Source organism: Mucilaginibacter sp. P2_D11 (assembly GCF_056404435.1).
On record NZ_JBFUEA010000019.1, the window covers coordinates 1 to 57,671 of the forward strand.

Annotated in this window: 48 protein-coding genes and 1 rRNA gene (1 of these 49 running past the window's edge); 21 read left to right on the plus strand and 28 right to left on the minus strand. The window is 46.2% G+C overall.

The window, feature by feature from the left end; translation table 11 throughout:
* The first annotated feature begins 132 nt into the window (after window positions 1-132).
* Window positions 133-244: ribosomal RNA gene (gene rrf / locus AC1DXC_RS23610) — 5S ribosomal RNA — on the plus strand.
* Window positions 245-512: 268 nt separating this feature from the next.
* Here the strand turns inward: rrf and AC1DXC_RS23615 are convergent.
* The 9 genes from AC1DXC_RS23615 to AC1DXC_RS23655 form a co-directional block, all read right to left on the minus strand.
* A complete protein-coding gene (locus AC1DXC_RS23615; RefSeq protein ID WP_477461637.1) occupies window positions 513-1,082 on the minus strand; it encodes a 3'-5' exonuclease in 570 nt (189 codons plus the stop codon).
* Window positions 1,083-1,315: 233 nt separating this feature from the next.
* Window positions 1,316-2,092, minus strand: a complete 777-nt coding sequence (locus AC1DXC_RS23620) for a GLPGLI family protein (protein WP_477461638.1) — start codon at window positions 2,090-2,092, stop codon at window positions 1,316-1,318.
* A 28-nt stretch (window positions 2,093-2,120) separates the two neighbouring features.
* Window positions 2,121-4,958, minus strand: coding sequence for an outer membrane beta-barrel family protein (locus AC1DXC_RS23625; protein ID WP_477461639.1), 2,838 nt, complete (start codon window positions 4,956-4,958; stop codon window positions 2,121-2,123).
* Window positions 4,959-5,067: 109 nt separating this feature from the next.
* The gene (locus tag AC1DXC_RS23630) at window positions 5,068-7,767 is read right to left on the minus strand and encodes a S8 family serine peptidase (RefSeq protein WP_477461640.1); all 2,700 of its coding nucleotides are present in this window, start codon (window positions 7,765-7,767) and stop codon (window positions 5,068-5,070) included.
* Window positions 7,768-7,955: 188 nt separating this feature from the next.
* On the minus strand, window positions 7,956-8,789 hold the full coding sequence (locus AC1DXC_RS23635; protein WP_477461641.1) for a M57 family metalloprotease: 834 nt from the start codon (window positions 8,787-8,789) through the stop codon (window positions 7,956-7,958).
* Window positions 8,790-9,039: 250 nt separating this feature from the next.
* A complete protein-coding gene (gene rfbC, locus AC1DXC_RS23640) occupies window positions 9,040-9,594 on the minus strand; it encodes a dTDP-4-dehydrorhamnose 3,5-epimerase (RefSeq protein WP_477461642.1) in 555 nt (184 codons plus the stop codon).
* Window positions 9,595-9,601: 7 nt separating this feature from the next.
* Complete coding sequence (locus tag AC1DXC_RS23645) at window positions 9,602-9,904, minus strand: DUF4286 family protein (protein ID WP_477461643.1); 303 nt, start codon at window positions 9,902-9,904, stop codon at window positions 9,602-9,604.
* Window positions 9,905-10,146: 242 nt separating this feature from the next.
* Window positions 10,147-10,662 carry a hypothetical protein gene (locus AC1DXC_RS23650; protein WP_477461644.1) on the minus strand — a complete coding sequence of 172 codons (516 nt, stop codon included), beginning with the start codon at window positions 10,660-10,662 and terminating at the stop codon, window positions 10,147-10,149.
* A 54-nt stretch (window positions 10,663-10,716) separates the two neighbouring features.
* Window positions 10,717-12,501, minus strand: coding sequence for a tetratricopeptide repeat protein (locus tag AC1DXC_RS23655; RefSeq protein WP_477461645.1), 1,785 nt, complete (start codon window positions 12,499-12,501; stop codon window positions 10,717-10,719).
* Between the two features lie 153 nt (window positions 12,502-12,654).
* Between AC1DXC_RS23655 and AC1DXC_RS23660 the strand changes: the two genes are divergently transcribed.
* The 3 genes from AC1DXC_RS23660 to AC1DXC_RS23670 are packed head-to-tail and all read left to right on the plus strand — an operon-like array spanning window position 12,655 to window position 16,920.
* Complete coding sequence (locus AC1DXC_RS23660; protein ID WP_477461646.1) at window positions 12,655-14,544, plus strand: alpha/beta hydrolase family protein; 1,890 nt, start codon at window positions 12,655-12,657, stop codon at window positions 14,542-14,544.
* A gap of 5 nt (window positions 14,545-14,549) precedes the next feature.
* Window positions 14,550-16,178 (plus strand): sensor histidine kinase, encoded by a 1,629-nt coding sequence (locus AC1DXC_RS23665; RefSeq protein ID WP_477461647.1) that lies wholly within the window; start codon window positions 14,550-14,552, stop codon window positions 16,176-16,178.
* A gap of 55 nt (window positions 16,179-16,233) precedes the next feature.
* Window positions 16,234-16,920: a response regulator transcription factor gene (locus AC1DXC_RS23670; RefSeq protein ID WP_477461648.1), complete on the plus strand. Its 687-nt coding sequence runs from the start codon at window positions 16,234-16,236 to the stop codon at window positions 16,918-16,920.
* A 143-nt stretch (window positions 16,921-17,063) separates the two neighbouring features.
* Here the strand turns inward: AC1DXC_RS23670 and AC1DXC_RS23675 are convergent, their stop codons facing one another.
* The gene (locus AC1DXC_RS23675; RefSeq protein ID WP_477461649.1) at window positions 17,064-17,321 is read right to left on the minus strand and encodes a putative toxin-antitoxin system toxin component, PIN family; all 258 of its coding nucleotides are present in this window, start codon (window positions 17,319-17,321) and stop codon (window positions 17,064-17,066) included.
* Window positions 17,322-17,543: 222 nt separating this feature from the next.
* The gene (locus tag AC1DXC_RS23680; RefSeq protein ID WP_477461650.1) at window positions 17,544-18,161 is read right to left on the minus strand and encodes a class I SAM-dependent methyltransferase; all 618 of its coding nucleotides are present in this window, start codon (window positions 18,159-18,161) and stop codon (window positions 17,544-17,546) included.
* A gap of 62 nt (window positions 18,162-18,223) precedes the next feature.
* On the opposite strand from AC1DXC_RS23680, the gene AC1DXC_RS23685 reads away from it, so the two are divergent.
* Window positions 18,224-20,062, plus strand: coding sequence for a CocE/NonD family hydrolase (locus AC1DXC_RS23685; protein ID WP_477461651.1), 1,839 nt, complete (start codon window positions 18,224-18,226; stop codon window positions 20,060-20,062).
* Window positions 20,063-20,190: 128 nt separating this feature from the next.
* Here AC1DXC_RS23685 and AC1DXC_RS23690 read toward each other — a convergent pair whose 3' ends face one another.
* From AC1DXC_RS23690 to AC1DXC_RS23705, 4 genes are all read right to left on the minus strand, one after another.
* Window positions 20,191-21,450 (minus strand): glycoside hydrolase family 99 protein, encoded by a 1,260-nt coding sequence (locus AC1DXC_RS23690; RefSeq protein ID WP_477461652.1) that lies wholly within the window; start codon window positions 21,448-21,450, stop codon window positions 20,191-20,193.
* 190 nt (window positions 21,451-21,640) lie between these two features.
* On the minus strand, window positions 21,641-23,890 hold the full coding sequence (locus AC1DXC_RS23695) for a GH92 family glycosyl hydrolase (protein WP_477461653.1): 2,250 nt from the start codon (window positions 23,888-23,890) through the stop codon (window positions 21,641-21,643).
* 103 nt (window positions 23,891-23,993) lie between these two features.
* A complete protein-coding gene (locus AC1DXC_RS23700; protein WP_477461654.1) occupies window positions 23,994-26,555 on the minus strand; it encodes a Kelch repeat-containing protein in 2,562 nt (853 codons plus the stop codon).
* Window positions 26,556-26,833: 278 nt separating this feature from the next.
* Entirely contained in the window at window positions 26,834-28,681 is a 1,848-nt protein-coding gene (locus AC1DXC_RS23705; protein WP_477461655.1) for a chloride channel protein, read from the minus strand.
* Window positions 28,682-28,814: 133 nt separating this feature from the next.
* Between AC1DXC_RS23705 and AC1DXC_RS23710 the strand changes: the two genes are divergently transcribed.
* The 3 genes from AC1DXC_RS23710 (at window position 28,815) to AC1DXC_RS23720 (ending at window position 32,994) form a co-directional block, all read left to right on the plus strand.
* Entirely contained in the window at window positions 28,815-29,258 is a 444-nt protein-coding gene (locus AC1DXC_RS23710) for a DoxX family protein (protein ID WP_477461656.1), read from the plus strand.
* A gap of 157 nt (window positions 29,259-29,415) precedes the next feature.
* On the plus strand, window positions 29,416-30,012 hold the full coding sequence (locus tag AC1DXC_RS23715) for a Crp/Fnr family transcriptional regulator (RefSeq protein ID WP_477461657.1): 597 nt from the start codon (window positions 29,416-29,418) through the stop codon (window positions 30,010-30,012).
* A gap of 477 nt (window positions 30,013-30,489) precedes the next feature.
* Complete coding sequence (locus AC1DXC_RS23720; RefSeq protein ID WP_477461658.1) at window positions 30,490-32,994, plus strand: TonB-dependent receptor; 2,505 nt, start codon at window positions 30,490-30,492, stop codon at window positions 32,992-32,994.
* A gap of 218 nt (window positions 32,995-33,212) precedes the next feature.
* On the opposite strand, the gene AC1DXC_RS23725 is transcribed toward AC1DXC_RS23720, so the two are convergent.
* A complete protein-coding gene (locus AC1DXC_RS23725; RefSeq protein ID WP_477461659.1) occupies window positions 33,213-35,015 on the minus strand; it encodes a MutS-related protein in 1,803 nt (600 codons plus the stop codon).
* Window positions 35,016-35,093: 78 nt separating this feature from the next.
* Between AC1DXC_RS23725 and rlmH the strand changes: the two genes are divergently transcribed.
* The 4 genes from rlmH (at window position 35,094) to AC1DXC_RS23745 (ending at window position 37,341) form a co-directional block, all read left to right on the plus strand.
* Window positions 35,094-35,567: a 23S rRNA (pseudouridine(1915)-N(3))-methyltransferase RlmH gene (gene rlmH / locus AC1DXC_RS23730; protein ID WP_477461660.1), complete on the plus strand. Its 474-nt coding sequence runs from the start codon at window positions 35,094-35,096 to the stop codon at window positions 35,565-35,567.
* A gap of 128 nt (window positions 35,568-35,695) precedes the next feature.
* On the plus strand, window positions 35,696-36,613 hold the full coding sequence (locus tag AC1DXC_RS23735; RefSeq protein ID WP_477461661.1) for a cation diffusion facilitator family transporter: 918 nt from the start codon (window positions 35,696-35,698) through the stop codon (window positions 36,611-36,613).
* Window position 36,614: 1 nt separating this feature from the next.
* On the plus strand, window positions 36,615-36,923 hold the full coding sequence (locus AC1DXC_RS23740; protein WP_477461662.1) for a MafI2 family immunity protein: 309 nt from the start codon (window positions 36,615-36,617) through the stop codon (window positions 36,921-36,923).
* Between the two features lie 10 nt (window positions 36,924-36,933).
* Entirely contained in the window at window positions 36,934-37,341 is a 408-nt protein-coding gene (locus AC1DXC_RS23745) for a Dabb family protein (RefSeq protein WP_477461663.1), read from the plus strand.
* Window positions 37,342-37,585: 244 nt separating this feature from the next.
* Here AC1DXC_RS23745 and AC1DXC_RS23750 read toward each other — a convergent pair whose 3' ends face one another.
* From AC1DXC_RS23750 to AC1DXC_RS23760, 3 genes are all read right to left on the minus strand, one after another.
* Entirely contained in the window at window positions 37,586-39,961 is a 2,376-nt protein-coding gene (locus tag AC1DXC_RS23750) for a ribonucleoside-diphosphate reductase subunit alpha (RefSeq protein ID WP_477461664.1), read from the minus strand.
* A gap of 111 nt (window positions 39,962-40,072) precedes the next feature.
* Window positions 40,073-41,047, minus strand: a complete 975-nt coding sequence (locus AC1DXC_RS23755; RefSeq protein WP_477461665.1) for a ribonucleoside-diphosphate reductase small subunit — start codon at window positions 41,045-41,047, stop codon at window positions 40,073-40,075.
* Between the two features lie 667 nt (window positions 41,048-41,714).
* The gene (locus AC1DXC_RS23760; RefSeq protein ID WP_477461666.1) at window positions 41,715-42,098 is read right to left on the minus strand and encodes a methionine-R-sulfoxide reductase; all 384 of its coding nucleotides are present in this window, start codon (window positions 42,096-42,098) and stop codon (window positions 41,715-41,717) included.
* A gap of 287 nt (window positions 42,099-42,385) precedes the next feature.
* Here AC1DXC_RS23760 and dctA point away from each other — a divergent pair, with 287 nt between their 5' ends.
* Together dctA and AC1DXC_RS23770 are read left to right on the plus strand one after the other, a co-directional pair.
* Window positions 42,386-43,615: a C4-dicarboxylate transporter DctA gene (gene dctA, locus AC1DXC_RS23765; RefSeq protein ID WP_477461667.1), complete on the plus strand. Its 1,230-nt coding sequence runs from the start codon at window positions 42,386-42,388 to the stop codon at window positions 43,613-43,615.
* A gap of 85 nt (window positions 43,616-43,700) precedes the next feature.
* The gene (locus AC1DXC_RS23770) at window positions 43,701-44,264 is read left to right on the plus strand and encodes a DapH/DapD/GlmU-related protein (protein ID WP_477461668.1); all 564 of its coding nucleotides are present in this window, start codon (window positions 43,701-43,703) and stop codon (window positions 44,262-44,264) included.
* Window positions 44,265-44,563: 299 nt separating this feature from the next.
* On the opposite strand, the gene AC1DXC_RS23775 is transcribed toward AC1DXC_RS23770, so the two are convergent.
* Window positions 44,564-45,361 carry a nuclear transport factor 2 family protein gene (locus tag AC1DXC_RS23775; protein WP_477461669.1) on the minus strand — a complete coding sequence of 266 codons (798 nt, stop codon included), beginning with the start codon at window positions 45,359-45,361 and terminating at the stop codon, window positions 44,564-44,566.
* Window positions 45,362-45,374: 13 nt separating this feature from the next.
* Window positions 45,375-45,716 (minus strand): DUF6249 domain-containing protein, encoded by a 342-nt coding sequence (locus AC1DXC_RS23780; RefSeq protein ID WP_477461670.1) that lies wholly within the window; start codon window positions 45,714-45,716, stop codon window positions 45,375-45,377.
* Window positions 45,717-45,900: 184 nt separating this feature from the next.
* Between AC1DXC_RS23780 and AC1DXC_RS23785 the strand changes: the two genes are divergently transcribed.
* Both AC1DXC_RS23785 and AC1DXC_RS23790 read left to right on the plus strand, forming a co-directional pair.
* Window positions 45,901-46,449, plus strand: a complete 549-nt coding sequence (locus tag AC1DXC_RS23785; protein ID WP_477461671.1) for an RNA polymerase sigma factor — start codon at window positions 45,901-45,903, stop codon at window positions 46,447-46,449.
* 79 nt (window positions 46,450-46,528) lie between these two features.
* A complete protein-coding gene (locus tag AC1DXC_RS23790) occupies window positions 46,529-46,945 on the plus strand; it encodes a hypothetical protein (protein ID WP_477461672.1) in 417 nt (138 codons plus the stop codon).
* Window positions 46,946-47,008: 63 nt separating this feature from the next.
* Here the strand turns inward: AC1DXC_RS23790 and AC1DXC_RS23795 are convergent, their stop codons facing one another.
* Together AC1DXC_RS23795 and AC1DXC_RS23800 are read right to left on the minus strand one after the other, a co-directional pair.
* The gene (locus tag AC1DXC_RS23795; RefSeq protein ID WP_477461673.1) at window positions 47,009-47,779 is read right to left on the minus strand and encodes a hypothetical protein; all 771 of its coding nucleotides are present in this window, start codon (window positions 47,777-47,779) and stop codon (window positions 47,009-47,011) included.
* Between the two features lie 184 nt (window positions 47,780-47,963).
* Window positions 47,964-48,209, minus strand: coding sequence for a hypothetical protein (locus AC1DXC_RS23800; protein ID WP_477461674.1), 246 nt, complete (start codon window positions 48,207-48,209; stop codon window positions 47,964-47,966).
* A 209-nt stretch (window positions 48,210-48,418) separates the two neighbouring features.
* Between AC1DXC_RS23800 and sucD the strand changes: the two genes are divergently transcribed.
* The 3 genes from sucD (at window position 48,419) to AC1DXC_RS23815 (ending at window position 52,091) form a co-directional block, all read left to right on the plus strand.
* The gene (gene sucD / locus AC1DXC_RS23805; RefSeq protein WP_477461675.1) at window positions 48,419-49,297 is read left to right on the plus strand and encodes a succinate--CoA ligase subunit alpha; all 879 of its coding nucleotides are present in this window, start codon (window positions 48,419-48,421) and stop codon (window positions 49,295-49,297) included.
* A gap of 130 nt (window positions 49,298-49,427) precedes the next feature.
* Window positions 49,428-50,438 carry a hypothetical protein gene (locus tag AC1DXC_RS23810; RefSeq protein ID WP_477461676.1) on the plus strand — a complete coding sequence of 337 codons (1,011 nt, stop codon included), beginning with the start codon at window positions 49,428-49,430 and terminating at the stop codon, window positions 50,436-50,438.
* A 135-nt stretch (window positions 50,439-50,573) separates the two neighbouring features.
* Complete coding sequence (locus AC1DXC_RS23815) at window positions 50,574-52,091, plus strand: serine hydrolase domain-containing protein (RefSeq protein ID WP_477461677.1); 1,518 nt, start codon at window positions 50,574-50,576, stop codon at window positions 52,089-52,091.
* 155 nt (window positions 52,092-52,246) lie between these two features.
* On the opposite strand, the gene AC1DXC_RS23820 is transcribed toward AC1DXC_RS23815, so the two are convergent.
* From AC1DXC_RS23820 to AC1DXC_RS23835, 4 genes are all read right to left on the minus strand, one after another.
* Complete coding sequence (locus AC1DXC_RS23820) at window positions 52,247-52,525, minus strand: hypothetical protein (RefSeq protein ID WP_477461678.1); 279 nt, start codon at window positions 52,523-52,525, stop codon at window positions 52,247-52,249.
* Window positions 52,482-52,721 carry a hypothetical protein gene (locus AC1DXC_RS23825; RefSeq protein WP_477461679.1) on the minus strand — a complete coding sequence of 80 codons (240 nt, stop codon included), beginning with the start codon at window positions 52,719-52,721 and terminating at the stop codon, window positions 52,482-52,484. The genes AC1DXC_RS23820 and AC1DXC_RS23825 overlap by 44 nt, the downstream gene beginning before the upstream one ends.
* Before the next feature lie 75 nt (window positions 52,722-52,796).
* On the minus strand, window positions 52,797-53,636 hold the full coding sequence (locus AC1DXC_RS23830) for a sulfite exporter TauE/SafE family protein (RefSeq protein ID WP_477461680.1): 840 nt from the start codon (window positions 53,634-53,636) through the stop codon (window positions 52,797-52,799).
* 77 nt (window positions 53,637-53,713) lie between these two features.
* Complete coding sequence (locus AC1DXC_RS23835) at window positions 53,714-54,778, minus strand: alpha/beta fold hydrolase (protein WP_477461681.1); 1,065 nt, start codon at window positions 54,776-54,778, stop codon at window positions 53,714-53,716.
* 136 nt (window positions 54,779-54,914) lie between these two features.
* Between AC1DXC_RS23835 and AC1DXC_RS23840 the strand changes: the two genes are divergently transcribed.
* Entirely contained in the window at window positions 54,915-56,753 is a 1,839-nt protein-coding gene (locus AC1DXC_RS23840) for a UbiD family decarboxylase (RefSeq protein WP_477461682.1), read from the plus strand.
* A 9-nt stretch (window positions 56,754-56,762) separates the two neighbouring features.
* Window positions 56,763-57,296: a GNAT family N-acetyltransferase gene (locus AC1DXC_RS23845; RefSeq protein ID WP_477461683.1), complete on the plus strand. Its 534-nt coding sequence runs from the start codon at window positions 56,763-56,765 to the stop codon at window positions 57,294-57,296.
* A 57-nt stretch (window positions 57,297-57,353) separates the two neighbouring features.
* On the opposite strand, the gene AC1DXC_RS23850 is transcribed toward AC1DXC_RS23845, so the two are convergent.
* A protein-coding gene (locus AC1DXC_RS23850) for a hypothetical protein (RefSeq protein WP_477461684.1) crosses the window boundary here: on the minus strand, window positions 57,354-57,671 show its 3' portion. Its footprint extends 180 nt past the window's final position; the window shows 318 of its 498 coding nt (coding positions 181-498); the start codon falls outside the window, past its right edge — the gene reads right to left on this strand; it ends in the stop codon at window positions 57,354-57,356.

Here is a 57,671-nt window from a genome sequence, read left to right on the forward strand (position 1 = left end):
GTCATTGAGTCATTCTTTGCACACTGATGAATGAATAAACAATATAAAATATAGAAAAGTCACCTGTCCTGGTGTCGAACGAGTTAACAATGACTCAATGACCCAATGACCTGGTGACCAATCTGAAGAAATTCAGGTGCCTATATCGGCGGTGTCCACCTCTTCCCATTCCGAACAGAGAAGTTAAGCCCGCCAGAGCCGATGGTACTGCAGTAAAATGTGGGAGAGTAGGTCGGTGCCAAATCTTAATGCCTCAATGGCCTTAACAAGAACCCTTTCATCTAACGATGAAGGGGTTTCTTCGTTTAGAGGAGTTTTTCATCCGCCCGGGGCCTCGTCCTGCCTAACCAATCCCCCTTTCGCTGCCGCATAGCGTCTCCGCTTGTGGCTAGATAATGCTTTTATATGGCGAGAAGGATGTAAATGCTACCGGGAGGGCATGGCGGCTACCTTGCATGCGGGCCACAAGTGCGGACACTTGCGGCAGTTTGGGGGAACTAACCCAAAACCGGTTATATCATCCCTTTCTTTCTCATTTCCCAAAAACATTTCGCAGTTGCACTTATATCTGCCATAGCATCATGTGCGCCTTCAAAGCTGCAATTGAATAGTTTTTTGTGCAATTCAGTAAGTTTTGGCCATTTATACCCGTAAGGGCCCTTTATTGCACAATAATTTGTAGCACTTTCCATTGTGCACAGTAACTTTTTACTCGGTATTGTGTTGGCTATTTTATTTCTAATCAATTCAGCTCCAACAATGTTTTTATCAAAACTGATATTATGAGCAATTAAGTATTGTGATGAATCTATGTGACTACTGATTTTTTTTAACACACCTCCAAGTTCAACTCCGTTTTTTAAAGCACTATCCGTTGTTATACCATGTATGTTGGATGCTGCGGCGGGTATAATAAAGCCATCAGGTTTTATTATAAAGCATTGTTTATCCAATGCATTGCCATGTCTATCGTGTAATATCCAGGCTATTTGAACCAATCTGGGCCAATTGTTTAAATCGCTTACCGGGGCTTTATATTTTTTAGGAACGCCGGTGGTTTCGGTATCAAAAAATAAATACATGCTGTAAAAAGAGTATTACTAAAGGTACTAATATCCATATTGTCACAAAGGATACGTTAGCCTAAACGGGTAGGTTTAGCCCTTTGGCGGTTACCTTGCATGCGCGCCACTTGCGGCAGCGGGGGGAACTTCCCCAAATTAATTCTGCAACAAAAAACCGGCAGGATCGATGAACAATCCTGCCGGTTAATATTATATGGGGAAGCCCCCTTGTAGTCTCTCGCTTATAAGCCCTACAACAGGTATATCTTAAAGAACTTCTTGCCGTATTCGCCCCAGTCTTTCATTACCGTGGTTAGGGTGTTGAAGAGGCTTTTATAATCTACCGGTTTGCCTTTTACAGGTGCTTTAATGGTGGCATCGGCAACGGGCACATCGGTTACTTTGGTGGCAAACCAGGTTACGTTCTCATGCGGCAGGGCAAGGCCCAATATCATGCCGGGCAGGCCGCTGAACGATTCGGGGCCACCGGATACAGGTATCTCGTCTGAATAAAACGCCACTACATAAATAGAATCCATTACGATGGCGTTGGCGCGGCGGCAGGTATAGCCGGCAATTTCGCGGGTTTCGTCGGTTATTTTCCAGTTTATTTTGCGGGTGGTATCCTTTACCAGGAAGGCTTCGTCGAAAACTTTCTTATTGGTGATGCTGAAGTTGGTGTTCAGGTCGGTATAAATGGTGTTTATCTGCTGGGCAAGGGGCATATCGCTAAACCAGCTGTTGCTCGGCGGATCGTCAGACTCTATGGGCGTGTACAGCGTTTTATTGTTGCCGAAGGTCATCTTGCTGAGGAGCGTCTTAAACTGTGGGTTGTTCTTCTTGTACGATTCGAACGCCGGGGTGTACCAGCTTTCGTTATCCTTATTGATTACTTTTTTGATAACGGCGTACATGTTTACTTTCTTCTCGTACTCTATAGTGCCCGATGTGGTAAAATGTGCGTTCTGTGCCGATAGCATGCCGCTGCTGAGCAGGCAGGCCAATAATACAAACAGGTGCTTTTTCATGTTTATGATATCTTGATATTTTAATGCCTTATTTTTTTGGTTGCGTACCGCCGCCCATTCCGCTGAAATCCCAAACTACTGATAACAGGAAATAGCGTTTTATGGTGGTATTTTGCGTTTGCGTAATGAGGTTGCTGGATGCTGAACGGCTAAAGCCCGAGTTTTGGTTAAGCAAATCGTTCCCTCTTAAAACCAGCTTCAGGTTCTCGGCCTTGAAGAACGATTTGGTGATGCTGGCGTTGATGATGGTTTGCCTGAAATCGGTAGCGAACGATTGCGTAGCCGCCCGGTACTGGTACTGCCCGTCGCTGCTTACCTGTAATTTAAAGGGCAGATAAAAGTTCATATAGTAATCGGCATTGAAACCACGGCCGTTGTTGTTACGGTCTGGCTGCAGCGACGATTGGCCGATGGTGTAATCCGGCCCGGCGTTGATGTATATCTGGAACTTTTTCTCTTTGTATTTAGACAGCGATAGTTGCCCCGAGTAGTTGTTGGATTTGGTGCGGTTTAGTTGGCTGGCTGCGTCGTTGGTAGTAACCATGCTGTAGTAAACGTTACCGTTAGTACTTAGGCGCGCACCCAGATTAAGACCCAGGGCCGTTATTTTGCGGCCCATATCTGCGCTTACGTTGTAGTTAGATGGGCGTTGGTTGCTGAGGTTAATGGCCTGTATAGTGCTTTTGCCTATTGCGGTATTGGTTACCACGTTGTTTACGATGGGGTTGGTGGTAAAATTGTAGCTCCCGTTTATCCAGATAGATTGCTCGCTAAGTACTTTGTACATATTGTACCACAGGCTAACGCGATGGGTAAATGATGGCTTCAGGTCCGGGTTACCGATTATCACGTTAAGCGGATCTGTGTTTACGCGGATGGGCTGCAACTGATCTAGCGTGGGCTGCGTTTGGCTGCCGTAATAGTTTACGCTGATGCCACCATAAGTGGATATTTTATATTGATAATTGGCCGTGGGGTTCCAGTTCAGGAAACTACGTTTTGCTGTGGTGCCCAGAATTTGGTTTTTTTGGTTGAAGGTAACATCGGCAAGGCGGGTGCCGAACCGCAGCGTCCCTTTGCCTTTTTTGTAGTTGAAGTTAAGGCCGCCCTGGTTAGATACCTGGTTAAAGATGTAGTGGTTGCTCAACGAGTCGTTCAGCAGGTTGTAATTGCCCGGGGCCGATTGATCGTATGAGCGGCGGTCGGCATCGCTGTTGTTGAAGTTGATGCCATAGCTCAGTATCATGGATAGGTACTTGGAGAAAGGCTCGGTATAAGTAACGTTGGTGTTGAATTTCGAGGTCTTGGTGTTATCGATTTTCCGCTGATCGATTACCTGGCTGCTATCCAGCTGGCTTTGTTCGTCGTACAGGCCCAGGGTCGATTTCAGGAAACCATCCGCTTTATTATCGGTAAAGCCGGTGTTTACGTTTACAGATAGCGTGCGGCCCTTTTTCTTCAATTTTTTGGTGTACAATACCGTTGCGTTGAATAGCTGCTGGTCTACGTCGTTGTTAACCGAGCGGTCGTTCTTGTTGAGCAAGGTGCCGTCGGCACGTGTGCTGGAAGATAAGTTACCCGTGCGGGTGGTGCTGTTCTTCAGAGTACCGTCAACCGAGAATTTCAGGGTGGCGGTGCTATCCAGCTTAACCGAGTAAGTGGCATCCAGCTTTTGCCTGAACATGTAATTGTTGAATGTTTGGTTGGTTACGCTATTGATAACGCTGGTATTGCTATTGCTGGCATCAGGCAGGTTTTGCTGCGATATGGTGTTACGCGTGCCATCTACCGAAAGCGAGCCTATTTTATAGTTGGTGTTTAGGCTGTATTTATCGGCTTTCCATTTATCGTCGTAGTGTACACCGCCGGTGCGCGCTACCGGGATGCCGTCACCCTCGTAATTTCCGCTGAACGAATCGAGGCCATTGTCGCCGCTGCTGCCATCGAAGTATGCGCCGCCGTCGTCGCCAAACGTCAGACCGCCGCCCGTGCCCAGTTTATTGTTATCTTCCCAGCCCAAACCGGTTTTGCCGGTGTTGCCCAGGGTGCCATAGGCCGAAAATTTCTTTTTCCCTTTGAATTTATTGAACAGTGCCTGCCCCTGGTAAAAACCATCGGTGCCCACGCCTGCATCTATTTTGCCGAAGTAGCCGTTCTTTTTATCTTCTTTTAATTTGATGTTGATGGTTTTGGTTTTGTCGCCATCATCTATGCCGGTAAAGGCTGCCTGGTCGCTGGTTTTATCGTACAGCTGCACCTTGTCTACCATATCGCCGCGGATGTTTTTGGTAACCAGTGTTGGGTCGTCGCCAAAAAATTCTTCGCCATCAACCAATACTTTTTTTACGGTTTGGCCCTGCGCGGTTATTTTGCCATCCTTATCTACCTGTATGCCGGGGAGCTGTTTCAGCAAATCTTCCACTTTAGAGTTTGGCTGAATAACGAATGCCTTGGCGTTGTATTCAGTGGTATCGCCTTTTATTTTTACGGCGGCCACGGTGCCTTTGATAAGTACTTCTTTCAATAACCTCGATTTTAGCGACATGTTGATGTTGCCGAAGTTATGATCGGTATGTACAGAATCGAGCGTGAATTTTTCTACATAATCGGCATAATCGGGGTAGGTAACCAGCAGGATGAAGCTGCCTTTGCCCAGGCCCGATAAGTTGAACGCGCCGCTGCTATTGGCCCGCACAAATTTGCGCAGGGTAGAGTCTTTTGCGTTGAGCACGCTCACCGAACTGTTGAACAGCCCAACATTGGCCACAGAATCGCGCAGGGTGCCTTTCACCGAGTACGTTTTTTGTGCCATGGCCGAAAATGAGCATATACAAAAGAAGAATAGTGCTGTAAATGTGATTTTCATAGTTTAGAGTTAGTGCACGCAAGATATAACTAAAATCTTAGTAGCAGAAATGCAACTTGTTAAAATGTGTTAAAAACAGCCACTGAAGTGTTAAATAGCAATATTGTTACTAAAGCTTAACTATTTTGCTTTTGTAAAGCACGCTGCCATTAAATGAGATGATGCAGGCATACACACCGGGATTTATGCGTAGCGGTATTTCATTTTGCAGCCCGTTGAAGGTTTTGCTGAACCGTAAAATGCCCATGGTATCGTACAATTTTAGCTCATAGTCCCTAATGTCGCCGCTGAGGATGTTTAGCTGCGTGGTAACCGGGTTAGGGTATAGTGTAAACTGCGCCGCTTGCAAAAGGATGGCGCTAGCATTATCCGAGTATATAATTTTGCTATCGGTAGTGCTAAGTTTTGCCCGGTAGTAGTTGATGCCTTTTTTTGGTGTGGTATCAGTAAACTGGTAAATGAGTGCATTTGCAGCGATGGCCGTAGTTCCTATCGGTTGGTATTTATCTGGGCCGATAAGTTTTTCCCAGGTAATATCTTTCAGGTTCACTACGCTGCCAACCGATAGCGTTAGTTGTATTTTACTGTCGGTGGTTATGTTGGCCAACAGGGTTTTTACGTAGCAGCCCACGCCTTGTGTTGTAGCATCAATAGTATAACTTTTTATCCCCTCGAAGCCATCGCCCGTGGCGCTTACAGCAAAATAATTTGATGTTTGCGTTGCCGCCGGGATAGTAATCGTAGTATCGGTGCTTGTGGTTACCGGTTGTAAAATATTATTTTTAATGCTGTAGATAGTATATCCCGTTGCGCCGGGCTGAGGGCTCCAGTGTAAAAGCGTTCCGTCTGTACACTTGTAGCCCACGTTAAGTATCAGTGGTTTAGAGATAGTAAACTCCGGACTGATATGATCCCCGCCATTGATGGTTAATTTCAGCATAGCCTGTGTAAACGTATCCGGCGGAGCCCATTTATAAAAGCCATCGGCCAGGTTAACATTGGCAACAGGCTGCCAGGTAGCGCCATGGTTGTAGCTTACACTTAACTGGCCGCTTGCGGTGCTGTAGGTATTTTGCCAGTGCAGGTAATTATCGTCGCCAGCGAATACCTGGTTATTGCTCAGCGGGAATACCCACTCGAAATGGTTAGCCGCTATGGCCGAGTATGTTATATAAAAGGGCTGCGTGCCTGTTGCAACACGGCTGCCTTTTACACTGATGGTATAAACGCCTGCTTCGGGCGTTTGCAGGGTTATTTGCTCGGCATTATTAAGCGTATCACGCTGGCGTGTTGCAGGTTTCGTAAGCGAATCTGCCGAGGGGTAGCTGCTGAGCACCCATGGCAATAAGGTTTGACCCGAGGGTGTGGTAACGCTTAGGTCGAGGTCGTTTACCAATGCCGATGGCGCATTCAGCGCGGCCGGGGCATCGTTCCAGGCTAATGATATTTTGAGCATGCCGCTGTTGGGTGGCACGGTAATTTGGTAACTGCTTTGCCCGTTGTTGCTTACGGTTCCGGCTTTAAAACGCCCCTCGTTTAATATCCTCGCCGCTTCTAAAGCGTTTAGTTTGCCGTAGCCGGTTTTAAAATCTACTGCGGGCTGGCCGATATCATCAGCAGCTGTAATCAATGCGCTTTTTATTAATGCGGCCGGGGGAAGACGTTGATATTGTTTTTTATAGGCCTGCTGTAACAATGCAACCGTACCCGATACCAGCGCCGCTGCGCCGGAGGTACCGTCTTCGCCATCGGCAACCAGTTCGGGCTTTACGCGCCCATCATAGGTCGGGCCCGATGAACTTAAGGCCTCGGGTATATTGGTGTGGCCGGTACCGCCAACTACCAGTACATTTTTTGCTTGTTTAAAAGTGCCTGAGAGGTTGGCTACATTGCTTATCCCGTTGTAAATGCCTGTTTCGGGTGCCGTGGTACCGATATTGCCCGACGAGAACACATGCACCAGGGTATCCTGTTCATAAAGTTGTGCATCGTAGGCAGCAGCTTCTATCCCGTAAAAATTTTCGATGCCCACACCGTATGAGTGGTTTTGAATGCTGATGTGGTAATTTTTAAAATATGGGGTGCTATCGGGCGAAAGCCGGGCAAAATCCGACGAAGTAAATTTTACTGCCGGCGCAGCACCAAGCCCTTTTATATACGAATTGCCATTGCCGCCAATTAAAGTTGCCATGATGTTGGCATGCCCCGAAATATTTGGTGATGCCGGGGCAGCAATAAACGAACGCCCCATCAGGTCGATGTCGGTTTCGTCGTAGTTTTCTTCTTTCAGGCTCACATTAACGCCGCTGCCGTTTATGCCGGGATAGTTACCGGTTATGGCGGCGATGTTATTTACGCCAAGGTCGATGTTATCTATCGCCAGTTCTTCATGGGCTTTACGCACCAGGCCCGCAAAGGTGATATTGCCATCGGTTAATATATTGCTAAGTTGTTTTAATGGAGTTTTTATGATGATAGTGTTGCCGCTTGTGCTGATGATTGTAGTTGCCAGGCGTAGTTTTGCAAGGCTGCTCTCATCGGCCTGTTTTAGTACAAGCGTTATCAGTTTTGTGCTGTTGGGGTGTTCTGCGGTTAATTTGGCCAACCTGTCATCCGCTTTCCAAAGCGGGTTTGCGGGGGCAACAATTGCCATATTGCTATCGGCAATTAGCTTTTGAGTAGAGGAAACTACATAGTAATTATAAGATACCCTTTTTACGGGGCGGACTATCTGTGTGGCAAATTTTGTAGGGTTTTTAATATTTACGAGGTAATAATAGAGGCTATCGGGCTGCTTTTCTGCGCCCATTTTGTCAGCCGAATAGATGGCACTGATATTTTTATCGGCACGGTTAGTTTGTGCTTCACAAAAGAGAAAGCTTGCAAGTAAATGTAAAAGGCAGATCCCTTTTTTTAACATAGGCATATAACAACATAAAGGAGAGCATATGCCCCCCTTTATGTAAAACTAACACTTAATTTTTTAATTAATTTAACTTAGTATAAGTAGTTCAGCGCAACTTTATCGTTGGCGTTGAAAGTGCGGTCGCCGCCATTAGAGCAGGCAAGCATCCATGAGTTTGCATCAGCAGTTGATGGCGTACCCGGGATAAGTATAGCGCCAATGTTTGAAGCGCCTTCATTTGTTGGCGTACCACCGCAGCTGTACGCGCGGTTAAAGTAATCGGTATGGCGGAAACCAATGCAATGGCCCATTTCGTGCTGTAAAACCGAAGTAAGGTAGTTTACATCGGGGTTTGTGCCGTAAGCCTGTGCGTTGGTGTTCATCTGTATCTGGCCGTAAGGGTTGCCTTTTCTGGTTGGGAAGCCCGACGAACCTAAAGTAATATAGCCACCGCTTGGGCCCTGGTTAAAGCCAACTACTTGTATTTGGCCGCCGCTTGCCACAAACTGAAACTGAAGGGTTAAGTTAAGCGCATTGTAGCGCGCAATGGCGTTTTGGGTAGCGGTACCGTAAACGGCAGGCAGGTTTGATATGGATACCGTAACTGTACGCGGTAAGTTTTTTACCAGGTTGGTGGTTCGGTACTGTTCAGATTCGGCAATGCGTAATATGGGGCCGGCTATCCCTTCGGTAAGGTTTTCATCGGTTAAAAGGATATCGCCTTCTACGAGGTAACCGCCGTCAACTTTATGCGCATCGACTGTGCTGAAACCCATGCCGGCAATGCTTTGCTTTACCTGCGCAGATAATTCTGTTGATGAAGTAGGGGGCGTGCCGGGAGTTTTTGCATTTTTTTGGCAAGCGAAAAGTACGGTTGATACTACCGCAACCGCAAGGCCGGTTTTAAATAGAAAATTTGTTTTCATGTAAATGGAGTTAAGTGAGGTAAATGGGTTAAGTGAGTTAAATGTTAGTTAGTATTTTGTTAAGTTTACATATATACGAAAAATATGACACTTGTGTTGCTTTTTAATTAACAACGGATTAAAATATTAACAACTCGGGCGAAAATGTTTATTTTATTGACAGGTTTAATAGTTTTAAGAATAGCGATTGGTCACAAAAAAAACGCATGGCTTTTAAGCTATGCGTTTTTTTAAAGGGGGAATGATTTTGTTAAACAGAAAACGGACTTTGCCAATCTTTAAAAGCGGGCAGCACCTGGTCTTTGGCAGATACTACGGCTTCGGTTTCTGCAACGCCCCAACCTATGGCCAGTTCGGGGTCGTTCCAAAGTACGCCGGTTTCTGATGCTTTATCGTAGTAGTTGGTTACTTTGTAAGCGAAGATGGTGTTATCCTCCAACGTAACGAAACCGTGCAGGCAGCCTGGCGGTACCCACAGCTGCAGGTTGTTGGCGGCGCTTAGTTCCACGGCAACATGCCTGCCATAGGTTGACGAGCCAAGGCGCGCATCAACCGCTACATCCATTACGCTGCCCTGTAAAACGCGCACCAGTTTGCCCTGCGCAAAAGGATGCGCCTGTGCATGCAGGCCCCTAACTGTGCCTTTTTGCGACATGGATTGGTTATCCTGCACGAAGTCAGCCTCAATGCCTATCTCGGCGAGGGTGCGTTTGCTGTAGCTTTCGTAGAAATACCCTCTATCGTCGGTAAATACGCGGGGCTCTAATATGATTACGCCGGGGATAATGGTTTGGGTCGCGGTCATATGCTGCTTAATCTACGGTTTTCATAACGGTATTGAACAATACAAACCGCTCAGCAAATTGTTGCTGGTGCCCATCCTGAAAGCGGAACAGATGGCCACTGTAATACTCCTGAAACTGCTCGATGGTATCGGCCATGTATTGCACGCAGTAAGTAATGCCCTCGTTTGGCGAATCGATAATGGTAAGGATTTGATAAGATGAGAAATAGCCCGTTGCCATAATGGCGGGTATCTGCACCTCTTTCATCCAGGCCAGCCATTCCTGCTCAACCGTATCTTCGAGGATAAACGTTTCGTTGTAAATAATCATAAGGGCAAAAGTAACACGATTTAAGGATTAACGGGATGCTTTTTTAACAGGATTAATTTTTTGACTGGATTTAAGGATTGAGGGATTAAACAGGATTGATTTTTAAACAGATTTAAGGGATTAAGAGAAAATTATACTGATGCTTTTTTTGATTTTATTTAAAACACAACACCGTATTCAAGATTTTACCCAATGACCCAATGACCCAATGACCCAATGACCCAATGACCCAATGACCCAATCTATTTCAATATCTCCACCGAGTCAAAAAACACTTCATTATTTTTGGCCGCCGTATTAGCGGGTATAAGGCACGAGAGCGAGTACATTTTGCTGCCAATTAATATCATTTTTAGCCATAACGTACCTTTATTAGTGTTTTCAGTGCCGGAGGCGCTATAGGTGCTATAGGTTTTCCATTTGCCTATCGTTAAAGCCCCTAAGGTATAGTTGGTCTTTTTTTTTGCCATACCAGCCATCAGTCCATCGGCAAATTCCTGTTTGTCCTTAACCGATGCCAGGGTGGCGGAATCTAAATTGGCTACAACCTTTAAATCTACCACCGTGGTACTGTATCCAATACCGTCTTTCCCTTTCAACAAATAACTGTTAATGCCATTTTTGGTCACTGTCTCCGGTTCGGCAGGGAATTTTATCGACAATTTTTCATCGATGTTTTTTGTGACCCAATTGGTTTGGGCTTTAGTTGCTGCCGATAACATCAGCACAAATAAAATAAGGTAATAGGTTTTTTTCATGCGTTAAAAGTAATGCATTAATTTGTTAAACGCCATGTGGGCTGGCATTAAAGCCTAACTGGCATCATTCTTATCGCCCCTCAACGCCCTGAAGCGTTTGCGGGCATCGTTCAGCCAGAGGCTGCCGGGGTAATCGGTAATTATTTTTTGGTAATAGGTTTGGGCCATGGCGGGGTTGTTCAGTTTGGTTTCGTATAGGTCGCCCAGCATAAATACGGCATCGTCTGCCCATAGGTCGTCTGGGTGGCTTTCTACAATTTGCTTAAGCAGGGCCACCGCTTCGGGATATTGCTTTTGCTGTAGCAGTATCCTGGTTTTGGCCATCAGCACGTCAGCCTCCAGCGAACCGGGGTACTTTTTTGGTATGCTATCTAAGGTGAGTACTGCTTTATCGGTTTGTTCGGCAAATATCAGCAAATCGGCACGGGCATACATCTTAAGGGCCGCGCCCGCGCTGTCGATAGCCAGGTTATCGGATATCAGCAAAGATAGATTCAACGCGTCATTAGCTATCAGCTGCGTGGTGGCCGCCTTCAAAATATCCAATTGACGCCTGCTCCAATCAAAATCGCCGGTGTAGTAAGCTAGCTTCGCGTTCCGCAGCAAGGCATCCTGGCCAACGGCGGTGTTGGCGTTGTCTTTCTCCACCTGGCTGTACAGCAGGGTGGCATCCCATGGCTGGTTGTTCAGCAGATAAATATCGCCAAGATCCAGTTTGCAGCTTGCCAACAGGGTTGGGCGTACATCGGCTATGGCCACGGCGCTTTCCAGCAGGGTTTGTGCATCTTTTAGCTTATGCAGCTTAAAGGCTTGCAGGCCGGCCAGCTTTTGCATAGCGAACACCGTGCTGCGGCTGCGGCCAAATTCGTTCAGCAGGTTAAGGTAGTCCTGCTCCAGGCTTAGCAGGTCGGCCTGGGTGTATTTGCCGCTGGTAACCTTCAGGTTCTTGGTGTTGATTAGCTCTATCTTGGCCGAAACATAGTTGGGGTTTTCTTTCCCCTTGGCAATAATATATTCATACCCGCGGATGGCTTCGTCGTACGCCTCGTTGGCACTAAGGGTGCTGCACAGCTCGTATATGCTACTGCCATCATCGTTTTGGCGGCGGCTAAGGGCAATGGCCTGGTTAAGCGCCTGCCCAAAATCCTTTTGTTGCAGGTATTGCCAGGTAAGCAGGTTTACGTAGATGAACTGCTGCGGGTCTTTCTGTATCCGTTTCAGCAAAGCAAACTTCAATATATCGTAATCGGGCGCACCCTCATACACGGTAGATAACATGCTTTCGGCCTGGTTTAAGAACGATGGGTTGGAAGGCAAAAAGTTAAGGTATTCCTCGGTAAGACCGGCTTTATCGCGTTTGTAGCGGTAAAGGTTTATCAATTCGAAGGAGAACAGCGCATCGTTATGTAACAGCTTGCGACCCTGCAAAAAAATCTTCACAGCATACTCTACATTGGCATTCTGGTAAAATTGCGAGGCGATGGAGGCAATCTCGTTTTGGTCGGCCGGGAGGTTTTTGATCAGCGCGGCGTATATATCGTCGGCCTTATCGGTATTGCCCTGCTGGGTGTATATGGTGCCCAGGGCAATATTGTATTCGTAGGCACCGGGGTGCTTACGAATCATTTTCCGGGTGATGCTTTCCGCTTCGTCGAATTTCTTGCCTGCCAGCAGCGCGTTCAGGTATTGCTGATAGTAGCCTTCATTATCTTGTTTGTACAGCTTAAGGTAAATATCCAGCGCTTTTTGCTGCTCGCCGTTCTGGGCGTATAGCCGTGCCAGCGCCAGATCATTATTTTGCGCAAAAAGCTTTGTACAAAACGCAAAAAGTAGTATCATTATGATTGAAAAACGCTTCATCGCATTTGAAGATTTTAGTTGCCCCTATTAAAGCTATATAACGCCGGAGCAGGGTAAAATTGTAGTGACATTAGCATTAGCGTTATATTAAATAAGTAATTTGACCCATAGTTATTCATTAAGCCTATATTGATGCCCTGCCGCTTACGATTGTTTTTCTTTATTGCCTGTGTTGCCTCGCTATGCGCCTGCACGCCTGCCGGGGTTAAGCAAATACCTGTAAACGACTTTTTTAAGACACCGGAGAAGAGCTTCTTCAAGATATCTCCCGACGGCAAATTTGTATCGTACCTTAAGCCTTATAAAGATAAGCAAAATATCTACATCAAATCGCTGGAGACGGGCAAGGAACAGATGGCCACAACTTATACCGACTACTCGGTACGCGATTACTCCTGGACCTTTAACAACCAAATCGTTTTTACCCAGGATATCATCGCCAGCGATGTGTACCGCGTATTTACGTTGGATGTAGCCACCCTAAAGATAACCAACCTGCTTAACCTGGATAAGGTGCGCATACGCATCCTTAACCGCAACCGCCTGCAGCCCGATGTGATTACCGTAAGCATGAACAAGCGCGATGCCGCCAATTTTGACGTGTATCGCCTTAATGTGAAAACCGGCGAGATGAAACTGTACATCCAAAACCCCGGCAACGTAACCCGTTGGTACCCGGATCCGAATGGCGATATTCGCCTGGCAAAGGTATCTGATGGGGTGAACGAAACGATATTGTACCGGGCCAACGAGCGGTCGGCCTTTAAGCCCATCATCAAAAGCAATTTTAACGACAGGGTGGAACCTGTTGCCTTTACCGGCGAAAAGAACTACTTCTACGCGCTATCAAACGTAGAACGCGATAAGACCGCCGTGGTAGAGATTGATGCAGAAAGCGGCAAAGAGATTAAGGTGATATATGCCAGCGCCACCGCCGATATTATGGACTTGGCCTATTCTAAAAACAAGCGACGCATTGAGTTTGCTTATTGGGATGAGGCCAAGCCCCAAAAGCAATTTTTAAATAAAGATGTTGAAAAGCTGTATAGCAATATTGCCGGGAAGCTAAAGGGCGATGAGATGAATATTGTTGACCGCGACAGCGCCGAAAATAAATTCATTATTAACACCTATACCGATAAAAACCCAGGCTCGTATTACCTGTACGAGAAAAAAAGTGATAAGCTTACCAAACTGGCAGATATTTTAAGCGGTATAAATCCCGATGAATTTTGTGCTATGGAGCCGGTAAGCTTTAAAGCATCTGATGGCCTAACTATCAACGGCTACCTAACCGTACCAAACGGCAAGGAAAAGAAGAACTTGCCGGTGGTGGTGATGCCGCACGATTTCATATGGGGTCGCGATTCGTGGGGGTACGATGCCGAGGTGCAGTTTTTGGCCAACCGTGGCTATGCGGTTTTCCAGGTGAATTACCGGGGTTCGGGGGGCTATGGCAAAGCGTTCCGTAAGGCGGGCTTTAAGCAGGTGGGCGGCAAGATACAGGATGATATTACCGATGGTGTGCGCTGGCTGATAGCCAATAAAATAGTCAACCCCAAAAAGATAGCCATTTTTGGCGGCGGTTTCGGCGGTTTTTCGGCTCTTTACGGCGTATCCTTCCACCCCGATATGTATAACTGCGCGGTGGTGAAATACGGGCTCATTAACTTTTTTACTTACTTGAAGGATGCCCCGCCATTTTACAAGCCCTTCCAGAAAATGAGCTACGAAATGATAGGCGACCCCGAAAAGGATGCCGAGCAGTTGCGTGCCATTTCCCCCGTTTTCCATACCGATAAGATAAAGAGCCCCCTGCTCATCTTCCAGGGCGCAAAAGATCCCCGCGCCAATATCAGCGAACTGAACCAATTTGTGCGCGAACTCAACAAACGCCACGTGCCTGTAATATACCGCCTTAAAGAAAATGAACGCGCCTTTTTCCGTAGCGAGCATAACCGGATGGAGATGTATGCCGAGATAGAGAACTTCCTGGATGCCAACATGCAGGGTAAACAATAGCCGCTATGAAGGCGCAAAAAAATCTCTACCGTACGAATTTTTCCCTGATAACCGCTTTTTTGGTGCTCATAACAGTAACCCTTGTTATAGCCATATTCGTATCCTATAAGCTTACTTCCAAATATGTAGAGAACGAGTTTGCCAATAAAAAAACCGAGGTTTTAGAGCAAACCATAAAACCCTATTACGACTTTTTTCAGATACAAATACCCGAAATAACCTCCTACCAGGGCTTTTTAGATTCCGCTTCGGCGGCTAATTATTCCGATACCGTTTTTCGGGCCTATAACTTTGTGCGCAAAGTACTTTTCTACGATATAAAGATAGGCAGCCCCACTGCCGAACACCCGGAAGGCATTACGGTGAAAGACATATACCGCTTTAAGCCCAAACGTGGTGGCATTGCCGGGGTAAAGGATATGAGCTCTGCGAACGATGAGGATTTTAGGCAAATGGCTTTAAAGTTGAATACGTTCATCAATTCGGCAGATACATCGCGGGTGCCTACACAGGATGAGATATTCCGCACTTTTTATAATGTTACGCCGGATAAGATCAGCTATCTCAATATCCCGCGCAGGGAGGATATTCGCATATACCGTGCCTTGTTGAGGAGTAAGCGAAGCGATAATTTTGGCAAACAAAACATGATGACCTTTTCGCTCGATCCTCATTTTTTAAAAGTGGTCAACACACATAAAGAGCTTTATGAGGAAGTAACCATACAACCCGTTGTGTACGACCCGCTGAATGTGGAGCAGGAAAAAGTAATAACAGAAGCTGCCTTGCCGGGCGCATTCTCTAACTTTAAGCTATATTTTAGTTCGGAGCGGTCGCATGTTAATAAGGAGATAGAACGCAGGTACCTGCCCATTGGTGCTATACTGCTACTCATCTATTTTTTTCTGGTGCTGATTAGTTATCTCATTTACCGCAACCTTAATATAAACCTTAAAGTATTTAAGCTGCAGTACGATTTTATCAACAATTTTACCCACGAATTTAAAACGCCGGTTAGCGTTATAAAAATAGCCGGCTCTAACCTAAAAGGAGATGCAGAACTAAGCGAACGCCAGCGTAAACATTACGGTAAAATATTGGATGAGGAAGCCGATAAGCTCAACGAATTGATGAACAAGCTCCTGTCATTTACGCAATTGGAGAACCGTTCCATCAATGTAAAACACGAAGAAATAAACCTGCCCGAGTTTGTGAAGGGTTATATAGATACCTTTAAAATAAAATACCCCGATTTTAAGCTGCAATCGCAGGTGGAAGTTGCTAAATTTGAAAGCGATCCTGTGCTGATGGGGAGTGTGTTCCAAAATTTGATGGAGAACGCCTATAAATATTCGCACCCCGGTAAAAAAGAATTATCCATCACAATAAAACAGGATAAGCGTAATATTGTATTCTCTTTTGCCGATAAGGGGATAGGCATGGCCAAGTACGAGCAGGGCGATGTATTCAAGAAGTTTTACCGGATAGAGAACCAGTACAACCAAAACGGCAGCGTAGGCCTGGGGCTGGCTTTTTGCAAAGAACTGGTGAATTATATGGGCGGGGCCATAAGCCTGCAAAGCAAGATAAACCAAGGTTCTACGTTTATAATTACCTTGCCACTGGAAAGTTAGCAGAGAGCGGTTGGTGTCGCCACCGTCACCTTTAAAAGATGATAGAATAAAAGAAATGAATAAAGAAATTAAAATAGCGCTGGTAGAAGACGACGAAAACCTGAGATTTTTGGTTGCCGAGCGCCTGCAGAGCGAGGGTTACAAGGTGCTGGAAAGCGGCAACGGCGCCGAGGCCGAGAAAATGATATTAGCGGAACTGCCCGACATCGTGCTGCTGGATTGGATGCTGCCGGGTAAGCAAGGCTCAGACGTTTGTGCCGGCCTGCGCGAGCAGGGCTTCGATAAGCTCATTATCATGATGACCGCTAAGGCGCAGGATATCGATAAGATTGGCGCCTACAACTTCGGTGTATCTGATTACATCACTAAGCCCTTCAATATGGATGTGCTGGTGGCCATGATCGATAGCAAGATAAAATTCTCGCTCAACAACGAGAAACCCGAATCGCACAAGTTTGGCAATATGGAGCACCTGCCCAATACGCACTTGCTCATACGCGACGGCCGCAAAACCGAGCTCACCATTTTAGAGAACCGTATACTGCTTTATTTCCTCAAGAATAAGAACAAGGTTATCAATCGCGAAGAGCTGATGATGGAAGTGTGGGGCTACAATGCCGACGTAAACACCCGCACGCTGGATATGCACATCGTGCGCCTCCGCAAAAAGATAGAAAACAACCCCGATTCGCCAACGTACCTGCAAACGGTAAGGGGGATAGGGTATAAGTTTGTGTATTAAAGAGAGGAAATAAGTTGCCTGAATTTAGCGAAAGTGATAACTTCCGTATGATGGTATTTTGCAACCTCTAATAAAAGCTTGTCGCCGGTAACTAAGTAGTCAGCTTTAGAAAGGTTGCTTAATGCGAATAAATAATTATCCTTTTAATCGCTAACTATCAATTCAATCTCTGCAAGTTCGTAATTTGAGGTGAATGTGAAATAGATTTGGATGAGTTGTTCTATATCCAACCTATTGAAATATTTTTTGAATTTTTTACGTTGGGAAACCTCTGAAATTTCATTGAATAGCTCGGCGCATCCAGCAACATGGATTTGGTGCTTTTTAAGAAAGTATAGCAAGGATAAGTTTCTACTTATTGCAAGAGTCATCCAAATATTGCAGTCCAAAACAACAATCATCTTGACTTCTCGGCTCTCATAAGGCGAATTTCTTCGACTATTTCGTCCATAGTAGGTATCTCATCCTGTACGTTTCTGCTGTCAAAATCCTTTACCAATCTTTGGGCTTCCGTTTCCACAATCACCCCCAATTCCTTGAGGAGGGATTTTACCAATTTCGATTTCTTTTCAGGAACTTGTATCGTCAATCTTTCCATACCCAAATATAACGAAAAGTAATTCTTATTTCTTACACATCCTCGTCCCCACAAAATCCTTAAAAAACAACCTCGTTTCAACAAGCGAATAGCCATTTTTATCAAACTCGCCTTGCACATCCGGCAATCGCCACGATTGTACTCCGCAGAGCACCTTAAAAAATAACAGCATGCTTTTAAGCAACACAGCTTGCCACCACTTGCCCGTCAGTTGGAAATCGGTATTGAACCACAAGCCGCCTGGCTTAAGCATTTGGTGGATGTGGCGGAATGTAGCGGGCAAGGTTTTAGCCGCATAGTTATCGAAAAGGAAAGGCGTAATGATTACATCAAAAACCTGCGGCAACTCCACGTCCTCTATCGCTTTATTGATAAACTCTACCTGGTTTGCGCCAGCGTTACGTTTTTGTGACAGTGCCATCATTTTGGCAGATATTTCCACGTAGGTAATCCGCAGCCCGAAAGGGTGTACTTTGCTTATCTCTTCCAATATCCATCCCGTACCGCCACCGATAATCAGTACCCCGGCACCGGCGGGTATCTGCGGTAGAAAATAACATTGTGCTTTCATAAGCGTATCGCCGAACACCAGGCGCGATAGGCGGTCGTAAAAAGATGCCGAGTTATCGTAATTGCCTGCCATTGATTTGCTTATATTTTTTTAGGGTGGATTTACTATCTTTAGCTAAACTTAACCATTGCCCAATGAAATCCTTTTACTTTAAACCTTTGCTGTTTGTGTTGGTTTTATTTACAGCGCAAAATCTGCTTGCCCAAACGGCACCAACAGAGGATAAATATAATCGCAAAGAGGTAATGATACCCATGCGCGATGGTATAAAACTTTTCACGGTAGTCTACACGCCTAAGGACCAGCACGAAAAGCTGCCTTTTTTAATCACGCGTACGCCATACGGCGTTGCCCGCAGCCGCAGCCCAGAACGTAGCAGCTACACCCGGGATATGGCCGAAGATGGCTATATCTTCGTGGCGCAGGATATAAGGGGGAGGTACAAATCTGAAGGTGCGTTTGAGATGCAGCGTTTCAGCCGCGACAAAAACAAGCCCAACTCTATTGACGAAAGCAGCGATACCTACGATACCGTAGACTGGTTGCTGAAAAATATCCCCGATAACAATGGCAAGGCAGGCATGTACGGCATCTCCTACGATGGCTGGACGGCTCTCATCGGCGCAACGGACCCGCACCCCGCCATGAAAGCGGTGTCTGAGCAGGCTACCCCATCAGACATGTTCCTGGGCGATGATTTCCACCATAACGGGGCGTTTCGCCTGAGTTATGGCTTTGAATATGCCTTTATGGAGGAAGCCTCTCATACCGATACGCTTTACCAGTTTGGTACATACGATACTTACGATTGGTACCTTAAACTTGGTCCGCTATCCAACGTCAATAAAAAATACTTCCACAACAAACTCCCCAGTTGGAACGATTTTACTAAACACCCCAACTACGATAGCTTTTGGCAAAAGCAAGCGATGAAATTCAGGCTGGATCATCCGCGTATTGCCATACAGCATGTTGCCGGCTGGTGGGATCAGGAAGATTTTTACGGCCCGCAGAAAGCCTATGAGGTGCTGGAGCCACATGATACCAATAACCAAAACTATATCGTAATAGGGCCCTGGAACCACGGCGGTTGGGCCGGAGGCAATGGCGATAAGCTCGGCAATATTAAATTTGGTACCAACACGGGCGTTACCTTCCGTAAGGACATACAGGCGCGCTGGTTTGCTTGGTATTTAAAGGATAAGGGCGACGGCAAGTTTGCCGAAGCGATAACCTTCCAAACAGGCAGCAACATGTGGAAAGATTACACCAAGTGGCCGCCAAAGGAATCCATCATCAAAAACATCTACTTCCACAGCAACGGCAAGCTATCCTTTACCCCACCAACGGCTACTGAAGCTATTGCCGATAGTTACGTATCAGACCCGGCCAAGCCTGTGCCTTACCGCAGCCGCCCCATTGAGGAGACTTACGGGCCGGGTTCCCGCTGGTTTACCTGGCTTACCGAAGACCAACGCTTTGTAGATAACCGCCCCGATGTGCTCAGTTGGCAAACCGACACGCTAACCAACGATGTTACCATCACCGGCAACATAGCAGCAAAGCTATATGCATCAACCACAGGTACCGATGCGGATTGGGTGGTAAAGCTAATTGATGTTTACCCCGCCGAATACAAGCCCGAACTAAAAATGAGTGGCTACGAGTTTATGATTGCGAACGATGTGTTCCGTGGCCGGTTCCGTAAAAGCTTTGAGCATCCCGAACCCATAACACCCGGCAAAGTTGAACTATACACGGTAGACCTGCACGGCACTAACCACGTATTTAAAAAGGGGCATAGGATAATGGTGCAGGTACAAAGCACCTGGTTCCCCATTATCGACCGTAACCCGCAGCGTTACGTCCCAAACATCTTTGAGGCAAAAGCGAGCGATTTTATACCCGCCACGCATAAGGTTTATCATTCGGTGAAGTTTGCATCGGCTATTGCTTTGCCGGTGGTAGAATAGGGGTAACTAAAACCCGCCAAACAATGGCTATTCGTAAAAAAAATGTGCCCGGCTCTCAACCCGGGCACATCCTATATTCAACTAAATCCCGGTAATACCTTCCCGGATATCTTTACCCTTCATGGGCTTTATTTCTTTATCGGCGGTGGCACGCTGTCGCGCATAGGCACTTCCTTTCGCAGCATTTTTGCGGCATAGCCGGTGAGGTACAAATAATAATCATTGGGTATATCGTCTTCAACCGTTACGAAACTGCTGAGGCCCACCGGCGGGTTTTTAGATGATTTAAGAATGGCGGTACCCTCGTCTACCTCATCGAACATGGCTACGTACAGCATCGTCGCGCCGGCTTTAAGCGCGCCGTTTACTTGTTTCCAGTAAAATTTGCCACGGTTGCGGGGTATCTGGTTCTGGGGAGCGCGCGGGTTCATGTTATGCCAGCTAAAGCCCGGGAAAATGGTAGGCACGTATTCTATTTTGTTAACCCGGCACCAATCCATATCATCCGCAATACGCGCCTGGAATTTGGGGTAGGTATCCTCATTGAAACGGCCCACGAACCAGGGGTGCACGATATCAACTTTGCGCAGCAGATCGTGTAGGTGCTGGTCTTTCTCGGTATCGCTGCCGTAATCTCGCCAAAAGGTAGGTACGCCCAGCAGAACCGCGCAGCCGCCGTAAACCGGGTCGTTCTTCAGGAAATCGATGATGCGTTCTGCTTCGGCCAGGCCGTATTTTCGCCTGTCGTTGAAACCTACGCCCCAAACTGCCACCAGCGGCTTGCCCTTATGGTATAGCCAGCTTTGCTTGCTGCCGCGATTGGTAAGCTTCATACTATCGATCAGTTGCTTCCAGTCTTTGATGACCAGCGAATCGCCACCCGCCTGCATGCCCGAAAGATCATACATTACCGAGATGGCCCGGTGATATTGCTGCGCGTATTTAAGCGCATTGCCCAGCACCACGTTGTTGTGGGCACGACCGGCGGGCCGCTGCACATCGCTTATGAATCGCTGCACGAACACCCCATCCACGCCGTATTCCTTCATCCACCTGAAATGCGTTTCCGTAGATGATGCATCGTGCGAGCTGTATAGGTAAGCATCGCTGCCGTCGGCCAGTTTAAAAGGCGATTTATAGGTTTTGGGGTACTCCCTTACATCAGGCCAGACATCTATGTTGGTGCTCCCCGGCTCGAATTTTCCGTGCGACAGGTAATGGTTCCAGCCCCGGTTGCCGCCATCCCCCGGTGCATTGAACCAGCCCTGGTAACCCGCCATCACCAAACCTTTATAGCTTTTAAAAGCGGATGTTTTGCCGTGTTTGGATTGGGCGGATGCCAATAAAAAAGGGATTAGCAGGAGTAGTGTTAGTAAGCGCTTTTTCATGCTGGATATTTTTGGAACCGAATTTTATAGAATCGTTGGAATAGGCAGAATTGCGGAAGTTGTTTTTATTCATTTTTTGTCTGAACTCGAATTTTAAGGAATTTTTTGAATGGGCAGAATTGGTAAACGTTTGTGGGTTTAATTCTATAAATTCCGATAATTCCTTAAAATTCGAGTTCAGACAACTTCCCTATATTCCCCAGTCCTTATTCGGCTTAGGCCCCATTTCCAGCTCCAGTGTGCCGCCGGCCATTAGTTGCTCGTGGGTAAACCAGGGCTTGTTAAGCACTTCGCCGTTGAATTTTGCGCTTTGGATGTATTTGTTCACCACGCTGCAGTTATTGGCAATCATTTTAAATTGCTTGCCGCTTTGCAGGTTGATGATAACCTTGCTAAACACCGGGCTGCCAATGGTGTAAACCGGCTTGCCGGGGGTAACCGGGTAAAAACCCATGGAGGAAAACACCACGAAAGCCGACATGCCGCCGCCATCCTCATCGCCGGGGATGCCGAAGATGTTATCCTTGTACCAAACATCAAGCAAAAAGCGGATGCGTTTCTGGGTCTTCCATGGCGCGCCCACGTAGTTATACAGGTAGGGGATATGGAAGCTGGGCTCGTTGCCCATCGAATATTGGCCCACAAGGCCGGTAGCATCCGGGAATTTAGACCAGAATTCGTACTTGCTCCTATCCAGTCCTTCACGGAAGGTTTGATCTAAGCGAGCCTGGAATTTATCCTTGCCGCCCATCAGGCCGGCCAGCCCGTCAATATCATGCTGTACCTGCCACAGGTAAGTCCAGCCGTTGTTTTCGTCGTAAAAATCGCGTCCGCCCATGCCGCCATCGAATTTCGGGTCGATATTTATGAAATTGCCTGCGCTGTCCTTCGGTGTAAATAGCTGCTTATCGTTGTTCCACAGGTTTTTGTAGTTTAAAGCGCGTTTCGCAAAAGCTGCTGCATCTGCAGGTTTATTCAAATCCGTTGCCAATTGGCCAACTGCCCAGTCGTCGTAAGCGCCCCCCAGCGTAACCGCTACGGCCTGCCTTTTTTCGAAGGAATGCACTAAGGCTACGGTTTCTTTTTCGCCCTTCCTCAATGCCGGGAAGTATCCCTTGCTCAGGTAAAAATCGTCCAGTATGCTTTTGGGGCCATTTTCCCAGGGCAACATAGTGGCCTGGTTGGCATTCTTCAGCACGCCTTCGTAGGCTTTATCCACATCGAAGCCGCGGATGCCCTTTCGGTAGGCATCTAAAAACATCACGGTAGAGTGGAAACCGTTCATGCATGGGTTATCGCCAAACAGCACCGGGAAGGTGGGCATCCAGCCGCTTTGCTGATACATGTCTACGTAGGAGTTCAGCATATCGCTTTCCATGCCGGGGTTCAAAATAGTGCGCAGTGGGTGCAGGGCCAGGTAGGTATCCCAAACCCAATCGTCTACATAAAAGGGGCGGTTGCTATCATGTACTTTTTTATCGTAGCCACTGTAGTAATGCCCGCCTTCGTTGATGTTTACCATACGCTCGTTGCTGCGGTACAGGGCAGTGTAAAACGAGCGTCGTTGCGCTTCGGTGCCGCCTTCTATCTGTATCTGACCAACAACTTTGGCCCAGGCTGCTTTGCTGCTTGCAACAAGCGCATCGAAACCTACGCCCGTAAACTCGTCTTTAAAGTTTTGTTTGGCCTGTTGCGCGCTCACGTACGATATAGCGTATTTGAATTCTACAACATCTGGCGCAGCCGAGGTAAAGGTAATGAACGACTTAACGCCCTTACCCTCTGTTGTGGTTTGTTTAGACAAGGCGTCGTTCTGCACGGTACCTGCCGTACCTTTTGCGCTGAACTGCCCGTAAACGTAAACTTTGATATCGCCGTGGTAGGTTTCCATGCCCGTAAGCTCGTTGCCGTTGGCGAACGCCCATTTTGCGGCACCATCGTTATACACATCGAACAAAATGTTTTTAGCATCGCTTTTGGCCGGGAATGTGAACCGGTAGATGCCCACCTTTTTGCCGGGCGTAAAATCTACAGTTATGCCCTTATCTATTAAATAGGTTGAATAATGCCAGGGATGTATTACTTCCAGATCATGGTCGTAAGGCATTTTTTCGTCCCATGATGAGGTACTAAGCGCACCATTTATGGGTTTTATAGCGAATACCTCGCCCAGGCGGTGCGATACCATATTGAGCGGGAAGCTGGATATCTGGTCGTCGATGTAATCGGCCCGTTTGGGGTACATCCGTATCATTTGGTTGGGCTGGTGCATGGTAGGCCGGGTGGGCTCTAAAAGCTGCCCCACGCTGCCTATGCGCGGATCGATGTAGTTGAGGGTAGCATCATCGCCGGTTTGCGCGGATGCCGGGCCTGCCGATGCGATACTGAAAAAGGCACATAAAGATACCGCCCTTACCAAGCGGGAGTAATTGATAACCATCTGGTGAAATTTATAAAAGGTTTATAACACCAAATTTGCCGTAAAGGCTTAATGAATTATTAATAATTGATTAATTGAGGCAGAAAACTGCGTTGTAACGCATTTATTCGAGAATTGAATGGAAATCGCGCTCGAAAGACTCGCCGTAGATGGCCTTGTATTCTTTGTTGAACGTTTCGAATGCGTTTTTGGCCAGCGAGTGTTTACCCAGGTGCACCAGTGCTTTGCACTTCAATATCATGGCTTCCTCGTTCACCGGGTCGAAATAGAAGATATCGTTGGCCAGTTTGATCATGAATTCGGGGTCATCGGCTAGCCGGGTGCTGTTGGCGTACTGTATATAGCTGTCGATGATTTCGTTGGATACTTCGGATTTGAAGCTATCCAGCCATTCGTACTCGATGTTGGATAAAAAGTTGCCGCGCTGCGTGATATGCGTAAGTTGCAGTATCTTCTGTTTATCGAGCTTGTTTTTATTAGATACGATGTTGAGGTAGTTGTGATAATCTACCGATATGGCTGCGTAATCGATCTCTATCTTCCAGTAGCCTGTATCTTTTGATAAGTGGCAGCTGCCCATCTGCTCAAGCAATGTTTTCAGCTTCGCGATGTTTACCGAGCGGTTGTTGCGCGCGCTTTTCTCCGATTTATCGAACCATAGTATCTCGTTCAGTTTTTCGGAACTTACCCCACGGTGCAGCTTGATGGAGTAGAGCATAATCACCAAAAACAGCTCCTTTAACAAGGGTGTAAAGTATTTGGTAATCTCGTTACCATCTGGCGTAAACAATTGCAGGTCGCCGAATAAGAATATGGCATTTTTGTTGTTGGCTATGCGTACGTTCTCCTCTTCAGCGCCATCTGCCATGGTTATGTTTGCTGCGGGTTGGGGCGCAGGCACCAGCATGGTTTCCTCCGCAGGTTTTAATACGTCCAAAGGTAATATGGCACGTTTCCTCCGCTGGTATGCAATACCTGTAGCGACAACCAGGAAGCCTGCGATAGCTATCCAGATCCAACGGCTCGTGTGCTTTTCTACGGCCAGGTCGGCCGTGAGCGGCTCGGGCGGGCTAAGCAGCGAGTATAGCTTGATGCGTGTTTGGTCGTTATCCTTAAACAGCGTAACAGCAATAAACTGGCCGCTCTGCGGAAAATAGCTGATATCGGCAAAGGAATGGATATCATGGAACTGGTAGGGGATGGTATCGCCCACCAGGGTATAATCGGGTTTATCCAACGAGCCACGTATCAGCTGCAGGCTGGAGTTGAACTTGTGCTGCGGGAATATGAGCCCGTAGAAGGATTTATCTTTAGCGTTGATGACCAGCGAGTTCGCAAAGGCGAAATCTTCTTTTTTTACGGCGATGGTGAACAGCTTTTTAAAGGTTTGGTCCTTAACCGTGTAACGCATCATATCGTAAATATTGCGCGGGTTTACAATCTGCTGGCCCGATGCGCTGCCATAACCGCCAATAACGTATGCTGTATCGCCGGCAGCATTGGCCCCAAGCCCGGCCAGGTAGCGCGGGGTGAATACATCGCCCCTGGTTTTCACTAGCTGCCAGCTGTTGCTTGCAAAATCGTAACGTTTTACACTATCCTTATAAACTAACTGCCCGTAGCCACCTATGGTATAAATGCTGTTACCAGCCTTGTTGTAGAACTTATTGAGATGCCCGTTGTTGGTAGCAATGTTGGTGAAACCCTTATCCCAGCGATTGGTTGAAGGATCGTAAGTGCCCATATTCATCTGGTCTACATACAGGTAGTATATTTTGCCGTTTACGAATATGGCCTGTGCACCCGGCACCAGCAGTTGCTTGCCCGATGCATAAGCGATAGTTTTTATCTGCGGCACCTTGTTTACCGAGTATGTAACCAACGAATCGGGCGTAATGATGTACACCTCTTCGTTGGCGGCGCCGAAGGCTACGGTAGCATCGCCGGGCATGGTTATTTCTTTCTGCAGCAACCAGTTTCGATGGCGCGCTTTTACCCAAAGCGGGTTGGTTACCGTGCCATTATTTTGGTTGATGGTTTCGTTGGCGATGTTGCCTTGCCACTCGCTCAGCGGCCAGTTGGCAATGGCTTTGCCGTCCTGCAGAACGCTTACGTCGCGTAGTTTTAGGGGCGGTAGGTCGGTGGTTTGGTATTGGTGGTAAGCGTTGGCGCCGAACAGCAGCTTGTAGCTTTTGGCGCGCTGCAGGTGCACGCCCGCTTCGGTATAGCTTTCTTTGCCGACAATAACAGTTATTTTGTCGTTTTTATAATCGATAAGCAGGCGTAGTTTGTTCCATTGGCCAAACAACTGTTTCTCATCCAGGTTGAAGGATACTTTGGAGAGGCGCTCGCCTACGATGATCTTGAAATGGCGGGTGTTGGCCTGGTTATCGTAAACCAGATCGATATTTTGCTTGTCATCGCCCACCAGGCGCATGATGTAGCCGAAATAAATGGCGCGGTTGGAGATGAAAGAAAGGTCGAACGATACTTCGAGCTTGTCTTTTTGGGAAACGTTGTCGAGGCTTAGGTCGAGGGTGGTGCGTTTATCCTGCACAACTTCGTGGCTATTGAATGCAAGCCCATACGATTGCGCAGCAGCAGGCAATACAAACAGGATATTCAAAAAAATAACCGCAACTAATCCCGATAAAAAAATCCTCATGTTGATAAGTACCCGCTAAGCATCGCAACTTAAGTACCCCATAGTATAGTTTATAATTCGAGCCGGATGAACGATTACGGTTTAAGCGGCAGGGATGGCTAAATTACAATAAAAACGGTTCACATCAAGCGGAAATACGCGATAATAGCCAATTGCAAACGGCCCTAATGTGCAAAGCCATTGGCATGAATTTACCAATGGCTGATACGATTTTAACGATGGATTTTTTTACTTAACTAATTCAATGCACTTAATATCGCACCCAGTTTATTAGTTTTCTACAGTTTTTTAAACATCGATTTACCCCGTAATAATACTTTCATGCGCTGCCGCTTTAAAGATATATGGGTAACGGCCGTTTCGTTTTCATCAAAGTTTTGTTTATAAGTGGATATGACATCGCGATAGCTTAATACCCCAATCAATTTATGATTCTTTACAACCGGCAACAACTCAACTTCCTGTTGAGCCATTAATTCCACAGCGTTTCGCAGCGTAGCATTTGATTTAACCGCGGCAATGCCCGTTTTAGAGATACGCTCCAAAGTTGCAAGGCCACTATTCTTTACATCGTATACATCCGCAAGTTGTACAACTCCCCTAAATTCTGCCCGGTCATTTACAATCGCTAAAAAGTTTTCCCTAACCGGATTATTAGTTAACCACTCCTTTACCTGCCCAATACTCATGGCAGCATTCAGTTTTACATTCTCCGTCTGCATTACCTGCCCCACACTGATTTTTTGAAGCACGTCCGGCTCATAAGAATCGGGGGTAACAACACCTCGTCGCGCTATCTTTTCGGTCATAATGGTGTTCTCCATCAGAAAAAATGAAACAATGTACGATGCCGTACAAGCGCCCAATAAAGGAAGCAATGCGTGCGATTGCATGGTAGCTTCCAGCGCGAAAGTTATACTTGTTAAATAAGCCCGGGATGCGCCCGCAAACATTGCCGACATGCCGATTAAAACACCCATAGGTATACTGATGTCAACATTTGGAAACAAGCTTAATATAACCGAACTGATAATAGCCCCTGCCGCACCGCCGATAGTGAGTAACGGGGCAAGTGTACCACCGGATGTTCCGCTGCCCAGGGCGATGGCCCAGGAAAGAAATTTAAACAGGCACAAGCTTAAAATTAAGGCTAAAGGCACTTTACCGGAAAGCAGGCTGGTGATATTATCGTACCCTACCCCCAACGTATGCGGGTAAAAGTACCCTATAAGCCCTACCACCAAACCACCCATTGCCGGCCACCACATCCAGTGCACAGGTAATTTTTCAAACAAGTCCTCTATCACATATACTGCCTTGGTAAGCCCTAAAGAAAGAAAACCGATTAGGATACCTATAAAACTATAAACAGCCAACGCTAAATTGGAAGGCGTTTCTAAGGCTTGCATAGGGAATACCGGCCCTGCCTCGAACAGTAAATGATGGCCGGCGGCACCGGTAATGCAAGCTAAGGCTACAGGCAGGATAGCCTTTGGCGAAAATTCAAATAATAGCAGTTCAATAGCTAAAAAAACTGCCGCTATGGGCGTGCCAAATATTGCCGACATCCCCGCTGTTGCACCCGCCGCTAATATCACCTTCCGCTCGCTTGAGGTAATTTTTAATAATTGGCCAAGCGTTGACCCAAGCGCGCCACCAGTAGCTATAATTGGCCCTTCTGCACCAAACGGACCGCCTGTACCAATGGCAATGGCCGACGATATGGGTTTTAGAAAAGTGATAGAGGGCTTAATTTTACTTTGATTAACCAAAATCTGCTCCATAGCCTCGGGTATGCCATGACCCCTGATGGCTTTTGATCCATACAAAGCCATCAGCCCAACCAAAACACCACCAATGGCCGGCATAACTATCACCCAAGCACCCAAGTGATTGCCGGCGGGGCTTTGAAAACCCAAATCAAACGCGCCGTAAAAAGAAATATTGGTTACCAGGTTGATGAGCAGCACCAGGAATTTAGCTATAAAACTAATGGCGACCGCCACCAGCACCGCATAAATTGAAATTTTTACAAGTCGGTTTTTCTTGAAGCTTACGTATTTAACGTCTTCTTCGAGTGATTTTAGGATGGGGGAAATAGGAATGCTATCGTTCTTTTTATGCATTTTTTATTGTATAAACAATATTATTAACTAATTTTATAACAAAAATAACAACTAAATGTTGCATAAACAATAAAAATGCATTTTAACAAACAGCGTATCACCCTGTTTTATAGTTTAACCATTGCCAATAAACATGAAAGCTATCCATTATGTTGAGGATTGGGGCAACCGGCATCACCCGGCTGTTGTTGATGTTTTACGGATATTACTGGGCGCATTCTTATTAGCCAAAGGCTACATTTTCCTCCAAAACATGGCCTATTTAAGATGGATTCTTTCCAATCATGATTTAGCGGCATTGCCTTCAGAAGCCATGTCATTCATGATGTTCTATGTCATCTTCGTTCACATGACAGGCGGAACATTAATTATGCTGGGCATATCAACCAGAATAGCCTCCTTATTACAATTACCCATCATTGTTGCGGCCCTATTTGTAATCAATAATTTCAGATCCCCGTTGAATACAGAACTTTGGCTTTCTGTTGTAACCGGCGTGCTGTTATTGGTGTTTTTAGTGATTGGCTCAGGGCCATTTTCGCTGGACTATTATCTAACTGAAACAAAAGAGGAATGAGCCGATACACACATCGGTGGCCTGTACCATATTTATTTTTTGCAACTTCGTATAAATGAAAGAAACAAAGAACGGGTGCGATATCACAACTTGTTACCTGTGCACACATTGCATTAGCGATTGGAAACCGGCTATACCTGCTCATAAAACGAATTTTATGGTTAAAAAAGGGCAGCGTATCTTTAATGAGGGCGATTCGGTTACCGGGATATACTTTATTTTTTCGGGGAAGGTAAAAGTGCATAAAAGGTGGGATGATGAAAAAGAGATTATACTTCGTTTTGCGCAGACCGGCGACATTTTGGGCCATTTAGGATTAGGAAGCGACCCAACGTATCCCGTATCAACCACGGCGATAGAACCAACCATAGTTTGCTACATCGATCTGCCTTTTTTTGAATCTTCCTTACAAGTTAACACCAGGCTTACTTATTCACTGATGAAGTTGTTTGCAAACGAACTGCAGGAATCAGAAAAAAGGATGCGGAATTTGGTGCACATGCCCGTAAAAAAAAGAATAGCATTGGCCCTGCTTACCCTACAAAAGCAATTTGGTATAACCAAAGCCGGTACGATAAACATCGAGCTAACGAGGCAGGATCTTTCGTCTTTCGCGGCTGTATCTTATGAAACATTGTTTAAGGTAACTAACGAATTTATCCAAAACAATTGGATTACATCCAACGGCAAAACGATAAAAATCATTAACGAAGCTTTGTTAACGGCAATTACTCAGGATCTTAAGAGTGATTAACCCGGGCTATGGCATCACAATAATTTTCCTTCTGCCAATTTCGTCGCCCGCGCCGGTTTAGTTGCGCCGGCGCTGTTCATCAATAGATTTCCCGCAGCGCATGCTTCAAGCCAGGCGCGTGTATCGATCAGGGTTTCGCAAACTTGGTCTAATAGTGACGCTTTGCCACAAATTCGGTTTAAAATCCAAGTTGTTCAAAATTCACAGCCATCCTTTCTGTTGAATGCCTTAATACTGTTAAAGAACGAATAGGTTATTGCCAGTAGAACAAGGTGGCTACCTGTAAGCGTTTTATTTGCACACGTGTCTTATAAATGCGTGGAACCACCCTTTGAAAAACTATCTAAACGGATGGCTTATAGCTGATAATGAACTTAGTGTAACATATACATTACAGTTGCTAATATTTTACAAAAAAGGGAGAATTGCTTGTAACATTTTACCCACTTTCGCCTCCAATTACCAAATTGAACATTTATGAGACGAATAATTTTACTTTTAATAATCTTTTGTGCATCCTTTACTGCTAAAGCCCAGTTTGGGGTTGGCGGTGGCGGCGGCTCATCTGTAATAGGGAAGATATCCGGTACGATAGTGGATTCGCTTACCAAAAAACCGGTGGACTATGCAACGATAAGCTTATTCAAAAGCGGGGGCAAAGTGCCTATCAATGGCGTACTTACCGACGAAAAGGGCAACTTTAAGCTCGATAACATCAAATCGGGCAGTTACAAGATCACCATATCTTTCTTAGGCTACCAAACCAAAACTATCGATCCGGTTACCACTACCGCGAGCAAGCCCGATGCTAACATGGGCAGCATCATATTGCCGCCAAATGCGCGCGCCCTGAAAGAGGTGCAGGTGGTTGGCCAGCAATCTATCATCGAAAACAAGATAGACAAGATTGTTTACAATGCCGAGAAGGACCTTACAGCGGCCGGCGGCACAGCTACCGATTTGTTATCTAAAGTGCCTTTGGTTGCGGTGGATATAAACGGCAATGTGTCTGTACGTGGCGATAATAACGTTCGCGTGCTGATTAATGGCAAGCCTTCGGGCGCAACCGCGGCCAGTTTAAGCGACGTACTGAAATCTATCCCGGCCAGCCAGATCAAAACAATTGAGGTAATTACCTCGCCTTCAGCAAAATATGATGCAGAAGGTTCGGCCGGTATCATCAATATCATTACCAAGCAATCCAACGTATCAGGTTTAAGCGGCGGTATCAATACAGCTGTGGGTACACGCCAAAATAACGGTAACTTAAACTTAAACTATAACAAAAACAGGTTTAACTTTAATACCAACATTGGCGGTAACGCTTCGTGGCCGCAAAATACTTTAAACTCTTCTACCTACGAAAACTTTAAAAATCCGCAGTTTTCTACATCATCTGTAGGTACGGGCAGGCTTACCAGGCATGCATTGGTAGGATCGGTTGGTGCGGGTTACCAGTTTAATGGTTTTAATAGCATCAACACCACCTTTAAATTCAACCAGATTAGCTTTGGCAATACATCAATAAACGATATAACGTCTGCAAATCCCTACAGCAGCAACTCGGTATCTAATAATAAGATTGATGGGTTCGACTGGAATCTTGATTATACCCACAAATTCAAAAAAGAAGGAAGCGAGATTTCATTCTCTACCCAATGGAGCCGTAACTCCGGTATAACCGATTATACTAACATTTACACAGCACAACTGCCCAATATAAAGAATAACATTGATGGCAAAAGCAACGAGTACACGGTACAGTTTGACTACGTATTGCCGATAAACAAAGTGTTTAAACTGGAAGCAGGTGGTAAAAGCATCTTTAGAAGGATAAATAGCACGTCAGATTTTTACTCTTACGTCAATAACGATTTTGTAATTAACCCTGCAACCTCTAACGTTTACAAATATAACCAAAACGTATTGGCCGGTTATTCGGTGCTTACCACCACGTTGCCAAAAGGTTGGTCGTTATTAACCGGTTTCAGGTTAGAGAATACCGATATCCACGGCGAGCCATTTAATGCTAATCAAAACCTGGCACCGTTCGATCAGAACTACAATACCTATGTGCCAAGCTTAACAGTTCAAAAGAAGCTTAATGCGTCGAACACTTTAAAACTGGGTTACTCTAAACGTATTACACGCCCAAGCTTGCAGTTTTTAAACCCCTTTGTTAACCAGAGCAACATATTGGCGCAACAGGTGGGTAACCCTACGCTGAGCCCGGAAGTGTCGCAAACTATCGAACTGGGCTTAAACAGTTTTATTAGAACCTCTATCGTAAACGTATCGGTGTATTACAAACGCACATCGGGCTTAATAGAAGGTATAGCTGATACCATAACTGTGAAAACGATAGATCCGATTAGCGGTTTAGAGAAATCGCAGGGTGGTACCAGAACTACCTTCCAAAACGTGGGTAACAATAACTCGTTTGGCGGTAGCTTCTTCGGGACCATTAACCCTATAAAAGCTATCACCATTATTGGTAGCGTAAATGCCTATACTTACAAGCCGGATCCAACCGGCCGGTTCCTGAAAGATCAGAGTCAGAACGGTACGTACATCCAATACGGTGGTTTTTTAAGGGCAACCGCTACGTTACCAAACAACTTTATAGCAGAATCGTTTGTGTTCGGCACTTCATCACGCCGTACTATACAGGGCCAAACGCCAACCTTCAGCATCCTTGGTTTTGGCGTGCGCAGGCAGTTCATGCAGAAGAAAATGTCTGTTGGTGTGAATATTATCAGTCCTTTCTCCGAGTATAAAGGCTTTAATTCTAAAACAGAAGGCGCAGATTTCAGATCGACAAGTTCGTTCCAGTTGCCGTTCCGTTCATACGGTGTAACGTTTAGCTATAGCTTTGGTAAATTAAGCTTTAGCCAGCCTAAAAAGAGCGGCGTAAATAACGACGACCTTAAACAAGGCGACCAGGGCATGGGCGGCGGTGGCGCTCCTGCAGGCGGTCGATAGTTTTTAAGAATCAAGACGACAAGAACCAAGATTCAAGATAAAAGGCGAGCCCTCCGTTAATTCGGGAGGCTCGCTTTATTTTACCGGAGCCGGGAAAATAAAGCAAATTGCAAGCAAAACAATGGTGACAGCATTTTGACACCATCCAAAAATCACCAAGTGGCTGACTGTTAATTAATTGCAAGTGTTCACGGTGTTCACACGCCACACCGTGAACACTATTCTTCTACATTTATTCCTATCTGCTTCAGCAGCAATGATGCATTAAAGGTTTTGCACTCGCCATGCTTTATCTTGTAATCGAACAGCATCTCGCCGGCTATTACCTGTATATCGAAGTAGTAGTTGCGCACATAGCCGGGGTATTTATCCTCCAGCCGGGCAATCTGCAAATCGTGCGTGGCTACCATGCCTACGCCCTTTTTGCTGATGAGCCGCTCTATCACGGCTTTGCTGCCCAGGTATTTATCAACCGAATTGGTGCCACGCAGCATCTCGTCTATTAAAAAGAAAACCCGAGGTTGGTTTTCTACAGCGGCTAGTAGCATCTGCAGCCGGTCCAGCTCTGCTTTAAAGGTAGAGGTGCTTTCGTTGAGGTTATCTTTGATGCGCATATAGCTCACGATGTTGATAACCGATAACTCCATAGCCGCAGCGCAAACGGGCGCTCCCGCCAGCGCCAAAACGGTATTGATGCCGATGGTACGCAGGAACGTGCTTTTGCCGGCCATATTGCTGCCCGTGATGATATCAATGCTGAAGGCATTATTCAATTCGTAATCGTTATCTACCCGTTTGCCACGGATAAGCGGGTGGGCAATGCTTTTGGCGGTGAGGGTGTAACCTTCGGTATCGGCAATAACAGGGTAGGCCCAATTTGGGTAGTTGATGGCAGGAACTGCCAGGCTGATGAGCGCCTCGAATTCGGCAATTACGTCGAATGCAGTCTCGAAATTCTCGTGATTGGCTTTCTTCCAGTTTTCTATGGCAATAACCTGCCGGATATCCCACAGCAAAAACGCGTTCAGCAGCACGCCTACGATGATGTTGAGGTGATAGTTGAGCTTATCTATAAGCAAGCCTAACTGCCTGATGTTTTGGGAAGTATTATCCTCCTCAAGCTTTTGGGCGAGGCGGCTGTTTAACGCCGAGGCCCATTGCTGACGCTCGATTTTATCGAAAACGCCCGCGTAATTGCCCAGCACTTTACCAATCTTATCGGCAATAAAATCGGTTTTTTTGATGTATGCCGCTTTAGAGAATACTACGGCCAGGTTGGCCAGTGCAATAAAGATGGCTATGCCTTTAACAGCGGGGTAAAATATAGCGGCAATAATGGCTGCGCCCAATAGGTACGGAGCCGCTTTTGCGTAAGCGCCCAACCCTTTTTCGCCGGGCATGTTTAGGGGCATACGCAAGAATTTGAACAGGTTGCCTAGGCGGCCGGCATCCTGGTTATTGGCAAAAAGTAGCAGGGCCTGCAGCTCTTTCTTCCAGCTGTTTTTGGCGGCTATTTCTTTTACCGCATCCTGCCTTTGCCGTATTGTGGGCTTATCGGCGGGGGCAAGCAGCCATTGGGCTAGCTTTTGGTTGCCGTTAGCTGTGGCAGCCCGGTTTACCAACTGATACAATGATACGGGGCCTACGATATCCAGATCGGAAGCGTAAGAGTGCTTCTCATTGGCAAATTGCTGCCCGTTGCTGTACAGGTTAGCTCCAGTGCCAAGGCTGCCAAGTTCGTTATCGTTTATTTTCTTTAGGTCGAGGTAGTAATCGCGTAAGCGTTCGTATGCACCCTGCCGGGCCACCAGCCAGGCAAAAGCCAGCAGCAATAAAACGATGGATATGGCCATGATGCCGAAAGTATCCAGCGAGATGGTGAGGTACACCGAGAATAGCATGAGCGCGAATATGCCCAGGCGCAGCAGCGAGTAAATATTGGCTTTTTGACGGTATATGCCGGCCTGTTGCGCAGCCGATGCAGCGGCCTGCGTGTAATCGTTTAAAATATCCTGATCCATTAGCTATTGCAAGCCCTTATTTAGGTAGTTTTGCATTTTTCAATTTTACGATAATTACGCAACATTTACCGCCTTGTAATGAAGATAGCTTTTATAACCGTTGGCAAAACCGAAGATGCTTACCTGAAAGATGGCATAGAAAAGTATGTAAAACGGCTAAAGCACTATACCAAACTGGAGTTGGTTGAGATTGCCGAGCTGAAGAATACCAAGGCACTTACTGAGGATCAGCAGAAAAGCAAAGAAGCCGAACTCATCCTGAAGAAGGTTGCCACGCAAGATTACCTGATACTGCTTGACGAAGCAGGGCAGGAGCATACCTCGGTGCAGTTTGCCAATTACCTGGAAAAGCGCGTCATTAGTTCGGTAGCCAGCCTGGTATTTGTAGTGGGCGGCCCCTACGGGTTCGACCAATCGGTTTACCAGCGCGCCAACGATAAAATATCCCTCAGCCGTATGACGTTCTCGCATCAAATGGTGCGCCTGTTTTTTGTTGAGCAGCTTTACCGGGCGTTTACTATTATAAAGGGCGAGCCGTATCATCATCAATAAGTTATAAAAAGTTGGAGATGTTATAAAAGTTAGAAAGGTTGCAAAAAGAAGATACTTACTGCGCCATTTTTTCGGTTTTCAAACATCTTTAACTTTTTAACGCTTCTAACTTTTATTACCTTTACCCCATGCACAGTCACGACCACTCCGGCCATCATCATCACGACCATGCCCCCAAGCTGGATAAGCTAAATACGGCTTTCATCTGGGGGATTGTATTGAACTCTGGGTTTGTAATTGTAGAGGTAATTGCCGGCCTTATCAGCGGCTCGTTATCCCTCCTTACCGATGCGGGGCACAACCTTAGCGATGTAGCCTCCCTTGCCCTGGCTTTGCTGGCTTTTAAAATGAGCAAGGCAAAATCTAACAGTAAATACACGTATGGCTATAAACGCTCTACTATTATCGTGTCGTTTTTCAACGCGGTAATATTGGTTGTAGCGGTCGGTTTTATTGTGTACGAAGCTGTGCTGCGACTGTTGCATCCGGAGAATGTTACCGGTACCACTATCGCCTGGGTGGCGTTTTCGGGTATTGCCATAAATGGCTTTACAGCCTGGCTTTTTGTGAAAGATAAAGACACCGACCTGAATATAAAAGGCGCTTATATCCACATGGCGGTTGATGCCATTGTATCGCTTGGGGTAGTCATATCAGGCGTTATTATCTACTTCAGCCATTGGTATTGGGTAGATAGCGCCGTGAGCATCATCATAGCCATTGTAATACTTACCGGCACCTGGAGCCTGCTGAAGGATAGCCTGCGCCTGGAGATGGATGGCGTACCCAAGGAGATGGACCTGGCCAAAATAAAATCCGAACTGAAGAAAGCTAAAGGCGTGGTAGATGTACACCATATGCACGTATGGGCACTAAGCACTACGGAGAATGCGCTCACTGCACACCTGGTGGTAAAGCCCGAGGATATGAGCAATTTCGACAACATCAAGCACGACCTGCGCCACCGGCTGGAGCACCTATCCATTAGCCATAGTACCTTCGAACCCGAGTTTGTGGACGAAAAGTGCGAGCAGCCAAAGTGTTGAGATGGCAACCAAGTTTGAACATAATACATCACTGTTATTATCTGCTCAAAGAGCGTTGTTGGGCGCAATATATCCCAAGATAAGGGCCATTGCGGTTGGTATAGCTGTGGGCAAATTGTATGTAAAATGTTATCTGGACAGGCCATCGACCGAAGATGATTATGAAAACTTAAGTGTCATCGGTGCCGAGATTTATGCAGATGTGCATCATGACGTAGAGAGCGTAGAAGAAATTTGCGAATATAGCCTTGCGCCATTCAACCAGCTGGATCGGTTGATGGCTTTTGTATATATGAGAAAAGAAGATTAATTTAAGCCTTGTGAAAACTAACCGCAGGAAATTTATAGCTACCGCAGCAACTATGGCCGCAGGCGTGGCCGTTGCACAGGCATTACCCTTAACAATTATGACAAACAAGTATCACGTAGTGCACCATGCACTTTTTTGGTTGAAGAACCCCAATTCTAAGGAAGACCGCGATATGCTGGTAGCCGGCGTAAAATCGCTTGGCAAGATAGAGCATATCAAAGAGCTGCACGTAGGCGTAGTGGCCAGCACCGAGAAGCGCGACGTGGTGGATAACAGCTGGGCAGTATCAGAAGTAATGTTCTTTGCCAATTTGGAAGCGCAGGCCGCTTACCAAAGCCACCCTATACACCAGGAATTCATCAAAACCCACAGTCACCTTTGGGAGAAGGTTATTGTGTATGATGCGATAGATGCTTAACCAGAATTAAGCGGATTTTCGGGATTAAACGGATTAGAATAGGTAAGCGATATTGCATTCATCTCGTCAATATTAGCAACCAAGCGCATTACAATGTTATGGCGAGCAGCGTTGGGCTGATAGCCTGGGTATGGCAATCATCGGCAGACAGAGCGCAAAAAGGCCGGGAAACTTTACAGTTCCCCGGCCTTTATTATGTTATTACTTTTCGTTCGGAGACGCAATATTTTGCGTCTCTACGTTGTTACGCTGAACAAGTTACGCAGCCTTCTTCCATTGAGCATGATGGGCCTGCTGGTACATCCTCTGCGGCGCTATCGGCAACCACTTCCGGTATAACGGCATCCATGTTTTTGCCGCCCTGGTTTTCAACTGTAAATTTAACCGCTTGCGATGCTGCCTGTGTACGCAGGTAGTACATACCTGTTTTAAGGCCCTTCTTCCATGCGTAGAAGTGCATCGAAGTCAGCTTGCTTGCATTTGGCGAGTTGATGAACAGGTTAAGCGACTGCGACTGGCAAATGTATGCGCCCCTGTCGGCAGCCATATCAATGATGTTACGCATCTTAATTTCCCAAACGGTTTTGTATAGTTCTTTGATATCGGCAGGTATTTCTGCGATATTTTGGATAGAACCGTTAGCGGTAATGATTTTGTCTTTAATGCCGTTGTTCCATAAGCCAAGGTTTACCAAATCGCGCAGCAGGTGTTTGTTTACGATAACAAACTCCCCGCTTAATACACGGCGGGTGTAAATGTTTGAGGTGTATGGCTCAAAACATTCGTTGTTACCCAATATCTGTGATGTTGACGCAGTAGGCATCGGCGCTACTAACAGTGAGTTACGTACACCATGGTTCATTACATCCAGGCGCAGGTTTTCCCAATCCCATCGGGTGCTTGCAGGTTTCTCGTTCCAAAGGTCGAACTGGAATTTACCCTGAGACAGCGGTGAACCTTTAAAGGTTTCGTAAGCGCCATCTTGTATAGCCAGGTCCTTAGAAGCCGTCATGGCTGCAAAGTAGATGGTTTCAAATATCTCTTTGTTCAGTTGTTTTGCTTCTTCGCTTTCGAAAGGTAAACGCAGCAGGATAAAGGCATCAGCCAAACCCTGTACGCCTAAGCCGATTGGGCGGTGGCGCAGGTTGCTGTAACGAGCTTCTTCAACCGGGTAATAGTTGTTATCGATAATCTTGTTCAGGTTTAAAGTAGCCTGGTAAGTTACCTCGTACAATTTATTATGGTCGAATTCGCCGTTGATTACGTAGCGTGGCAATGCTAATGAGGCCAGGTTACAAACCGCAACTTCTTTGTCAGAAGTGTACTCGATGATCTCGGTACAAAGGTTAGAGCTTTTGATAGTGCCCAGGTTTTGCTGATTAGATTTTGCATTGGCAGCATCCTTGTACAACAGGTATGGTGTACCGGTTTCTACCTGGCTATCTAACACGGCAAACCAAAGTTCCTGTGCTTTAATGGTTTTGCGGGCACGGCCTTCACGCTCGTAACGGGTGTACAGTTCTTCAAATGCTTCGCTGTGGCAATCGGCCAGGCCGGGTGCTTCGTGCGGGCAGAAAAGGCTCCAGTCTTCGTTAGCTTCTACGCGTTTCATGAACAAATCGCTTACCCATAGGGCGTAGAACAAATCGCGGGCGCGCATTTCTTCTTTACCGTGGTTTTTACGCAAATCCAAAAATTCGAAGATATCTGCATGCCATGGCTCTAAGTAGATAGCGAAAGCGCCTTTACGTTTGCCACCGCCCTGGTCTACATAACGGGCGGTATCGTTAAATACCTTCAGCATTGGTATGATACCGTTGCTGGTACCGTTTGTACCGCTGATGTACGAACCTGTAGCCCTTACGTTGTGGATGCTTAAACCGATACCACCTGCGCTCTGCGAGATTTTGGCAGTTTGTTTCAGTGTATCGTATATACCGTCGATGCTGTCATCTTTCATGGTTAACAAAAAGCACGACGACATTTGAGGTTTTGGTGTACCTGCATTAAACAAAGTTGGCGTAGCATGGGTAAACCAGCGCTCGCTCATCAGGTTGTAGGTTTTGATAGCGCTATCGATATCCTCTTTGTGGATACCAACCGATACACGCATAAACAAATGCTGTGGGCGCTCGGCTATCTTGCCGTCTATTTTTAGCAGGTACGATTTTTCCAGGGTTTTAAAACCGAAGTAATCGAAACCGAAATCGCGGTCGTAAATGATGCTGCTATCCAGTATCTCGGCGTTATCGCGTATAATCTGGTACACATCGTCGGCCAGTAAAGCGGCGTTTTTGCCGGTTTTCTTGTCAACGTATTCGTACATACGTTTCATGGTTTCAGAGAACGACTTGGTGGTGTTTTTGTGCAGGTTACTTACCGCAATACGCGAAGCCAGCAAAGCATAATCGGGGTGTTTGGTGGTTAACGATGCTGCTGTTTCGGCGGCAAGGTTATCCAGCTCTGACGTGGTAACGCCATCGAACAAGCCCTCAATTACTTTCTTGGCCACATCAATTGGGTCAACCAGGTTAAACCCGTAACACAGTTTTTCAATTCGCGCTGTAATTTTGTCGAATTTCACTGATTCTTTTCTGCCGTCTCGTTTTAGTACAAACATATTGGTTAGTATTTAAATAGTTAGTGTCAAGTAGTGGGGACTTTAAACCAACAGTATAATATATAATTTAATTAAGGGTCTTGTTGCTAATTGTGGCAAGCCACGGTATTCTTAAAAATCCTCGTCCAGCGAGAACGATTTGTTTTCCTGCGTGCCGTTCAATACGCCGCTTTTTTGGTAATCGCCCACCCTTTTTTCAAAGAAGTTGGTTTTACCCTGCAGGCTTATCATCTCCATAAAATCGAACGGACATGATACGCCGTAAACTTTAGGATAACCCAGTTCGTCAAGCCACCTATCGGCAACAAACTCAATGTACTGGCTCATCATTTTGGCGTTCATGCCAATAAGGCTCACCGGTAATGCATCGCTTACGAATTCTTTCTCTATTTCTACCGCATCGGTAATGATTTTGGTTGCGGCTTCTGTGCTCAGTTTGGTATCCAGCATTTTGTAAAGCAAGCAGGCAAATTCGCAGTGCGAGCCTTCATCGCGAGAGATCAATTCATTACTGAAGGTTAATCCCGGCATCAGGCCACGTTTCTTCAGCCAGAAGATAGAGCAGAAACTACCCGAGAAGAAAATCCCCTCTACGGCGGCAAATGCAACCAAACGTTCAGCAAAGCTGCCATTGTTTATCCAGCGCAGTGCCCATTCTGCTTTTTTAGTTACGCAGGGGATGGTATCTATCGCGTGGAAAAGACGGTCTTTTTCGGCCGGGTCTTTTATATAAGTATCAATCAGTAAGGCATAGGTTTCCGAGTGGATATTCTCCATCATAATCTGGAAACCGTAGAAACAGCGTGCCTCTGGCAGTTGCACCTCGCTCATGAAATTGATGGCCAGGTTCTCGTTCACTATACCATCGCTGGCGGCAAAAAACGCCAGAATGTGCGATATGAAATGTTTCTCGCCGGGGTTTAAATTCTCCCAGTGTTTCATATCGTCGCTCAGGTCTATCTCTTCTGCCGTCCAGAAGCTGGCCTCAGCTTTTTTATACATTTCCCATATGGCGGGATACTTGATGGGGAGGATTACAAAACGGTCTTTGTTTTCTCTCAGTAATAATTCGGTTTCCTCTGGCATCGCGTATTTTGTATCTTTTGTTTTTATATTTTCCCTGTTCTATCTTTTGCATTCGGAGCTATTACGCGTACGGCGCATTTGGAGACAGCTATGCCCCGCGAGTTTTAAATTGGCAAGTTTGCCGCTCCTATTTCCTCGCCCCAAACACCCCCACTTATCTGCTATTAAACTTTATATTTTAATACACATAGCCCCATGCGTTCACATGGTTTTTTCCAATTTTACCGAAGGTAGATACGGCAAACGGATAGCGTTGATAGAACTTATGCTTCAAAGATAGGTCATGGCTCCATTGTATGTTAGCGTAAGTTTTTAACACCCCCTATAAGTTATAAACAATAAAAAATAGTTTGGGCTATATCTGATTAATCGGCGAAAAATTCAACCTACTAAAGACCAATGCATTACTGAAGCTATCTAAACCCTTTTAGTAGAAAATTCGATAACGTGGCCATAACATTAACTTCACTTTTAGTTTACCTTAAACAGACAATTCCGGGGTTCTAAAAAGTGCCAACCACGCCAAATTAAGGGCTTTATGAACCAGGTAGAAATACGGTATTTTGCCCCCTTCTGTCCACACTGCAAATTGTGGAAAACAAAAAATCCCGCCTTTTTTTGGGCGGGGTTTCCTGAAAAATTCGCCACCCAATCAGAGGCTCCCCTTTCAGGGGGCTGGGGGGCTCACCTCGTCGGCAGCCACGAATTTCAGTGAGAGGGAATTTACGCAGTGGCGGGTGTTTTTTGGCGTTAAATACTCCCCCTTAAAAACGTGGCCCAGGTGCGCGCCGCAGTTGGCGCACAAAATTTCGGTGCGTCGGCCGTCGGCATCTGTTTCCCATCGTACGGCACCGGCTATCTCGTCATCAAAGCTTGGCCATCCGCAATGCGATTCGAATTTAGTTTCGGATGTATATAGCGGCGTATCGCAGCGTTTGCATAAGTATAAGCCTTCGGCCTTGTTGTTCAACAAAGCGCCGGTAAATGGGCGCTCGGTGCCCTTGTGCAGTATTACGTATTCTTCGTCGGGTGTTAACTGATTGTATTCCATTATATTTTTTGATTTCACTGATTAAGAGGGTCGATTACACAGATTAATTTGAAACGATTTTATCTACGGACTTTCGGTCATCTGAATTCGGACTCCTCTTCTTTCTATATAAATATACGACAATCTGCCCGCATTGAATGTTTTGCCAGGCGATGTTTACACTGGTTTGACCGATGTCAAACCATGCTTTTTTCCGCCTGTTTCACCTCCACATTTAAAGACTAACCACTTAACCACTCACCATTCTCCATTAACCACTGAGCAAAATAAATCGTATCATTGTTTTGATGAAACGCATCCTCAGCAACCTTACTTTCCAGGTGTTATTTGCCATACTATTAGGCGTAGTGGTGGGCATATATTTTAAAGGTTTTGCGCCAACGGCGCAGGTGATCAGCAAAACCTTTATCAGCCTGATTACTATGCTCATCGCCCCCATCATTTTTTTCACCATCGTGCTGGGCATAGCAGGCATGAGTGATATGAAAAAAGTGGGCCGCGTAGGAGGCAAGGCCTTGCTTTATTTTGAGATTGTTACTACCCTGGCACTTATAATTGGCGTTACCGTGGCCAACCTGGTAAAACCCGGCGAAGGCTTCATTAACACCCACGCGCCGGTTGATGCCGCGAAACTGGCTGGATACCAAAAAGCCGCATCGCAGATGAAGGTAATGGACTTTTTGGCCCATATCGTCCCCGGCAACATTTTCGAGTCGTTTGCCAAAGGAGAGATTTTGCAGATCCTCTTCTTTGCCATTTTATTCGGCTTCGGGCTGAGCAGACTGGGCGCGGCGGGGCAATCGGTTATCACAACTTTCGAGAAACTCTCCAAGGTATTCTTCAACATCATGAAAATAGTGATGCGCGTAGCACCACTAGGTGCCTTCGGCGGGATGGCTTATACCATCAGCACCTATGGCATAAAAGCCTTGCAGCCCCTTGGCTTGCTGATGGCATCGGTATATATTACGATGGCGCTGTTCATCTTCGTGGTGCTGAACCTTATTGCCTACCTGTTCAAATTCAGCCTGTGGCAATACCTTAAGCATATCAAAGAAGAGATATTGATTGTGCTGGGTACCTCTTCATCCGAATCGGCCCTGCCGGGGATGATGGAGAAACTGGAGAAGTTCGGCTGTTCCAAATCGGTAGTTGGCCTGGTTATCCCGGCAGGTTATTCCTTTAACCTGGATGGTACCACCATATATTTATCTATGTCGGTTATATTTTTGGCGCAGGTGTTCAACAGGCATCTGTCGATAGAGGAACAGTTGGGCATCATCGGCATACTCATGATTACCTCCAAAGGCGCGGCAGGTGTAACGGGCAGCGGGTTCATTGTGCTTACCTCAACATTGGCCGCTACCAAAATTATCCCGGTAGAAGGCGTGGCCATACTGCTGGGGGTAGATAGGTTTATGTCTGAGGCGCGGGCCATTACCAATGTTATCGGCAATGGGGTAGCTACCATCGTGGTGGCGAAGAGTGAGAGGGAGTTTAGCGCTCCGGCCCCCTGACCGCGTGCTGCCTTAGCGTCAGCGGCGGCGCAAGGGGGAGTTTTGATTTGCGGGAAACCTGAATGCTAGAAAATTAAAATAAGGAATGAATCAATTAGACATTTTTGACAGACTAAAATCGGGTGAACTCGTTAGGCTAAGCGACCCTGAATTTTCAAAGGTCGATGACGTGGTCGCCCGCACCATACGTCTTTCCGCGCAACTTAACGCTGCTGATAATATCCAGCAAATACGCGATATCCTGTCCGAAATAGTCGGATACGAAATTGATGCCTCCACAACGGTGTTCGCGCCTTTCTACACCAATTTTGGCAAGTTTATCAAAATTGGAAAGCGGGTTTTCATTAACCATGCGTGCTCATTTTTGGATATGGGCGGAATAACTATAGAAGACGATGTACTTATTGGCCCAAGGGTAAACCTGATCACCGAAAACCACCCCGCCGCCCCGAGTGACAGGCGGGCCTTAATAACCAAACCGATTGTTATTAAACAAAATGCCTGGATAGGCGCAAATGCCACCATCCTTCCCGGTGTTACCGTTGGGCTGAACGCTATAGTAGCTGCCGGTGCGGTGGTTTCTAAGGATGTGCCGGACAATGCAATAGTGGGCGGCGTGCCGGCGAAGTTTATTAAGTCGATTATTTAAACATATTTTACAATGTCAGGGTTGGCTTCCGAATCACACAGATGTATATGGCATTAACCATATTAAAAGCTATTATTTTACTGTGAGGTATGGGATTAACAGTGGCAAACTTCATCCCAGGCATTATCAAACAGGATAAGCCGAAATTAAAGAAAGCAGGTGAGTTTTTCCTGATAACCTGGGGAGCAGTGATTGTTATTACTGTCATTGAGTTTACTGCCTTTCTTTAATAGCTTTGGCTCTTGCAGGGCAGGCGCCTATATCGAAAGCTCTGACTTGAAGGAAGATTCGCATCTCACTTAAAATCTCAAAAGTTCATCCACAATAGCACCGTTCTCGTGCACAATTATTTTGTAGAAGCGCTTTTTCGCATCTTTTACAAATTCAAACTCTAAGTCGCGTTCTTTTACAAAAAACGTGGTTTTAGTTTCAGGATAGAGTATGGAGTTAAAACCTGAACCATCCATCAATAAATTCGAGCCCTTCACCTTGTAGTTGAATGTGCCGAATTTGGGGTTTTTGTAATTGCCTTCAAATTCTTTCAGTTCGCTTGCTGTAAGGGTTACTGTTTGCTTTTTGTTTTCGTACGGTGCCGGGCCATGGTCGTAACTTAAAATTTCTGCCATTTTCCACTCGTTGTTTTTCAAAAGCCAAAGCTGGGTGAATTTGGCCAGGCCTTCCCGCTTCTCGGGCTTGCCATTTTCTGTTACATAAAAGTAATGCTCGCCGGATATAATGGCACCGTAAATAACGTTACCGTTTCGCATTGGGTATACTTTTACCGTTCCTGGCACAGCTTCTCTCCGGATATGCTGGTTTTGGTTGCCGCAAATATTGTTTTTGATGCTCATCACCAGGGCATCTTTGCCATAAGTAATACCACCTTTATCGTGGTAAAACTTCACATCATCCGTTAAATACTGCCCGCTATGGTCTGTATCGCATTCGTTGTAAGTATTCCAAAAGAGGCTATCAAGGTGCAGGATGGTTGATGTGAGTTTTTGATTTTCGGTATCGGTTGATTGGGCAAATGCTGTGTAACCAATACCTGATAACAGCAGTATAGCGACAAGTATTATGATTCTGAATTTTTTCATTGCCTTCATTTACTTATTGTTTATTATTCCGGTTCTCTATCACGTAACTGCCTATCAAGCCAAGCCCGCCAAAAAGGAACATCATGGCTATAAAAGCCCCCTGGCGTGGTACATCAAAATGATTGGCAGCAAAATTTCCTAACAGGATGCCTATAGATGTGCCGATAAGCAATAAGCCGAAACGAAGCGTTGCCGATTGCACCGCATGTTTATTGTTAAAATCTTTTGGTGATAGGCCTTTTTCCATCAATGCCATCCGCTCTTTAAAACGGCTCATCAGCACAACGTACAGTATTACAAAGATGGCCCCAATTGTCGCAATCGAAACCAAACAATCTCTTAAAATCTCATCCATAATTATATTTTTTGTTTTGGCCGTATGACAGGGGCCGCATTACATCGGTTACAAAATTTAAAAAATAGGCGGGACTGTTGATCTCGGGTTTCGGATTTTCGGTTTCAGCTTTATTTAACATGCCAAAATAGCCGTCAAAATATATTTTGTAACCGAAAGATAGTGCACACTGTCTCATGTACGAATGTACACGCAGGACGAACAAACGTATATAAACAGGGTTTTAAAAGGCGATGGCTCCGCTTACCGTTTTCTGGTAGAAAATAATAAGCGGATAGTTTTTTCTATTGCGTTCAGGATATTAAACAACAAAGAAGATGCGGAAGATGCAGCGCAGGAAAGTTTTATAAAGGCCTATAATCAACTGCATACTTTTGAAAGGAAATCGAAGTTCTCTACCTGGCTTTATACCATTACTTATAGGATATGTGTATCAAGGTTGAAAAAGAAATCTTTAGATATAAATACCATCGACAACGACATGGTAGAAAACTATTCGGACGATGCCAACACCCCGCATAAAGAACTGACAGAAAAGGAGAGCCGGGGCATTGTAAAAGCATCGATAGATAAATTGCCCAAAATAGATGCCCTGTTGGTTACATTGTACTATTTTAACGAGAACTCCATTACCGAGATTGAGGAGATAACAGGGTTAACGGCCTCGAACATTAAAATAAAACTTTTTAGGGCGAGGAAAGTATTGGAACACGAACTTAAATTCCTGGTTTGAAATGAACGACGATAAATTCAAAAAACTTATTCAAAGCATCGAGTTAGAGGAGCCGGGCGCTGCTTTTACCGATAATATTATGAAGATGGTGGAAGCGCAGGAGGAATTGAATTTAAACCCTGCTTTGTTAGTTGCTATAAAGCAAGAACTTGTAGCAGAACCACCTGTTGGCTTTACGGAGAATTTAATGGATCAAATCCAACCGGCAGCAAGTAAAGCGCCCGAAGCCGTTATGACCCCGAAAGTTAAATTGATTATTTCGGGTGTCTTTATCGTTTTGCTGCTTGTTGCTTTAGTTAATTCGCGGTACACCTTAGGCCATTTGCAAAACAACTCTTACTTTTCGGGCCTGAATTTAAATTTTGCAGGCACAGCTATGGGGGTGGTGAAAATGGCCGTTAGTATTTTGCCATATTTAGTTCCGCTGAGCGTTTTATTTCTAACTGATTATTTTTTCAGGACCAGGCAAAAATCGATTAACCCGCAGAACGCATAGCAATTAAACTCAGCCCTCATATCATTTCTCACTTCATCACGACATTAGATATTGAACTACCCTCTACTCCAACGATTCCCCCTCTTTCAGCATCTTAGGCAACTTATCATTCTTCCCGCCGCTTGCTTTAAATTTTTGCAGGCTGCTTTTAACGTACTGTATTAAATCGTAATCGCTTAGTTTATCCAGCGTGGCCGCAGCAGGCCGGTAGCTGCTCATGAAATTCTCCAGCGAATCGCCCACTAACCTGGTGATATCGCCCAGCAATGTTTTGTTGAACCGGGCGCTTACGTGGTTTTCCCGCTCATCGCGCAGCAAAATCTGCTGTAATTTATAATCGCGGCTGTGCTTTTTTGTTATTGCTTTAAACAACATACCAACATCTATGCTCACTACGGCAAAGGGCACATATTGAGATGGGCTGCGAAAGATCTCGTTAAACTTTGGCCCCCTGAAATTGAAAGCCTTAGCATATTCCTTCCGCAGGCTTAGAGAATCTTTATAATAATTTTTCTTCGCCGTAATGGTTACTTCGCCCAATTGCTTGTAGCTTGTTTCCAGTTCGATGATGCGCATAAAGCCTCCCCAGTCGGCCGCTGCCAATTTAAAAGATTTATAAACCAAGGTGTTTATGCGGATTGTATCAAAATTTTTACTTATTTTTAGCGTAAATACGCCACCATCATCTGTGCACGCTACGCCGAATTTGGATGTGACTGGGATGTGTTTTACGGGCAAGCCCGTTTCTTTATCTATGAGTTTACCGGTAATTACCTGCGCGTCGGAACAACTAAATAAAAATAGCAGCGTTACTAACAACAACGATAGTTTCATTTGCGTATAAAATTAACGCTCAGGTAACAGTACAAAAAAACGTTTTAACATACTTTAACAACAAAAAAATATTTAGCCGCAAATAAACAATTTGTTTAACTGATGGTTATTAAGTTACCAGTCAGGTACAAAAACCAATACCGGCCTACAATATGAAAACAACATTTATCCATAAACGCGGCTTTCACCCCCAGCTATCCGACATTATGTATATAATAATGTGCGTGAGTGTGCTTATAATCTTTATTCTCCCTTTATTAATTTTGTTGCTGCATAATTTGTTTACCAAGCCACTAAAATTTGCTGCGCGTACCAGCGTGCCGCGTACCCAAAGCGTACCCTTTTTAAAGCTTTCCGACCCGTTATAGGTGGTTTTCCCTGGTTCGGACTCGTGCTGAATAAGCATGATTTTTATTCTTTTTCTCTTCATATTTAAACAGGCCGGGCTAATCGTATAATTTCCCCTGTTTGAAGTATATCATTTAATGTGAGCTATGCGCTCGTTAATGCTTGTTTTATTGGCGGGTTAAAATTGCGTGCCGCCCTTTCACACTCATGTAAAATATAAAAGCAGTCTAAAATTTAATTTGACTTTAAGGCCAATAAACTTAGCTTTGCCATACAAAAATCAAAAAGCCGATGAGCGTTCTCGTAAATAAAGATTCTAAAGTTATAGTGCAGGGTTTTACCGGTAAAGAAGGTAGTTACCACGCAGAACAAATGATTGCGTATGGTACTCAGTTGGTAGGTGGGGTTACCCCCGGCAAAGGTGGCCAAAGCCATTTAGACAGGCCTGTGTTCAATACTGTAAAGGATGCCGTTGTTGCTACCGCTGCCGATGTATCCATTATTTTTGTACCTCCTGCTTTTGGCGCAGACGCCATTATGGAAGCTGCCGAAGCAGGCATTAAAGTTATTGTTTGTATTACCGAAGGTATCCCCACCAAGGATATGATAGCGGTTAAAGAATATTTATCAGATAAAGATGCACGCCTTATAGGGCCAAACTGCCCTGGCATCATCACCGCAGATGAAAGCAAGATTGGTATTATGCCGGGCTTTATCTTCAAGAAAGGCAACATCGGCGTCGTGTCAAAATCCGGCACGCTCACTTACGAAGCGGTTGACCAGGTGGTTAAAGCCGGCTTGGGCATCACCACAGCTATCGGCATCGGTGGCGACCCCATCATTGGTACACCAACTAAAGAAGCTGTTGAATTGCTGATGAACGACCCTGACACCCACGGCATCATTATGATAGGCGAGATTGGTGGCGGCATGGAAGCCGAAGCTGCCCGCTGGATACAGGCAAACGGCACCAAACCAGTAGTTGGCTTTATTGCCGGCCAAACAGCGCCTCCGGGCCGCCGTATGGGCCACGCAGGCGCAATCGTAGGCGGTGCCGACGATACCGCTGCTGCAAAAATGGCTATCATGCGCGAGTGCGGCATCCGCGTAGTAGAATCTCCTGCTGAAATTGGCGCTGCCATGGCAGAGGAACTGGCGAAATTAGCGTAAGCCCCCTAACCCCCTAAAGGGGAACAGGATAATATATTGGAAAGCCCTGGTTGAGAGACCGGGGCTTTTTGCTTTTCTGAATTCTTTTGATTCCTTCCGGAAAAAAGCTATTTTACTTCAAATTTAACCGATGCCGGAGATACGTATAAGTTGCCCTAGATGCGATTGGGAGCCAGATGATGCTTGCCGTTGGGTTTGTACGGTTTGCAATACGCACTGGAACACTTTTGAAACCCGTGGGGTATGCCCTGCATGCGGAAAAGTACACGAAGAAACGCAGTGTTTTAGGCGAAAAGGTGGTTGCGGGGAAGTGAGCCCTCATGCAGATTGGTACGAGGAAACGGAAGTCGCAAATAACCAGCCCTCTTCATCGTGGTCTTTTCGGTTTTGGGAGAATAAAGATGAACTCCCGGTTACGCCGGCGGATAAAGAGTGGACGGAGCGTGCACTTGTTTTGCTGTGCGATACCCTTGAAGGGGAATACGTGCAGTCGCTGCCTACCATTACGCCTGAGAAGAAATATTTCGACCGTAAATTCAAGGGGACAGAACAAGATGCGGAATTTATCTTTGGGCGAATGATAAACCTGATGGCCATTGACGCCTGGGAACTCGAACTGAAGTTTTACAGCAATAAGCCGGCACCTTTTTCTGAAGGAATTGTGGCTACCCCATCGCCTCAATTACATGGCCCCTGGGTAAACCCTACTATGGGTTATGTAGACAATGGCTATGGGCAAAAAGAAGTGTGGATAGATATGGATATCCTGAATGATCCCGAACGCATGGTTGCCGTATTGGCCCCACACCTGGCTCAGCATAAATTGTGGTCGGTACACCGCATGGCCGAAAACGATAAGCTTTTGGCGGCACTTGCCGCAGTTGTATTTGGCTTTGGCATATTTACCGGCAATGCTTATTTCCATTTTAACCAGTGGACGTACGCTTCGCGCCGGGGATGGAAAATGAGACGTAGCGGGTACCTCCCCGAGCAAGTAATTGCCTACGCTATGGCCTGGCTGGCTGTTTATAAAGGTGAAGATATAGCATGGAAAAGCCATTTAAGCCGAACTATAAAAAAATACTTTGAACAGAGTTATAACTATATCCAAAGCCACTGGGAGGATTTTTTCGGAGATTGATTCATCATGTTTTTTCGGATAGAACAGTTTGGGTATTTCCGCCTTTTACCTAGCAACCTTTCTTCTCATCCCATAAATTCCTGTAATTCGAGTTCAGACATTTTTTCCTAAATTCGGCTATCATCCAACATCACTATGCGCAAATTCATCTGCCTCCCTTTATTCCTCCCAACGTTAGCCATCGCCCAATACAAACCGGCTGCTTTTACAGATCCGGACCGGCTGAAGAAGATACAGGCCACCTTCCCGGTTATCGACCAGCTATATAAAGACTATGCCGAGAAAAACCACTGGCCCGGCACCGCTTATGGTATTATTGTAGATGGCAAATTGGTGCATACCGGCGGCATTGGTTATACCGATATCGCCAACAAGATACCGGTTACGGCTACATCCGAGTTCCGCATTGCCAGCATGACCAAGAGCCTGACCGCCATGGCTATTTTAAAACTGCGCGATGAAGGCAAACTAAAGCTTGATGACCCTGCCTATATGTACATCCCCGAAATGAAGGGGACCAAATACCTCACTAAAGATGCCACGCCCATCACCATCAAAAACCTGCTTACCCATACAGCCGGTTACCCCGAAGACAACCCTTGGGGAGACAGGCAACTGGCTGTTAGCGATGCGCAACTGATTGCTATCTATAAAAAAGGCGTGCAATTTTCAACCAATCCCGGTCTGGGTTACGAGTACAGCAACCTGGGCTTTGCCACGCTGGGCTACATCATCAAAAAAGTAAGCGGACAAACGTATCAAACTTACATCACCAATAATATTTTAAAGCCCCTGGGCATGCTGCATACGTATTGGGAATACACCAAAGTACCCAAAGATAAACTGGCCCACGGTTACCGCTGGCTGGATGGGCAATGGGTAGAGCAACCCCTGCTGCACGATGGTGCCTACGGCGCTATGGGTGGATTGATAACCAGCATAGAAGATTTCAGCAAATACATGGCCCTGCATTTGGATGCCTGGCCACCAAGGGATGATGTGGATAAAGGGCCGGTTAAGCGAAGCTCGGTGCGCGAGATGCAATACCCATGGGATGTGAACTATTTAACGGCCAATGCCAAAACACCAACCGGCAGGCCCTGTCCCAATGTTACGGCCTACGCTTATGGGCTGCGATGGATGAAGGATTGCGATAACCGCATCTATGTGGGCCACACCGGCGGCTTGCCTGGCTTCGGCAGCCAGTGGAATGTAATGCCCGATTATGGCGTGGGCATCGTATCCTTCGGCAACGTAACGTATGCAAGGGCAGCGCCTATCAACAACGCCGCTTTGGATACCCTGCTGATGCTCTCAGGCATCAGGCCGCGCGTATTGCCGCCATCGGGAATCCTTAACCGGCGCAAAGCCGAACTGCTTAAAGTCATTGCTGATTGGAGCACGGCCAAAGCAAGCGGCATATTTGCCGATAATTTCTTCCTGGACTATTTCCCCGATAAACTGAAGATAGCCGCCGCCGATGCATTTGCCAAGGCAGGCAAAACGGTAAGCATAGGCGAAATTGTGGCAGAGAATCAGCTGCGCGGCTATTTCATCATCAAAGGCGAGCAAGCTAATATCCGCGTGAGCTTTACCCTCACGCCCGAGAACCCGGCGTTGATACAGGAGTATCATTTGGACTTGGTGCAGTAAAATATAAGAATTGTCATTGCGAGCGAAGCGCGGCAACCTCATAGGACAATTAGCAAACTTGCAATGCATTTACGCTTGTCCTATGAGATTGCCACGTCGCCCCCTGTCACTTTCCCCGGCTGCGACTCGCAATGACAATTTTGGCGTGGGTTTATTCACCCCACCCCATTCACCGCAAAGCTCATCACTGTATTGGTATTCAAATTTATTTTGATGTTAAAAAAGCAGGGGCCGCCATCCAGTATCATCACTACGCCTTTGCGCCAGTGCCGTTTTTCGTAAGGGGTGCAAAAGCAATTTATCCATACTTCTTTCTGCCCGCCGGCATTGATGGCCGCTATGATTTGCTTGTAATATTGGCGCGGATTGTCGATGCCGCTTTGGGATTGCTTATTGCGCTCGGCAACGGTTACGGATATAATTTTCTCTATCATTTTGATTTCTTGCAGAAACCGTTGTGGTTTTAAAATATTGGTTGAAGATGAAGCCGTCGCGGCCGGGGTTAAAAAGCAGCACGGCATAGCGCGAGGTATCTATTTTGGCTGTATCTGCCATTGCCGTCTTGTGCAGGGGCGGATAGGCTTTGAGTTGGGAGGGTAGTATGAAAGCGAGCAGCAGTAATAAGTTCATTGGTCTTGTTTTACCTGTTCAACGCATTACGCGCTTTATTGTTGCGGCAATGAAGCGGAGCACCCCTTAGTACTTCTATATCTTACCCGCGATACCGTTATATATCATTTGGACAGCCAAAAACGTAACCACAATTGCAAACACCCAGCGCAGCCATCCCGAAGATTTGGTATGCACCAGTATTTTGGAACCGGTGAGTGCCCCTAACAAAACCCCAATCACTACCGGCATGGATATACCGGGTTCTATATATCCCCTTTGCAGGTAAACCACAGCACTGGCAGCAGCGGTAACGCCTATCATAAAATTACTGGTGGTGGTTGATACCTTGAACGGTATCTTCATGATGGTATCCATAGCAATAACCTTCAACGCGCCCGAGCCGATGCCCAGCAGCCCGGATATTACCCCTGCAAAAAGCATCATGAAAAAGCCGCCGCCAACGCGCGTAACGCCATAAGGTATTTGGTTGCCGTCGCCATCGGGGTAACTGCCGCTGAGTTTTAGTTTTTGAGCAAGCGGGCTGGGTTGCAATACGGTTGCTTCGGCCTTTTTGCGCAGCGACATGATGGCCGAAAAGATTAGGATCACCCCAAACAAAACAGCAATATACTGCGTAGGAATATAGATGGCCAGCATAGCCCCGGCCAATGCGCCGCAGGTTGTAGCTATCTCCAAAAACATGCCCAGGCGGATATTGGTGATACCTTCTTTAACGTACGCCGCCGCAGAACCGCTGGAGGTAGCGATAACCGAAACCAGCGATGCGCCGATAGCATAATGGATATCTACGCCCAGCAAAAGCGTAAGCAAGGGAATAATAACCACGCCCCCGCCAAGCCCGGTAAGCGAACCCAAAAGCCCCGCAAAGTAGGCCCCAACAAGAATAATCAGCGTAAATAAAATTACCGACATAGGGCTGATAATGGTTTACGGTGTAAAAGTAATATAAGTTTTTACAATGACTAAAAGAAGTAACCCTACCTGTTTACTTATCTTTTTTGCTGATTAACCATTTTAAATAACCTAAACTGCTCTTTTACAACCAATTCATTAAAACCATGCGCTGCGTTTTTTATTACAATAAACTGCTTGTGGGGTGCCTCTATTTTATCGAAATATGCTTTGGAAATTGGTAGCGAAGTTAAAATATCCACTTCGCCCTGTATGAGGTAAACCGGAATCTTAAACACATAATGGTCCTTAGCCAAATCAATGGTTGCCGCCATAGGTTTTACACCCATTTTCGTATCGCCTACAAAATTCAGAAAAGAATAATCGTCACCGTCCTCCCGGTGTTGGTTATCTTCTTTATTATCATACCCGGTAGCAATTTTCCACCAGGCTTCGGGTGCCGGCGTAGAGGCCAAACGCTCGTACTTTTTAATGATACGAAACAGTTTACCTGCATTTTGGGCCTTTTCATAAGGTGGCGCGCCGATGGCCGACAGTACATCCAGAGATTGCTGATCGTTAGCCGCTTTTGATAGTTCAGCTACTTTTTGGTAGGCTTTCATGAAATTAGCGGCGGGGTCTACCACCTGCGAATGCCCTATATAGGCAGTGAAAAGGTCCGGCCGTTTTACAGCCATCTCCACAGCTATAACCGAGCCCCAAGAGGATCCGAAAAGTGTGACTTTGGGCTTGCCCAGATACTTTAAAAGGTATTCTACCAAACTAACGCCGTCATTGGTTATCTGATCTACCGATAAGGGGTGCGATGCCAGGTAAACCGGGCTTAACTCCGGCGGGGCGGCGCGGCCAAAAGTTTTACCTGCGCCGCGCTGGTCCCATTGCACCAGCACAAAATCTTTCTCCCATCCTTTGTAAATAGCATCAGCATACGGGCTTAAGGGGCTCCCCGGCCCGCCATGCACAAATAATATTACAGGTTTGGATATATCGCCTTTAATGGTTACCCATTGTTCTATCCCGTTGATTGTAATAAACCGTGCTTCGTTCAGTTGTTTGTTAGGTGTAGCATGCGCTTCAGCACCAAATGAGGATATGATCAAAACAAGCGCGGATATCAGGTATTTAATGTGGCGGCACTGCATAAGATGTATTTGCGGTATTTAAATATGAATGCGAAGATGCAATTTAGTTACAATATTATGTGGCACCCCACATAATCTTCCGGTTCATTACTTTTGCATGAGCCTAAAATCCATTATTCTGTATCTTTGAAGCCTGATGGCATACAAAAGTTTACAGGACTGCATTACCGATCTTGAAAAGAACAAGCACCTCATCCGCATAAAAGAAGAGGTTGACCCATACCTACAAATGGCGGCAATACACCTCCGCGTGTTCGAGCACGAGGGACCGGCTATTCTGTTCGAGAATGTGAAAGGCAGCAAATTCCCGGCGGTATCAAACCTCTTCGGCACGCTGGATAGGTCGCGGTTCATCTTCAGGGATACGCTGGATAAGATAAAAACCCTGGTTGATATCAAAAACGACCCGATAAAAGCCATCAAACATCCTTTTAAGTATGCCAATACCGCCTTAACGGCACTATCCGCACTGCCCATGAAGGTTGGCAAAGGCGCGCCGATAAATTTCGGGCGTACTACCATTGGCGAACTGCCCCAGATAGTGAACTGGCCGAAAGATGGTGGCCCCTTTGTAACCATGCCGCAGGTTTATACCGAGGATGCCGATATGCTGGGCATTATGAATGCCAACCTGGGCATGTACCGCATACAGTTAGGCGGGAACGATTATATCCCCGATAAAGAAATAGGCCTGCATTACCAGCTGCACCGCGGCATAGGCGTACACCAAACCAAGGCCAATGCCAAAGGGCAGCCGCTTAAAGTGAGCATATTTGTGGGTGGGCCACCTGCGCACCCTGTTGCGGCCGTGATGCCCCTGCCCGAGGGTTTATCAGAGATGACTTTTGCCGGTGCTTTGGGTAATCGCCGCTTCCGTTATTTTTACGATGCCGAGGGTTTCTGCATATCTGCCGATGCCGACTTTGTAATTACCGGCACCGTAATGCCCATGGAAAATAAGCCCGAGGGCCCCTTTGGCGACCATCTGGGTTACTATAGTCTCGTTCACCCATTTCCGCTGTTAAAGGTGCATAACGTTTACCATCGTAAGGATGCGGTGTGGAGCTTCACGGTAGTGGGCCGCCCACCACAGGAAGATACCAGCTTCGGCGCGCTGATACACGAGATAACGGGCAGTGCCATCCCTAAGGAAATACCCGGTCTGCATGCCGTAAATGCCGTTGATGCCGCTGGTGTTCACCCCTTGCTTTTTGCCATCGGCAGTGAGCGTTACACGCCTTACGTAAAGGAGCGCCATCCACAGGAAATTATTACCATAGCCAACCATATTTTGGGCAAGGGGCAATTGAGCCTGGCCAAATACCTGTTCATCGCCGCCAAAGAAGATGACCCCACATTGGACGTGAACGATATAGGTGGTTTCCTGAAGCACATCCTGCAGCGGATAGACCTCGGCCGCGACCTGCACTTCCAAACCAAAACCTCTATCGATACACTCGATTATAGTGGCGAGGGCCTCAACAGCGGCAGCAAGGTGGCTCTTACGGTAGCCGGGGATATAAAACGCGAACTTTGGAGCGAGATGCCGGCATCGTTCAGTCTGCCCCGCCCATTTGTAAACCATAAAATGGTGATGCCGGGTGTACTGGCGGTAGAAGTACCCAAAAATATCCGCGCCAGCGATATGCCCCTGATGCTGGAATTTATGCAGGAACATTTCGGCGAAATGGATCTATCCGGCCTGCCGCTGATGGTACTTTGCGACGATGCTGCGTTCACCGCCCAAAACATCAATAACTTTGTATGGGTTACCTTTACGCGTAGCAACCCCTCGCACGATATTTATGGTATCAACAGCTTTACCGAACACAAACACTGGGGCTGCCACGGCCCGCTGATGATAGATGCCCGCATAAAGCCGCACCACGCCCCCGAATTGATAAAAGACCCGGAAGTTGAAAAACTGGTAGATGAGATGGGCGCCAAGGGTGGGGCTTTGCATGGTATCATATAAACCGGTATAATGGAAATCTTTGAACTCGAATCAACCAAATTAGAGAACGAACTGTTAGCATTGCAGTTGTTGCACGAGCGGGATTTCGACATATTATTCGAGGTAGCCTCCGACCCGCTGATATGGGAGCTGCACCCGGTTAAGGACCGCTATAAAAAGGAGGTGTTCCAACTTTACTTTAATGATGCCGTGGCTTCGCAGAGCGCTTTCCTGGTTATCGACAAAGCAACCGGCGATATTATTGGCTGCACGCGATTGTACGATTACCGGCCTGCGGAATCCAGCGTGGCTATCGGCTACACTTTCCTGGCCCGTAAGTATTGGGGCGGAGCTTACAACTCGGCCATGAAAAATTTATTGATGGAGCATGGATTCAAAACCGTAGATAATGTGCTGTTCCATATCGCGGCTACCAATATCCGATCGCAAAAAGCCACGGGTAAACTGGGCGCTGTTAAAGTAAACGAGGTAGATTTTGATCATTACGGCACAAAGCTATTGCATTACGAATACCTGATAAAGAAGAACGACTATTATAAATAGCCGATAGCCTGCATCGGCCGAATATCAAGATTCGAGGATTTTTAAGTTTGGTAATTCCTATAGCATAAGAGTCAGCCGGAATTTAGCCTTAAGCAAAAATTTATCTAAGCGATGCCATATTGTATTATGCTGCCAATTGATATCGAATAATCGAGCGCTGCTAATACCGGCATAATTAGGACGGTGTACTTTACAATGTAACATTGGTGTGTCGTTAACTACTTTCTCAAAGTACTCCGGGTCGAGCGATGATTTAAGATAATAGCGAACATCAATGATGGTAACGGGTTTTGATGCCTTGTATATGCATAAATTGATATCATAAAAATCAGGGTAAAAGGCGTTTAAATCAGGCATTATACCCTCCAGCTTACG

What these genes read in the sequence shown, in the direction of transcription:
- AC1DXC_RS23615 (WP_477461637.1), bottom strand. Translation starts at nt 1,082, where the DNA reads ATGTATTTATTTTTTGATACCGAAACCACCGGCGTTCCTAAAAAATAT.
- AC1DXC_RS23620 (WP_477461638.1), bottom strand. Translation starts at nt 2,092, where the DNA reads ATGAAAAAGCACCTGTTTGTATTATTGGCCTGCCTGCTCAGCAGCGGC.
- AC1DXC_RS23625 (WP_477461639.1), bottom strand. Translation starts at nt 4,958, where the DNA reads ATGAAAATCACATTTACAGCACTATTCTTCTTTTGTATATGCTCATTT.
- AC1DXC_RS23630 (WP_477461640.1), bottom strand. Translation starts at nt 7,767, where the DNA reads ATGGGCGCAGAAAAGCAGCCCGATAGCCTCTATTATTACCTCGTAAAT.
- AC1DXC_RS23635 (WP_477461641.1), bottom strand. Translation starts at nt 8,789, where the DNA reads ATGAAAACAAATTTTCTATTTAAAACCGGCCTTGCGGTTGCGGTAGTA.
- rfbC (WP_477461642.1), bottom strand. Translation starts at nt 9,594, where the DNA reads ATGACCGCGACCCAAACCATTATCCCCGGCGTAATCATATTAGAGCCC.
- AC1DXC_RS23645 (WP_477461643.1), bottom strand. Translation starts at nt 9,904, where the DNA reads ATGATTATTTACAACGAAACGTTTATCCTCGAAGATACGGTTGAGCAG.
- AC1DXC_RS23650 (WP_477461644.1), bottom strand. Translation starts at nt 10,662, where the DNA reads ATGAAAAAAACCTATTACCTTATTTTATTTGTGCTGATGTTATCGGCA.
- AC1DXC_RS23655 (WP_477461645.1), bottom strand. Translation starts at nt 12,501, where the DNA reads ATGATACTACTTTTTGCGTTTTGTACAAAGCTTTTTGCGCAAAATAAT.
- AC1DXC_RS23660 (WP_477461646.1), top strand. Translation starts at nt 12,655, where the DNA reads ATGCCCTGCCGCTTACGATTGTTTTTCTTTATTGCCTGTGTTGCCTCG.
- AC1DXC_RS23665 (WP_477461647.1), top strand. Translation starts at nt 14,550, where the DNA reads ATGAAGGCGCAAAAAAATCTCTACCGTACGAATTTTTCCCTGATAACC.
- AC1DXC_RS23670 (WP_477461648.1), top strand. Translation starts at nt 16,234, where the DNA reads ATGAATAAAGAAATTAAAATAGCGCTGGTAGAAGACGACGAAAACCTG.
- AC1DXC_RS23675 (WP_477461649.1), bottom strand. Translation starts at nt 17,321, where the DNA reads ATGATTGTTGTTTTGGACTGCAATATTTGGATGACTCTTGCAATAAGT.
- AC1DXC_RS23680 (WP_477461650.1), bottom strand. Translation starts at nt 18,161, where the DNA reads ATGGCAGGCAATTACGATAACTCGGCATCTTTTTACGACCGCCTATCG.
- AC1DXC_RS23685 (WP_477461651.1), top strand. Translation starts at nt 18,224, where the DNA reads ATGAAATCCTTTTACTTTAAACCTTTGCTGTTTGTGTTGGTTTTATTT.
- AC1DXC_RS23690 (WP_477461652.1), bottom strand. Translation starts at nt 21,450, where the DNA reads ATGAAAAAGCGCTTACTAACACTACTCCTGCTAATCCCTTTTTTATTG.
- AC1DXC_RS23695 (WP_477461653.1), bottom strand. Translation starts at nt 23,890, where the DNA reads ATGGTTATCAATTACTCCCGCTTGGTAAGGGCGGTATCTTTATGTGCC.
- AC1DXC_RS23700 (WP_477461654.1), bottom strand. Translation starts at nt 26,555, where the DNA reads ATGAGGATTTTTTTATCGGGATTAGTTGCGGTTATTTTTTTGAATATC.
- AC1DXC_RS23705 (WP_477461655.1), bottom strand. Translation starts at nt 28,681, where the DNA reads ATGCATAAAAAGAACGATAGCATTCCTATTTCCCCCATCCTAAAATCA.
- AC1DXC_RS23710 (WP_477461656.1), top strand. Translation starts at nt 28,815, where the DNA reads ATGAAAGCTATCCATTATGTTGAGGATTGGGGCAACCGGCATCACCCG.
- AC1DXC_RS23715 (WP_477461657.1), top strand. Translation starts at nt 29,416, where the DNA reads ATGGTTAAAAAAGGGCAGCGTATCTTTAATGAGGGCGATTCGGTTACC.
- AC1DXC_RS23720 (WP_477461658.1), top strand. Translation starts at nt 30,490, where the DNA reads ATGAGACGAATAATTTTACTTTTAATAATCTTTTGTGCATCCTTTACT.
- AC1DXC_RS23725 (WP_477461659.1), bottom strand. Translation starts at nt 35,015, where the DNA reads ATGGATCAGGATATTTTAAACGATTACACGCAGGCCGCTGCATCGGCT.
- rlmH (WP_477461660.1), top strand. Translation starts at nt 35,094, where the DNA reads ATGAAGATAGCTTTTATAACCGTTGGCAAAACCGAAGATGCTTACCTG.
- AC1DXC_RS23735 (WP_477461661.1), top strand. Translation starts at nt 35,696, where the DNA reads ATGCACAGTCACGACCACTCCGGCCATCATCATCACGACCATGCCCCC.
- AC1DXC_RS23740 (WP_477461662.1), top strand. Translation starts at nt 36,615, where the DNA reads ATGGCAACCAAGTTTGAACATAATACATCACTGTTATTATCTGCTCAA.
- AC1DXC_RS23750 (WP_477461664.1), bottom strand. Translation starts at nt 39,961, where the DNA reads ATGTTTGTACTAAAACGAGACGGCAGAAAAGAATCAGTGAAATTCGAC.
- AC1DXC_RS23755 (WP_477461665.1), bottom strand. Translation starts at nt 41,047, where the DNA reads ATGCCAGAGGAAACCGAATTATTACTGAGAGAAAACAAAGACCGTTTT.
- AC1DXC_RS23760 (WP_477461666.1), bottom strand. Translation starts at nt 42,098, where the DNA reads ATGGAATACAATCAGTTAACACCCGACGAAGAATACGTAATACTGCAC.
- dctA (WP_477461667.1), top strand. Translation starts at nt 42,386, where the DNA reads ATGAAACGCATCCTCAGCAACCTTACTTTCCAGGTGTTATTTGCCATA.
- AC1DXC_RS23770 (WP_477461668.1), top strand. Translation starts at nt 43,701, where the DNA reads ATGAATCAATTAGACATTTTTGACAGACTAAAATCGGGTGAACTCGTT.
- AC1DXC_RS23775 (WP_477461669.1), bottom strand. Translation starts at nt 45,361, where the DNA reads ATGAAAAAATTCAGAATCATAATACTTGTCGCTATACTGCTGTTATCA.
- AC1DXC_RS23780 (WP_477461670.1), bottom strand. Translation starts at nt 45,716, where the DNA reads ATGGATGAGATTTTAAGAGATTGTTTGGTTTCGATTGCGACAATTGGG.
- AC1DXC_RS23785 (WP_477461671.1), top strand. Translation starts at nt 45,901, where the DNA reads ATGTACACGCAGGACGAACAAACGTATATAAACAGGGTTTTAAAAGGC.
- AC1DXC_RS23790 (WP_477461672.1), top strand. Translation starts at nt 46,529, where the DNA reads ATGAAGATGGTGGAAGCGCAGGAGGAATTGAATTTAAACCCTGCTTTG.
- AC1DXC_RS23795 (WP_477461673.1), bottom strand. Translation starts at nt 47,779, where the DNA reads ATGAAACTATCGTTGTTGTTAGTAACGCTGCTATTTTTATTTAGTTGT.
- AC1DXC_RS23800 (WP_477461674.1), bottom strand. Translation starts at nt 48,209, where the DNA reads ATGAAGAGAAAAAGAATAAAAATCATGCTTATTCAGCACGAGTCCGAA.
- sucD (WP_477461675.1), top strand. Translation starts at nt 48,419, where the DNA reads ATGAGCGTTCTCGTAAATAAAGATTCTAAAGTTATAGTGCAGGGTTTT.
- AC1DXC_RS23810 (WP_477461676.1), top strand. Translation starts at nt 49,428, where the DNA reads ATGCCGGAGATACGTATAAGTTGCCCTAGATGCGATTGGGAGCCAGAT.
- AC1DXC_RS23815 (WP_477461677.1), top strand. Translation starts at nt 50,574, where the DNA reads ATGCGCAAATTCATCTGCCTCCCTTTATTCCTCCCAACGTTAGCCATC.
- AC1DXC_RS23820 (WP_477461678.1), bottom strand. Translation starts at nt 52,525, where the DNA reads ATGATAGAGAAAATTATATCCGTAACCGTTGCCGAGCGCAATAAGCAA.
- AC1DXC_RS23825 (WP_477461679.1), bottom strand. Translation starts at nt 52,721, where the DNA reads ATGAACTTATTACTGCTGCTCGCTTTCATACTACCCTCCCAACTCAAA.
- AC1DXC_RS23830 (WP_477461680.1), bottom strand. Translation starts at nt 53,636, where the DNA reads ATGTCGGTAATTTTATTTACGCTGATTATTCTTGTTGGGGCCTACTTT.
- AC1DXC_RS23835 (WP_477461681.1), bottom strand. Translation starts at nt 54,778, where the DNA reads ATGCAGTGCCGCCACATTAAATACCTGATATCCGCGCTTGTTTTGATC.
- AC1DXC_RS23840 (WP_477461682.1), top strand. Translation starts at nt 54,915, where the DNA reads ATGGCATACAAAAGTTTACAGGACTGCATTACCGATCTTGAAAAGAAC.
- AC1DXC_RS23845 (WP_477461683.1), top strand. Translation starts at nt 56,763, where the DNA reads ATGGAAATCTTTGAACTCGAATCAACCAAATTAGAGAACGAACTGTTA.